This is a genomic window from Brevibacterium epidermidis NBRC 14811 (assembly GCF_001570805.1).
GTDB lineage: Bacteria > Actinomycetota > Actinomycetes > Actinomycetales > Brevibacteriaceae > Brevibacterium > Brevibacterium epidermidis.
Genome location: NZ_BCSJ01000010.1, coordinates 1 through 57,671 on the forward strand (window position 1 = coordinate 1; position 57,671 = coordinate 57,671).

The 57,671-nt window shown below is 64.9% G+C and carries 46 protein-coding genes; 28 read left to right on the forward strand and 18 right to left on the reverse strand.

The annotated features are described in order from the left end of the window. Window positions 1-199 precede the first annotated feature (199 nt). From BEP01S_RS06875 to BEP01S_RS06890, 4 genes are all read left to right on the forward strand, one after another. Entirely contained in the window at window positions 200-1,573 is a 1,374-nt protein-coding gene (locus BEP01S_RS06875; protein WP_062241741.1) for a purine-cytosine permease family protein, read from the forward strand. 120 nt (window positions 1,574-1,693) lie between these two features. After that, entirely contained in the window at window positions 1,694-2,986 is a 1,293-nt protein-coding gene (locus BEP01S_RS06880; protein WP_062241743.1) for a sensor histidine kinase, read from the forward strand. Then, window positions 2,983-3,633 carry a response regulator gene (locus BEP01S_RS06885; protein ID WP_062241754.1) on the forward strand — a complete coding sequence of 217 codons (651 nt, stop codon included), beginning with the start codon at window positions 2,983-2,985 and terminating at the stop codon, window positions 3,631-3,633. The genes BEP01S_RS06880 and BEP01S_RS06885 overlap by 4 nt, the downstream gene beginning before the upstream one ends. A 122-nt stretch (window positions 3,634-3,755) precedes the next feature. Continuing rightward, a complete protein-coding gene (locus tag BEP01S_RS06890; protein ID WP_244882137.1) occupies window positions 3,756-4,913 on the forward strand; it encodes a fatty acid desaturase family protein in 1,158 nt (385 codons plus the stop codon). A gap of 84 nt (window positions 4,914-4,997) precedes the next feature. On the opposite strand, the gene BEP01S_RS06895 is transcribed toward BEP01S_RS06890, so the two are convergent. Next, a complete protein-coding gene (locus BEP01S_RS06895; protein WP_174521220.1) occupies window positions 4,998-5,825 on the reverse strand; it encodes an MBL fold metallo-hydrolase in 828 nt (275 codons plus the stop codon). Between the two features lie 105 nt (window positions 5,826-5,930). Further along, window positions 5,931-7,115 carry an ABC transporter permease gene (locus BEP01S_RS06900; RefSeq protein WP_062241756.1) on the reverse strand — a complete coding sequence of 395 codons (1,185 nt, stop codon included), beginning with the start codon at window positions 7,113-7,115 and terminating at the stop codon, window positions 5,931-5,933. A 91-nt stretch (window positions 7,116-7,206) separates the two neighbouring features. Here BEP01S_RS06900 and BEP01S_RS16925 point away from each other — a divergent pair, with 91 nt between their 5' ends. Then, window positions 7,207-7,809 (forward strand): TetR/AcrR family transcriptional regulator, encoded by a 603-nt coding sequence (locus BEP01S_RS16925; protein WP_083532605.1) that lies wholly within the window; start codon window positions 7,207-7,209, stop codon window positions 7,807-7,809. A 31-nt stretch (window positions 7,810-7,840) separates the two neighbouring features. Here BEP01S_RS16925 and BEP01S_RS06910 read toward each other — a convergent pair whose 3' ends face one another. From BEP01S_RS06910 to BEP01S_RS06925, 4 genes are all read right to left on the reverse strand, one after another. Continuing rightward, the gene (locus BEP01S_RS06910) at window positions 7,841-8,587 is read right to left on the reverse strand and encodes an MgtC/SapB family protein (RefSeq protein WP_062241758.1); all 747 of its coding nucleotides are present in this window, start codon (window positions 8,585-8,587) and stop codon (window positions 7,841-7,843) included. A 102-nt stretch (window positions 8,588-8,689) separates the two neighbouring features. Continuing rightward, window positions 8,690-9,424 (reverse strand): DsbA family oxidoreductase, encoded by a 735-nt coding sequence (locus BEP01S_RS06915; RefSeq protein ID WP_062241761.1) that lies wholly within the window; start codon window positions 9,422-9,424, stop codon window positions 8,690-8,692. A 43-nt stretch (window positions 9,425-9,467) separates the two neighbouring features. Further along, window positions 9,468-10,544: an Rv2578c family radical SAM protein gene (locus BEP01S_RS06920; protein ID WP_062241763.1), complete on the reverse strand. Its 1,077-nt coding sequence runs from the start codon at window positions 10,542-10,544 to the stop codon at window positions 9,468-9,470. A gap of 61 nt (window positions 10,545-10,605) precedes the next feature. Continuing rightward, window positions 10,606-11,136 (reverse strand): flavin reductase family protein, encoded by a 531-nt coding sequence (locus BEP01S_RS06925; RefSeq protein ID WP_083532606.1) that lies wholly within the window; start codon window positions 11,134-11,136, stop codon window positions 10,606-10,608. 294 nt (window positions 11,137-11,430) lie between these two features. On the opposite strand from BEP01S_RS06925, the gene BEP01S_RS06930 reads away from it, so the two are divergent. From BEP01S_RS06930 to BEP01S_RS06950, 5 genes are all read left to right on the forward strand, one after another. Continuing rightward, window positions 11,431-12,762 carry an MFS transporter gene (locus BEP01S_RS06930; protein WP_083532607.1) on the forward strand — a complete coding sequence of 444 codons (1,332 nt, stop codon included), beginning with the start codon at window positions 11,431-11,433 and terminating at the stop codon, window positions 12,760-12,762. A gap of 59 nt (window positions 12,763-12,821) precedes the next feature. Then, complete coding sequence (locus BEP01S_RS06935) at window positions 12,822-14,201, forward strand: LLM class flavin-dependent oxidoreductase (RefSeq protein ID WP_062241765.1); 1,380 nt, start codon at window positions 12,822-12,824, stop codon at window positions 14,199-14,201. A 147-nt stretch (window positions 14,202-14,348) separates the two neighbouring features. Continuing rightward, the gene (locus BEP01S_RS06940) at window positions 14,349-15,833 is read left to right on the forward strand and encodes an MFS transporter (RefSeq protein ID WP_244882138.1); all 1,485 of its coding nucleotides are present in this window, start codon (window positions 14,349-14,351) and stop codon (window positions 15,831-15,833) included. A 332-nt stretch (window positions 15,834-16,165) separates the two neighbouring features. Further along, window positions 16,166-17,683, forward strand: coding sequence for an NCS1 family nucleobase:cation symporter-1 (locus tag BEP01S_RS06945; RefSeq protein WP_062241768.1), 1,518 nt, complete (start codon window positions 16,166-16,168; stop codon window positions 17,681-17,683). 13 nt (window positions 17,684-17,696) lie between these two features. Then, entirely contained in the window at window positions 17,697-18,491 is a 795-nt protein-coding gene (locus tag BEP01S_RS06950) for an aspartate/glutamate racemase family protein (protein ID WP_039212691.1), read from the forward strand. On the opposite strand, the gene BEP01S_RS06955 is transcribed toward BEP01S_RS06950, so the two are convergent. Together BEP01S_RS06955 and BEP01S_RS06960 are read right to left on the reverse strand one after the other, a co-directional pair. Next, window positions 18,413-19,183: a GntR family transcriptional regulator gene (locus BEP01S_RS06955; protein WP_083532613.1), complete on the reverse strand. Its 771-nt coding sequence runs from the start codon at window positions 19,181-19,183 to the stop codon at window positions 18,413-18,415. The genes BEP01S_RS06950 and BEP01S_RS06955 overlap by 79 nt on opposite strands. Before the next feature lie 13 nt (window positions 19,184-19,196). Further along, a complete protein-coding gene (locus tag BEP01S_RS06960; RefSeq protein WP_039212689.1) occupies window positions 19,197-20,870 on the reverse strand; it encodes a DUF885 domain-containing protein in 1,674 nt (557 codons plus the stop codon). A gap of 118 nt (window positions 20,871-20,988) precedes the next feature. Here BEP01S_RS06960 and BEP01S_RS06965 point away from each other — a divergent pair, with 118 nt between their 5' ends. The 3 genes from BEP01S_RS06965 (at window position 20,989) to BEP01S_RS06975 (ending at window position 23,860) form a co-directional block, all read left to right on the forward strand. Further along, window positions 20,989-22,185: an MFS transporter gene (locus BEP01S_RS06965; RefSeq protein WP_062241770.1), complete on the forward strand. Its 1,197-nt coding sequence runs from the start codon at window positions 20,989-20,991 to the stop codon at window positions 22,183-22,185. A gap of 121 nt (window positions 22,186-22,306) precedes the next feature. Then, window positions 22,307-23,104, forward strand: a complete 798-nt coding sequence (locus BEP01S_RS06970; RefSeq protein WP_039212687.1) for a carbon-nitrogen hydrolase family protein — start codon at window positions 22,307-22,309, stop codon at window positions 23,102-23,104. A gap of 60 nt (window positions 23,105-23,164) precedes the next feature. Continuing rightward, on the forward strand, window positions 23,165-23,860 hold the full coding sequence (locus BEP01S_RS06975; protein ID WP_062241772.1) for a TetR/AcrR family transcriptional regulator: 696 nt from the start codon (window positions 23,165-23,167) through the stop codon (window positions 23,858-23,860). 8 nt (window positions 23,861-23,868) lie between these two features. Here BEP01S_RS06975 and BEP01S_RS06980 read toward each other — a convergent pair whose 3' ends face one another. Together BEP01S_RS06980 and BEP01S_RS06985 are read right to left on the reverse strand one after the other, a co-directional pair. Further along, window positions 23,869-24,243, reverse strand: coding sequence for a hypothetical protein (locus BEP01S_RS06980; protein WP_039212685.1), 375 nt, complete (start codon window positions 24,241-24,243; stop codon window positions 23,869-23,871). Beyond that, the gene (locus BEP01S_RS06985) at window positions 24,240-25,820 is read right to left on the reverse strand and encodes an acyl-CoA carboxylase subunit beta (RefSeq protein WP_039212684.1); all 1,581 of its coding nucleotides are present in this window, start codon (window positions 25,818-25,820) and stop codon (window positions 24,240-24,242) included. Before BEP01S_RS06985 ends, BEP01S_RS06980 begins: the two co-directional genes overlap by 4 nt. Window positions 25,821-25,887: 67 nt before the next feature. On the opposite strand from BEP01S_RS06985, the gene BEP01S_RS06990 reads away from it, so the two are divergent. Both BEP01S_RS06990 and BEP01S_RS06995 read left to right on the forward strand, forming a co-directional pair. Continuing rightward, window positions 25,888-26,757: a biotin--[acetyl-CoA-carboxylase] ligase gene (locus tag BEP01S_RS06990; protein WP_052240260.1), complete on the forward strand. Its 870-nt coding sequence runs from the start codon at window positions 25,888-25,890 to the stop codon at window positions 26,755-26,757. After that, a complete protein-coding gene (locus BEP01S_RS06995; protein ID WP_062241774.1) occupies window positions 26,757-28,355 on the forward strand; it encodes an adenylate/guanylate cyclase domain-containing protein in 1,599 nt (532 codons plus the stop codon). Before BEP01S_RS06990 ends, BEP01S_RS06995 begins: the two co-directional genes overlap by 1 nt. Before the next feature lie 124 nt (window positions 28,356-28,479). Here the strand turns inward: BEP01S_RS06995 and BEP01S_RS07000 are convergent, their stop codons facing one another. From BEP01S_RS07000 to BEP01S_RS07010, 3 genes are all read right to left on the reverse strand, one after another. Then, entirely contained in the window at window positions 28,480-31,242 is a 2,763-nt protein-coding gene (locus BEP01S_RS07000; RefSeq protein ID WP_062241776.1) for a DNA gyrase/topoisomerase IV subunit A, read from the reverse strand. A 148-nt stretch (window positions 31,243-31,390) separates the two neighbouring features. After that, a complete protein-coding gene (locus tag BEP01S_RS07005; protein ID WP_039212680.1) occupies window positions 31,391-31,945 on the reverse strand; it encodes a TetR/AcrR family transcriptional regulator in 555 nt (184 codons plus the stop codon). Between the two features lie 277 nt (window positions 31,946-32,222). Next, complete coding sequence (locus tag BEP01S_RS07010) at window positions 32,223-34,895, reverse strand: bifunctional acetate--CoA ligase family protein/GNAT family N-acetyltransferase (protein WP_062241778.1); 2,673 nt, start codon at window positions 34,893-34,895, stop codon at window positions 32,223-32,225. Between the two features lie 80 nt (window positions 34,896-34,975). Between BEP01S_RS07010 and BEP01S_RS07015 the strand changes: the two genes are divergently transcribed. From BEP01S_RS07015 to manA, 8 genes are all read left to right on the forward strand, one after another. Beyond that, window positions 34,976-35,563 carry a DUF5998 family protein gene (locus tag BEP01S_RS07015; RefSeq protein ID WP_039212707.1) on the forward strand — a complete coding sequence of 196 codons (588 nt, stop codon included), beginning with the start codon at window positions 34,976-34,978 and terminating at the stop codon, window positions 35,561-35,563. A 53-nt stretch (window positions 35,564-35,616) separates the two neighbouring features. After that, entirely contained in the window at window positions 35,617-36,753 is a 1,137-nt protein-coding gene (locus BEP01S_RS07020) for an alkaline phosphatase family protein (RefSeq protein WP_244882140.1), read from the forward strand. A gap of 14 nt (window positions 36,754-36,767) precedes the next feature. Further along, window positions 36,768-37,970, forward strand: coding sequence for a 5-(carboxyamino)imidazole ribonucleotide synthase (locus BEP01S_RS07025; protein ID WP_083532608.1), 1,203 nt, complete (start codon window positions 36,768-36,770; stop codon window positions 37,968-37,970). An 84-nt stretch (window positions 37,971-38,054) separates the two neighbouring features. Further along, window positions 38,055-38,582, forward strand: a complete 528-nt coding sequence (gene purE / locus BEP01S_RS07030; RefSeq protein WP_062241783.1) for a 5-(carboxyamino)imidazole ribonucleotide mutase — start codon at window positions 38,055-38,057, stop codon at window positions 38,580-38,582. Window positions 38,583-38,620: 38 nt separating this feature from the next. Continuing rightward, window positions 38,621-39,769: an acyl-CoA dehydrogenase family protein gene (locus tag BEP01S_RS07035; protein WP_062241786.1), complete on the forward strand. Its 1,149-nt coding sequence runs from the start codon at window positions 38,621-38,623 to the stop codon at window positions 39,767-39,769. Window positions 39,770-40,103: 334 nt separating this feature from the next. Continuing rightward, a complete protein-coding gene (locus tag BEP01S_RS07040) occupies window positions 40,104-41,624 on the forward strand; it encodes an LCP family protein (RefSeq protein WP_062241788.1) in 1,521 nt (506 codons plus the stop codon). A 263-nt stretch (window positions 41,625-41,887) separates the two neighbouring features. Next, on the forward strand, window positions 41,888-44,740 hold the full coding sequence (locus tag BEP01S_RS07045) for an NlpC/P60 family protein (protein ID WP_167348265.1): 2,853 nt from the start codon (window positions 41,888-41,890) through the stop codon (window positions 44,738-44,740). A gap of 289 nt (window positions 44,741-45,029) precedes the next feature. Further along, a complete protein-coding gene (gene manA / locus BEP01S_RS07050; RefSeq protein ID WP_062241792.1) occupies window positions 45,030-46,349 on the forward strand; it encodes a mannose-6-phosphate isomerase, class I in 1,320 nt (439 codons plus the stop codon). A 340-nt stretch (window positions 46,350-46,689) separates the two neighbouring features. Here the strand turns inward: manA and BEP01S_RS07055 are convergent, their stop codons facing one another. Genes BEP01S_RS07055 through BEP01S_RS07070 form a run of 4 tightly spaced genes read right to left on the reverse strand, consistent with a single transcriptional unit; the run spans window position 46,690 to window position 49,985 of the window. Further along, window positions 46,690-47,352, reverse strand: coding sequence for a CoA transferase subunit B (locus BEP01S_RS07055; protein ID WP_039212670.1), 663 nt, complete (start codon window positions 47,350-47,352; stop codon window positions 46,690-46,692). A 12-nt stretch (window positions 47,353-47,364) separates the two neighbouring features. Next, the gene (locus BEP01S_RS07060; protein WP_039212669.1) at window positions 47,365-48,135 is read right to left on the reverse strand and encodes a CoA transferase subunit A; all 771 of its coding nucleotides are present in this window, start codon (window positions 48,133-48,135) and stop codon (window positions 47,365-47,367) included. After that, complete coding sequence (locus BEP01S_RS07065; protein WP_062241794.1) at window positions 48,123-48,821, reverse strand: hypothetical protein; 699 nt, start codon at window positions 48,819-48,821, stop codon at window positions 48,123-48,125. The genes BEP01S_RS07060 and BEP01S_RS07065 overlap by 13 nt, the downstream gene beginning before the upstream one ends. Window positions 48,822-48,857: 36 nt before the next feature. After that, a complete protein-coding gene (locus BEP01S_RS07070) occupies window positions 48,858-49,985 on the reverse strand; it encodes a coenzyme F420-0:L-glutamate ligase (protein ID WP_039212667.1) in 1,128 nt (375 codons plus the stop codon). Between the two features lie 348 nt (window positions 49,986-50,333). Between BEP01S_RS07070 and BEP01S_RS17330 the strand changes: the two genes are divergently transcribed. From BEP01S_RS17330 to BEP01S_RS07085, 3 genes are read left to right on the forward strand one after another with little or no spacing between them, the layout of a single operon-like run. After that, a complete protein-coding gene (locus BEP01S_RS17330; protein ID WP_369864242.1) occupies window positions 50,334-50,774 on the forward strand; it encodes a WhiB family transcriptional regulator in 441 nt (146 codons plus the stop codon). After that, the gene (locus BEP01S_RS07080; RefSeq protein ID WP_062241796.1) at window positions 50,771-53,869 is read left to right on the forward strand and encodes a glycosyltransferase family protein; all 3,099 of its coding nucleotides are present in this window, start codon (window positions 50,771-50,773) and stop codon (window positions 53,867-53,869) included. The genes BEP01S_RS17330 and BEP01S_RS07080 overlap by 4 nt, the downstream gene beginning before the upstream one ends. Next, window positions 53,866-55,323: a DUF5719 family protein gene (locus tag BEP01S_RS07085; protein ID WP_062241799.1), complete on the forward strand. Its 1,458-nt coding sequence runs from the start codon at window positions 53,866-53,868 to the stop codon at window positions 55,321-55,323. Before BEP01S_RS07080 ends, BEP01S_RS07085 begins: the two co-directional genes overlap by 4 nt. Window positions 55,324-55,340: 17 nt before the next feature. Here the strand turns inward: BEP01S_RS07085 and BEP01S_RS07090 are convergent, their stop codons facing one another. Next, a complete protein-coding gene (locus tag BEP01S_RS07090) occupies window positions 55,341-55,703 on the reverse strand; it encodes a metallopeptidase family protein (RefSeq protein WP_062241801.1) in 363 nt (120 codons plus the stop codon). A gap of 88 nt (window positions 55,704-55,791) precedes the next feature. On the opposite strand from BEP01S_RS07090, the gene BEP01S_RS07095 reads away from it, so the two are divergent. After that, window positions 55,792-56,148: a DUF3499 domain-containing protein gene (locus BEP01S_RS07095; protein ID WP_083532609.1), complete on the forward strand. Its 357-nt coding sequence runs from the start codon at window positions 55,792-55,794 to the stop codon at window positions 56,146-56,148. Further along, window positions 56,145-57,629 (forward strand): phosphohexomutase domain-containing protein, encoded by a 1,485-nt coding sequence (locus BEP01S_RS07100; RefSeq protein WP_083532610.1) that lies wholly within the window; start codon window positions 56,145-56,147, stop codon window positions 57,627-57,629. The genes BEP01S_RS07095 and BEP01S_RS07100 overlap by 4 nt, the downstream gene beginning before the upstream one ends. Window positions 57,630-57,671: the final 42 nt, after the last annotated feature.

Here is a 57,671-nt window from a genome sequence, read left to right on the forward strand (position 1 = left end):
GGGGGGGGGGGGGGGGGGGGGGGGGTGAAACGACCGTGAACCTGCCGAGTCGTACAGGGATGCCCTGAAATCGTCCATCACGGATAGTGCGGTTGGTCACAGAATCGTTAATGTGTCATTCAGCCCTGGTCGCTGACGATCATCGACACTGAACCTGCTGCCGCAGGGGGGGCACAAACGACACCCAGGAGGCCGCACTGTGAACTGGTACCGCCGTCTTGAACAGCGATTGGAATCCGGGCACGATTCCGGAGTCATCCGCGGGACCCTGAGCGGGGGACGGATGTTCATGATCTGGCTGGCCGCGAACCTCGTCGTCACGACCCTGCTGACCGGAACTCTGTTCGTTCCCGGCATCGACTTCACCACAGCGGTCATCGTCATCATCCTCGGGACGGTCATCGGCACCATCGTGCTCACGCTCATCGGCAACATCGGCACCCGTACGGGCTTGGCGACCATGGCCATCACCCGCGGTGCCTTCGGCGCCAAGGGCAGCTTCCTGCCGGTCGCCGCCAATGTCATCATCCTCATGGGCTGGAGCTGGGTGCAGGCGATGTTGGCGGGAATCAGCGTCAACTATGTGGTCGCCCAGACGACGGGGTTCTCCAATCCGATCCTCTTCTCGGTGCTCTGCCAGGCGCTCGTTGTCGGGTTGGCGATTCTCGGCCATGAGGGCATCGAGAAAGCCGAACCGTGGTTCGCTCTTCTCATCCTGCTGGTCATGGCCTATGTCTTCGTCATCGCCTTCACCGGACATGCACCGAGCGAGTACGCGGGAATCGAAAGCCTCCCGGCACTCGAGTTCACTCCGGTCCTCGCACTCGACATCGTCATCTCCACTGCCATCTCCTGGACCGTGCTCTCCGGTGACCTCAACCGTTTGGCCAGCACCCAGAAAGCCGGAATCCTCGGGTCGGGGCTGGGCTACCTGACCTCAACCGTGCTGGCGATGCTGCTGGGCCTCACTGCCTTCAGCTTCATCCTGCTCGACGGGGGAGACCCGGCCGAATTCGATCCGACGGCGCTCGCCGCCGAGTTCGGGTGGGCACTGGCCATCGTCATCTTCCTGTCTGTCATGGCCACGAATACGATGGTCGTCTACGGAATGGTCAACTCCGTCGTCGGCGCACAGAGCCGAACGAAACTGAAGTTCCTGCCGACGGCGCTCATCCTCGGCGCGATCTCGATTATCGGATCGACGTGGCTGGCCCTGCTGGACCAGTACACCGACTTCCTGGTGATGATCGGAGCCTTCTTCGTCCCCGTCTTCGCCATCCTCATCGCCGATTACTACATCATCAAACGCCGTGCCTACTCGCCCGACATCCTCAAGGACTCCGGCGGTGTCTACTCCTACACGCGAGGAATCAATTGGGTGGCCGTCGGCGTGTGGATCCTCGGGGCACTGGCTTCCTACGTGCTCACCTACGCCTATCCAAGCCCGATCGGGGCGACGATCCCGTCATTCGCCATCTCCTTCGTGCTATATCTCGCGCTGTCCTGGGGTAGCCGGGAGAAGTTTGCAGGAACAGACCACACGCACTTGGCAGAAAGGGTCCGCGGAAGCTGAACGGGCCCATTTCCCGGCACGAGGGCTGACCACCATCTGCCGTTCCCAGGTGATGAAGCGGTCTACGCGTTATGATCGCAAAGATCGGCCGGAATCACAGAAGGGAACCCGGTGTCTGTGATGGTCACGAAAGTCTTCGACAGGTTCATGCCCCCGAACCGTCGACTCAACCCCGAGGCGCTGGCCTGGGTCGCGGTGATCGTTCTTGCCATAGGAATGCTCGCGGTGGAATCGTCGATCGCCGTCTCGGTCAATGAAGCGCCCGTCGCATTGGCCTTCGTCGTCACCATTGTCCACGTCGGGTCCATGCCGCTGTCCATGCTGCGCCCGCTCTTCGGCACGCTCATGTCGATCGCCGCCTGCACGGTGCTGCCGCTGTTGGGGCCGCTCGTGTCCGGAGTTCCGTGGCCGTGGATGGTTCCGATGATCATCACACAGATCGTCATCATCCTCATCATCGGACTCCGCGCCCACTGGGGCGTGGCTCTGGCCGCACTGCTCGGCAGCATCGCAGGCTCAGCAGTCGCGGTGCTCATCACTCACTTTTTCATCGCGGACACCCGCACCGACGGTGCCATCGTCAACATCCTCGTGTACTCCTGCATCGCCGGCGGCGTCTACCTCGCCGCGGTCATCGTCCAGCAATGGCAGCTCATTCGTTCCCAATTGATTCAGGAGAAGGAGAACACCGCGGAGGAGCATTCCAAACGTGTGGCCATCGAGGAGAAGGCCCGTATCGCCCGGGAACTCCACGACATCGTCGCCCACAGCATGTCGATCATCAACATCCAGGCCTCCAGCGCACCGTTCCGCCACGCCGGAATCGACTCGGAGGTGGCCAAGGAATTCGAAGACATCTCCGCCTCCGCCCGCACTGCGCTGACGGAGATGCGCGGACTTCTCAGCGTCCTGCGCAACGATGAAGGCGGAGGCGAACTGGCGCCGCAGCCGAAGTTCTCCGAGGTCGATGCCCTCATCGAGAAGGCCCGGCACGCAGGAGTGCAGGTCACCGTGGAACGCACCGGCGAACCGATCGACCACCTCATGCGCGACAGCACCGGGCTCGCCGGGTACCGCATCATCCAAGAAGCTCTGAGCAACGCGATCCGCCACGCCCGCAACTCCGCCATCGCCATCCGCATCCGCGGTGGCAGCTCAGCCGTGTGGATCAGCGTCACCAACGACCACGGGGACGGCCCCAGTGAAGCTGCAAAGCACGACAAGCACGACCGGCAGGGACTGATCGGCATGCGTGAACGCGCAGCCTCCGCGGGTGGGGAGATTCGCAGCGGAGCGACTGCCGACGGAGGCTTCGAAGTTGAAGCAGTTCTGCCGCTCGCGCCCCGCGAACGCCCCACCGACGGCAGCGAGCCGACCACCGGCACACCGGTCACGGACAAGGAGACCCCATGATCAGGATCGTCATCGCCGATGACCAGGGGATGGTGCGCGCCGGCTTCGCCGCACTGTTGAGCGCCCATGCTGACATCGAGGTTATCGGTCAGGCCGAAGACGGGGCACAATGTGTCGAACTCGTCGCCGACCTTGCCCCCGACATCGTCCTCATGGACGTCCGGATGCCGCTGATGGACGGAATCGAAGCGACCCGCACGATCGTCGCTGCGAATGTCGAGACTCGGATCATCATGCTCACCACCTTCGATATCGACGACTACGTCTTCGACGCCATCCGTGCCGGGGCCAGCGGATTCCTCCTCAAGGACGCTCCACCCAGTGAACTCGCCGAGGCGGTCCGCATCGTCGCCGGAGGCGAGGCGCTTCTGGCTCCGAGCGTGACCAAACGGGTCATCGAACACTTCGCCACCGGCGGGCAGAAGCCCAATCGCACAGCCCTGCCCGAACTCACGGACCGGGAACGCGAGATCCTCATCCAAGTCGCACGCGGAGCTTCGAACACAGAGATCGCGTCGAGCCTGCACATCGCGGTGCAGACCGTGAAGACCCACGTCTCCCGGATCCTGTACAAACTCGATGCCCGCGACCGCGCCCAAGCAGTCATCGCCGCCTACGAATCCGGTCTCGTCATTCCCAACAGCTGAGTCCGAGCGCTCGTCTTCGTCTCGCACCCCCTACCCGAGTAGGGGGTGAAGAACGGCTCCCTGGGGTGACGAAAAACCGGGCGGATCTCCATACGGTGGGAACCATGAACCCATCTGACCTCATGACATCTGAACCGACTTCCCCAGCTGCGACGCCGTTGTCGACTCCGGCACCGGATCGCGCGTCCCGGGCCGAGGTGCTCGAACGCAGGCGAGCGAAGAGGGGAACCGCCGAACAGGAATTCACCAGCGACTTCAGCGCGCTGATGGCTCAGGTCAAGGAAGCGGGACTGCTGGCCAGGCGGCCGGGTTGGAACACGCTGCGCTTCGTCCTCCTCGGGCTCGGTTACGTTGTGGCTTTCGGAATGCTCTTCCTCATCGGTGAGAGTTGGTGGCAGATGGCGACTGCGGTCGTCTTCGGTGCACTGTTCACTCAGACCGCCTATGTCGCCCATGACGCGGCGCACCGCCAGATCTTCACCAATGGAAAGACAGGGGAGTGGGTGTCGACGATCATCGGCAACCTCTTCATCGGTCTGAGCTACGGATGGTGGCTGAAGAAGCACAATGCGCTTCACCATGCCAATCCGAACAAGGCCGGAGTCGACGGGGACATCGCTCCCGGTGCGCTCGTCTTCACCCCTGAAGACGCGAGGGAACGCACCGGCATCGCCAAATGGTTCGCCGCCCGCCAGGGCTGGTTCTTCCTGCCTCTGCTCACGCTGGCGGGCCTGCAGCTGCACGTCGAATCCGTCAAAGCCATCGTCCGGGGACAGTCGTCGATCAAACGCCGTTGGATCGAAGGCGTCTTCATCGGAATCCGCCTCATCGGGTTCCCCGCGCTCGCCATCTGGGCGGCAGGTCCTCTCATCGGCAGCGTCTTCTTCCTCGTCCAGCTCGCCGTCTTCGGCGTGCATATGGGCGGATCTTTTGCCCCCAACCACAAAGGCCAGCCGATCGTACCCAAAGATGTGAAGATCGACTTCCTGCGCCGTCAGACGCTGATGTCACGCAATATCTCCGGCGGTCGCTTCATGGGATTCCTCATGGGCGGTCTGAACTATCAGATCGAACACCACCTGTTCCCCAGCATGCCGAGCGTCAACCTGCACCGGGTGCAGCCGATGGTCCGCGAATACTGCCGCCAGAAGGACATCACCTACACGGAGACGACTCTGCTCGAGTCCTACAAGATCATCATCGCCTACCTCAACCGAGTGGGCCTCGGGGAAGCCGATCCCTTCGACTGCCCCGTCACCGCGCAGTTCCGGTCTCGCTGACTGGCGGGGCACATTCAGTTGCGGTCCCGCAGGCTGAAGGCCTCACAGTCACCTCCAGCGCTGCGGGCCGGACGAGAAAGAAGCTCAGGTGAGCCGATCGTGTTCACCGGAGACCCATTCGGCATAGCGCTTGGCCGACGTCTGCACCGCTGAGTGAGCTTCGGAGGCGATCGACTGGCCGAAGTTGCCGTACATGCGGTCGAAGTCGAGATCGTTCACCGAGGCTGCGATGCGCCGAACGACTGCCGCCGACAGCGGCAGGTAGTTCGGGAAGCTGCGCATGAATGTCACCCATCCCGACCGCGCCACCGGACCGATTGAATCTCCGCTGAGCATGACCCCGGTGCCGTCGGCGCCCGTCCATACCGCTACAGCGCTGCCCGGGAAATGACCGCCGGTGCGTCGGAGCCTCACTCCGGGGACCGGTTCCGCCTCGTGGAAATAGGGGCAGATGGCCCGCCCGGTCCGCTGCACCCATTCGAGATCGGCTCGGCACACGAAGACGGGGGCATCGTCGAAAGCGGCACTCCACTCCAACTGGGTGCCGAACATATGCGGGTGGCTGGCGGCGATGCCGGCGACTCCGCCGAGGTCACGGACCGCTGTAACCGCCTCGGCGTCGATATAGGCGGGCACGTCGAAGAGCATATTGCCGGCATCGGTGCAGGCGAGATAACAGGTCTGGCCGATTCCGAGCTTCGGTTCGACGCGGATGGCGAAGAGGCCGGGTTCGCGTTCGGAAATGGTGAGGCGGTGGCCCTCGGACTCGAGTTCCGTCCGCGTCGTCCACTGCTGGCCGGAGGCAGGGACCCACTGCCGGTCATCCTCGCAGATCGGGCACAAGTCGGGCAGAGGGGTCGTCGTCTCCACCCCGCAGGTGCGGCAGATCGTCACATCGGATAGTGCCACCATGTCATCCTCTCGGTCCCACACGTGAAACCACAGACTCCCACCGAGCCTAGTCCTCACATGAAGTGAAGACCAGGATCGGTGGGAGTCCCACCGCCGCGCGGCCCGTCAGTGTGCGGCGGCGTGCGCCTTCCTGTGGGCGATGACATGGCCGACGAGGATGAGCGCGATGCCGCCGGCGAGCCAGGCGCTGAGCACCCACCACTGGAGCGACATGGACGCGTCCGGGAAGTACGAGAGATTGCGCAGGAGCGTGCCGGCCGCGCCCGGGACGAAGAACTGGCCGATGTCACCCCATGAACCGGCGAGGAACTCCTTCGGCTGGTTGAGCGAGGCGATCGGGTTGCCGATCAGCATCGTCAGCACCGCACCGATGGCGATGCCGGCAGGACCGATGAGCGAAACGAAGCCGTTGATCAGCCCGACCGTCGCCGCGATCGAGAGCCCGATCGCCAGTGCGTTGAGGCCGAAATTCCCCTGCAGGATCCCGAACCAGGTCTGCATGATCAGCGCCAGGGCCAGTCCGCCGACGATTCCGTAGACGACGGTGCCGACCAGGCGCATCCGCCGCGAGCGGATGCCCATGCTGGTGAGCACACCTCCGACGATTCCGCCGAGGGTCAGGGGCAGTCCCGCGATGGCCAGTCCCGCGCCGGAGGGATCGTCATCGGAGAGCGGAACGACGTCGGTGATCTTCACCTGCGGAACCTCCATCGCCGAGGCGGTCGGATCGGCGCCTTCTCCCGCCGGGTTGCCCTGGGGTGGGGCCTGGCCGGCGGCCGCGGCTTCGAGGGTCTTCTGCATCTGCTCCTGCATCTTCTTCGTGCCTTCCTGAAGGCCCGAGATCGCCTGCTGGTCGATGTTGTGCTGCATCTGGGTGCCGATTCCGCTGAGCTGCTGCGCGACTGCTGGGGAGGCGGCCTTGGCGATGAGGATCTCCGGTTCGTCCTCGAGGACGAAGGCTCCGTAGACCTCACGCTCCTTGATGAGCTGCACCGCCTCGGCGCGGGAATCGACGCGCTTGAGATCGAGCATGCCGTCGGGGGCGTTGCCGGAGATCCGGTCGATCTGCTCTTCATCACCGACGGCGGCGATCGGCAGATCCTTGGGATCCGAGGTCACGGTCGGCCAGCTGAAGGCGAGCAGTACGAAGCTGACGACGGCTGCGGCAAGGACGGCGACGAGGACGGCCCGTCCGAACTGCGGGGGAGCATCCTGGGCTGTCGTCGCCGGTGTCGTGCGCGCGGCCGAACGGTCGACCGCGTCTTCTCGGCTGAGTATCTGGGTCGGCATGTCTGTCCAATCATCGAAAACGAATACTCGTTCATTATGAAACCATCGGCTAGGATATATCAAGAATGGTTATTCGTTTTTAGGGGGAGAAGTGCCGAAGGTCACCGAGGAGCACAAGGCCGCGATGCGTACCAGGATCCAGGATGCGGCTCTGACATGCTTTGCCCGCAAAGGATTCGCCGGTGCGTCGATGGCCGATATCGTCAAGGAGGCGGGGCTGTCGGCCGGAGCCGTCTATGTCTACTATGCGTCGAAGGCCGACCTGATGATCGACGTCGCCCGCCGGGTGATGGGGCCGCGCATGGCGGTGCTCGATGCAGCCACATCCGGTGGTGAGGTGACGGCTCCTGCGGAGGTCTTCGTCGAGATCATCGATTCACTGCTCATTGACAACCCGTTCTCACCGGTGATGGTTCAGGTGTGGGGTGAGTCCTCCTACGACATGGAGTTCGCGAATTTCGCCAGGGGTACCTTCGAAACGCTCATCGCAGAGTTCACCGACTACCTCGCTCTCTACCTGCAGGACCAACGGGGAGTGGATGCAGAGACCGCGCGGGCTCGGGCCGCGGTTCTGGTGCCCGGCCTGCTGGCCATGATCCAGGGCGCAGTCGTCCAGTCGACCGTCTTCGGCGAACCCTCCAGAGTGCGAGTCCGTGCCGGAATCGAAGCCGTGCTCTCCAGCATCGAGTTCTGAGTCAGCGTCGACTTCTTCGTTCCTCCGCTGCTCAGACGGAGTCGCCGTCGTCATCGACCGAATGGACGCGGTCTTCGCGCATGCTCACCGTTTCGACTCCGTTCAGCTCCATGAGCGGGGCCACAAGCAGGTGCAGGGGTCGCTTTCCGTCGAATCTCACGTCGACCTGGACCATCCGCGTCCCGTCGGCGGACTCGAACCGCCGCGAATCGACGATGGTGTTCTGGAATCCCATTTGGCCGGCGAGGGCGAGGATCTCGCGGAGGACTCCCGCTCCGTCGCGGTAGGACACCCGCAGCAGTTTGCGGTGGTCGCTGTTGGGGATCTTGCGGATCAGGGGAGCGATGACGAAGAGCGTGAACAGGTGGAGGGCAGTGAGCATCGTCGCCAAGAGCAGCATCCCGGCGCCGCAGGCCATACCGACGGCGGCCGTGACCCAGATCGTCGCGGCAGTGGTGAGCCCGCGGACCATGTTGCGTCCCTTGAAGATCACTCCGGCGCCGAGGAAGCCGATGCCGGAGACGATCTGCGCGGAGATCCGTGAAGGATCGAGGCGGACGTCGTTGTCGAGCACGCCTTCGAACCCATAGGCGGAGATCAGCGTGAAGGCGCAGGTGCCGATGCCGACGAGCACGTGGGTGCGGTAGCCGGCAGCCTTCTGCCTGAACTGTCGTTCGAAGCCGATGAATGAGCACAGGACGAAGCTGGCCAGCAGCAGACCGGCCTGGAGCAGTCCTGCGCTGCCCAGGATGTTCTCAAACGACGAGGAGTTGACCATAGTCACTTCACCATAGCCCCACCCAACCCCCTAGTTGCTACCTGACGGCGGCCCAGCAACCTCGCGCGAGGTTGCTGAGCCGCCGTCAGGTAGCGGGGGCTTTTAGTGGCAGCCGTCCGGGCCGCAGACTGCGCCCTCGGTGAGTTCATCTGCCTTGTCTTTGTCGGTTGACTGCGGAGGGCGGGCGAGCACCGTGAGCTTCTGGCCCTCATCCCATGCCGTCTCGAGGGCCTGGGTGAAGACGTCGGCCGGCTGTGCCCCGGAGATGCCGTACTTGCGGTTGATGACGAAGAACGGGACGCCGTTGGCGCCGAGCGAGCGTGCCTCGCTGATATCGGACCGCACCTCCTCGGAGTGCTCATCGGTTGCGAGGACGCGACGGACTTCGTCGGAATCGAGGCCGATCTCACGCCCCACCTCGGCGAGATAGTCGATGTCACCGATGTCGCGCCCCTTCTCGAAGTGCCCCGACAGCAGCGCTTCCTTGGCCTGTGACATGAGCCCGTGAGTCTTGGCGAAGTGGAGGAAGCGATGGGCGGTGAAGCTGTTGGCCACGACGATCGAATCGAAGTCGTAGTTCAGACCGACTGCGGCGGCCTGCTGCGTGACATGGTCGAACATCTGCCGCACCTGAGCGGCGGGCATGCCCTTCATCTGGCTGAGGTATTCGGTCTCGGTGCCGTCAAAGTGATCGGGCAGGCTCGGGTCCAGCTGGAAGCTGCGCCACTGGACGTCGACATCGTCCTTGTGGGCAAATGTACCGAGGGCATCCTCGAAGCGACGTTTTCCGATATAGCACCAGGGGCAGGCGATGTCCGACCAGATCTCAATCTTCATATCAATGCCAACCGCGCCCGACGCGCGGATATTCCGGTCCGATTCAGAACAGCGCCTGCTGCGCCGGGGCGGCGAACTGCTGGGCCGGTGCCGTCTGCAGGCTTGGCTGCCGCGGGGTTCGGTTCGATTCCCTGCGTCCGCGCATCCGGGAAGTCGCCGGATAGTCGTCATCGCTGCGGCCTCGCAATCCGAAGCGGTCGATGAGCGGGTTGATGCGCTCACCGAGCCACCGTCGATACTCCTTCGACGCGTAGGAGGACCGGGCATACATCGTGCGGTAGCGGGGGAGGAGCTCGGGGTGTTCGCGTTCGAGCCACTCGAAGAACCACTCGCGGGCGCCGGGGCGCAGGTGCAGCGCTCCGTAGACGACTCGTGCGGCACCCGCGTCCTTGATCGCTCGGAGTGCGGATTCGAGGTGGTCGCGGGAGTCGGTGAGCTTCGGCATGATCGGCATCATGAAGACGGTGACGTCGAACCCGAGCTCGGCGGCCGCGCGTACGGTGGCCAGTCGGGCCTTCGTCGTCGGCGTGCCGGGCTCGATGCTCTGCTGCAGGGCGTCGTCGTGGACGGCGATCGACATGCTGATTTCCACCGGAGCGTCTTCGGCGACGCGGGCCAGCAGCGGCAGATCGCGGCGCAGCAGCGTGCCCTTGGTCAGAATCGACATCGGTGTCGACTGCTCGGCCAGGGCAGTGATGATTCCCGGCATCAGGCAGTAGCGGCCTTCGGCCCGCTGATAGGGGTCGGTGTTCGTGCCCAGGGCGACATGGTCACGCGCCCACTTCGGGCGTATCAGTTCGGCGGCGAGGACTTCGGCGACATTGACCTTGACGACGACCTGGCGATCGAAGTCGGTCCCGGAGTCGAGATCGAGGTAGCGGTGGGTGTTCCTTGCGAAGCAGTACACGCAGGCGTGCGAGCAGCCGCGGTAGGGGTTGACCGTCCAGGAAAACGGCATCGAACTGGACCGCGGGACGCTGTTGAGAGCGGACTTCGCCAGTACCTCGTGGAAGGTGATTCCTGAGAATTCCGGCGTCTGCACCGACCGGATCAGTCCCTCCGTTCCGAAGAGGACTGGGGAGCCCGAGCCGGTGTCGTCACTCGTTTCGTTCCACCGCATGACTTCATTCGAACATGAGTTCGAATCGGAGTCAAGGGTGGGGCGCCGTGATCAGCCAGGCTCAGGAGACGCGCAGCCCCTTGAACTCGCTGCGGTGGAAGACCAGCGCCTCGGGTCCGTCGTCGTTGCGGGTGCCGAGGATCTCGAGCAGGGCCACGGTATGATCGCCGGCTGCGACCTCCTCGTAGAGCCGGGTCCAGAGGAATGCGGAGCTGCCGGGAATCGTCAGCCCGCCTCCGGCCGTGACCTCGGGGCTGACGCCGGTGAAGCGTCGACTGCGGTCCTTCGACGCCAGCTGCCGGGCCAGGTGCTCCTGGTCGGAGCCGAGGAGGGAGATCCCGAGCTCAGGTGCCCGGCGCAGGGTGGGCCAGGTGGTCGACGAGTTCTGGACCGCGACGCTGACCAACGGCGGGTCGAGGGAGACGCCGACGGTGAGCGTGGAGGCGACGAGGCCGAGGGGTGCCGCATCGACCTCGGCCCCGATGAAGGCAACGCCCTGAGGGAAGTGGGAGAAGGTCTCGCGGAGGGTCTCAGGTGTTGCGGGGGTCACCGGTGCCGGTGATTGTGTGGTGGGGTCTGCCAAGAGCGTCATTCCTTCACCTCTGTCTTCGTGTGGTCGTCGGAGTCTCGGGCGCCTGCTGATCTGTTGAGCAGACAAGGTCGACGAAGTCGTCTGCGAGTGCCTATGAAGTCGATCATTGCAAATCGGAACCGTTTCCATCGTGGCCAAGGTCATACGAAGACGACTTATGACCACATATGAAGCTGAGCGTCGGGACGTGACACTAAAGTGCAGGTGCCTGCGAGGTCCGGGCATAGATTGCTCAGCGAAACACGGACTCGCCTGGCAGCGAGCCGACCGAACCCCGCCGCAGAGGAGCATCACATGACGCAGACGTCGGTCACCGCACCGAGAACCCAGGACCCACCGCAGCGGCTCTTGTCGGGGAAGAAGCGGGTGCTGGCTTCGGCCTTCGCCGGAACGACGATCGAGTGGTACGACTTCTACCTTTACGGCACCGCCGCGGCCCTGATCTTCAATGTCCAGTTCTTCCCCAGCCACAGTGAGCTGGGCAGCAGTCTCGCCGCCTTCGCCAGCCTCGCCGTCGGCTTCTTCGCCCGACCACTGGGCGGCATCATCGCCGGCCATCTCGGCGACCGGGTGGGCAGAAAGGCTCTTCTCGTCGTCTCCCTGCTGTCCATGGGAATCGCGTCGACGCTCATCGGACTCGTCCCGAACTTCAGTGCGATCGGCTGGTGGGCAGCTGCTGCCCTCGTCGTCCTGCGCATCGTGCAGGGACTCTCGGCCGGAGCGGAATGGGGCGGCTCGGCACTGCTCTCGGTCGAACACGCACCGGCGAGCAAGCGCGGACTGTTCGGCTCCTTCACCCAGATCGGCTCGGCTGCGGGAATGCTCTTGGCCACCGGCGCCTTCTTCGCCGTCCAGAGCCTGCTCACCGACGAACAGTTCGAAGCCTTCGGCTGGCGCATCCCCTTCCTCGCCTCCGCTCTGCTCGTCGCGCTGGGACTCTGGATCCGCCTCGGCGTCTCCGATGCTCCGGAATTCCAGGAGCTCAAAGCCTCCGGCGATGTCGCCAAGGCGCCGCTGCGCGACGTGCTGACCAAACACCCACGGGTCCTCCTCGTCACCATCGGACTCCGCCTGGCGCAGAACAGCGTCTTCTATCTCATCACCGTCTACATGCTCAGCTACCTGTCGGAGAACCGCGGCGACTCGACCTCGGGTGTCACGGCCGTCATGATCGCCTCGGCGATCGGACTGTTCACCGGGCCTCTCTGGGGGTGGGTCTCGGACAAGGTCGGTCGCAAACGCGTGAGCATCGGCGGCATCATCGGCGTCGCCGTCTTCGGCTGGATCTTCTTCGCCTTCCTCGACTCGGGCCCCTTGGCGTTCCTGCCCATCATCGTCATCCTCGGCATGAACCTCGCCCACGATGCGATCTACGGCCCGCAGGCCGCGTGGTTCGCCGAACAGTTCCCCATCGAGGTCCGCTACTCGGGCGTGAATATGGGCTACCAGCTGGGCACCGTCATCGGCGGCGGAATCATGCCGATGGTTGCAGCCCTGCTCTACGTCGCCGGAGGGCACTCGCCCTGGCTCATCTGCGGTTACCTCACCCTGCTGTGCGTCCTCTCGCTCATCGCCGCCATCGGCGCAAAGGACCCTGCCCGAGAGCTCGCACGCACCGCGGACTGAACGCACCCGCCGCTTCGTCGGCCCCACGCTCATCGCACCACCACGATTAGGAGACACCCATGACGAAACCGATCCTGCTCAACGCCTTCGACATGATGACCCCGGTCCATCAGTCGCCCGGACTGTGGCGCCACCCGGAATCACGGGTCGACGAGTTCACTCAGCTGTCCTTCTGGACCGACCTGGCCAAGACCCTCGAAGACGGAGGATTCTCCTCGCTCTTCCTCGCCGACATCCTCGGCGTCTACGACGTGTACGGCGGCAACGCCGACGTCACGAACCGCGGGGGAGTGCAGTTCCCGCTGCTCGACCCCCTCGTCGCAGTCCCGGCCATGGCCGCGGCCACGAAGACGCTGGGATTCGGCGTGACCGCCTCGGTGACCTACGAGAAGCCCTACCTGCTCGCCCGCACCCTGACCACCCTCGACCACTTCACCAACGGTCGAGTCGCCTGGAACATCGTCACCAGCTATGTCGACTCCGCCGCCCGCAACCTCGGGCTCAAGGGCCAGATCCCGCACGATGAGCGCTACGACCGGGCCGATGAGTTCATGGAGGTCATGTACAAGCTGTTCGAGGGCTCGATCACCCCGGACGCGCTCAAGGCCGATGCCGACGCCAACGTCTTCGTCGACCCGACTGAGGTGCGCGACATCGACCACGATGGCAAGTTCTTCACCGTTCCCGGTCAGGCGCTCGCCGTCCCCGGACCGCAGGGCACCCCACTGCTCTTCCAAGCCGGCGCATCCAAGCGCGGACAGGAATTCGCCCTCGACCACGCCGAGGCGATCTTCTTCTCCGGACCGACCCCGGAGATCCTGCGCAGCTGGGTCGACAAGGTCCGTGACGGACTCGAAGAGCGCGGACGCGCCCGTGACGCGGTGAAGATCTTCGCTCTGGCCACCGTCATCGTCGACGACACTGACGAAGCCGCCGAGGCTCGCCTGGCCGACTATCGCCGCTACGTCGACACCGAATCCGCGCTGTCCCTGTTCGGCGGATGGACCGGAGTCGACCTCTCGGGAGCTGACCCCGAAGACACCCTCGAATACGTGTCGACCGAAGCCAACCAATCCGCGCTCGCCTCCTTCACCACCATGGCCGGGGACAAGCCGTGGACGATTCGGGACCTCGCGGAGTTCGTCGCCCTCGGCGGACGCGGGCCGGTCATCACCGGATCGCCGGAGACCATCGTCGACGAATTCCAGCGGTGGATGGATGATGCAGATATCGACGGATTCAACATCGCCGCGGCCGTGCGCCCGGCCGATGCCGAACGCTTCACGAAGTACGTCTCACCCGAACTGCGCCGCCGCGGACTCCTGCCCGAACCGACCGCAGGTGCCACGGTGCGCGAGCAGCTCACCGGGGCCGGTCCCCGCCTGGCCGAGGACCACACGGGTGCCCGGTTCCGCCTCGGGGAGGGTGCCCGCGTCTGATCACACGGGGTCCGACGAATCGGGGAACGGCCGTGGACCATTCTGGTCTGCGGCCGTTCGTCGGTCCGGTGACCGAGGACTCAGTCGGTGACGAAGTATGACAACGGGCGCCGGCGATCAGCCGCGGGAGTCGGATACTTATCGACTGTGACTTCGACAGATCCCGCCGCGAACGCGGCACAGACACCATCCTCCCGGAACGGACAGGCGGCGATGCAGGTTCCGCGCATCGTCTCCTCGGCGTCCGATATCCACTCGATCCTCGCTGAGTTCGGCTCACAGGGGACGAAGACGACGGCAGTGATCATCCTCGCCCTCGGCGGGATCTTCATGGATGCCTACGACTTCTCCTCCCTGGCCTTCGGCATCACCGCCATCCAGGAGCAGTTCGGCCTCTCCGGCTTCATGACCGGACTCGTCAACGCTTCGATCATGGTCGGAGCTGTCATCGGCGCACTCTTCGGCGGCTACCTCGTCGATCGGTTCGGACGGTACAAACTGTTCATGGCCGATATGGTCTTCTTCGTCGTCGCCGCCATCGGCTGTGCCGTGTCGCCGAACGAATGGGTCCTCATCGCCTTCCGCTTCGTCATGGGCATCGGCGTCGGCCTCGACCTGCCGGTGGCGATGGCGTTCCTCGCCGAATTCTCCAAGCTCAAGGGCAAGGGAAACCGTTCGCAGCGAGTCAACGCGTGGTCTCCGGCCTGGTACTTCGCCACCGGTATGGGCTACGTCATCGTGCTCATCATCTTCATCACGCTGCCCTATGAGCAGCACGCGATCCTGTGGCGCATCGTCGTCGGCTTCGGCGCCGTCCCGGCGCTCATCGTCCTCCTCGTCCGCCGCCGCTACCTCGCCGAATCGCCCGAATGGCTGGCCAACCAGGGCGATCTGCGCGGCGCCGTCGAGGTCATGCGCAGCCACCACAACCTCAACGTCGAACTCGCCCCCGCCGAGGAGCGCGAGACCCCGGTTGCCTCGGCTGCCCCGGAGAAGGGCGGCCGTTGGAGCGGCTTCGCCGAGCTCTTCTCCCCGCGCTACCGGGTGCGCACGATCGTCGCGCTCTGCGTCTCAGTGTTCTCGACCTTCGGCTACAACGCCGTCGCCTATGGCACCCCGCTCATCATCACCACGCTCTTCCACCAGACTCCGTTGATCACGATCATCGCCTCACTGGTCATCAACCTGGGCTTCGGAACGCTCGGCGGACTGCTGGGCATGAGCATCGTCAACCGCTTCGGAACCCGGAAGATCACCCTCATCGGATTCGTCATCCAGGCAGTGGCACTGGGAATACTGGCCCTTGTGGGCATCCCGAACGGAGCCCTCGTCCTCGTCGCCGTGGCCATGCTCGCAGCCTTCGTATTCGCTCAGGCCGGGGGACCGGGAGCGAACCTCATGAACTATGCGACCCTGTCCTACCCGACACGGCTGCGCGGAATCGGAATCGGCTTCAACCAGTCCGTCCTGCGCGCCTTCTCGATCGTCTCGCTCATCATGTTCCCGATCCTCGCGGCTTCTTTGGGCACAGGAGTGTTCTGGATCGTCGCCTGCGCACCGCTGGCCGGCGCGATCGCCGTCGGCATCGTCGCCTGGGACCCGACAGCCAAGGACGTCGAACACGAAGACTGAGGCCAGAAACGGCAGATCGTCGTGACGACCATTGTCCGCTCCGGGCGCCGGAAACGGCGCCTCCCGTGACCAGCCGAGACGAGTTGCTGGCATATGAATGGTATTCCATTTGTCGAGATGCCGTGTCGGATGCATGGCAGCTGACCCGGCATCTCGCCCGTTTTCGGAGACACGTGTAGTAACAGGCGATAGCCAAATCACCCCACACTGCTCATTGCACGGCACATGTGAGCTGGGTTACTCTGAACCGGTCAGACTATCGGCGCCGGAGAGCTGTGTTTACTTGTTTGGTATCCCAGTTTGGCTGTGACCGGATACTAGGAGTGGACTGCATGAGGAAATCCGAGACAGGGGAGGCGCCCGCGCCCACACGGCTGGGGCCAAGCGCCGAACAGCTGGCGGCTCATCGCATCAGCCCGCGCTTCTACAACGCGGACCTCGCCCCGGCCCGCAAAGAGGGCCGCAGCTGGACGGCCTACAGCGTCTTCACTCTCTGGGCCAACGACGTGCACTCTCTGGGCAACTACGGCTTCGCGCTCGGACTCTTCGCCCTCGGCCTCGGCGCCTGGCAGATCCTCGTGGCACTCCTCGTCGGCGCCGCTCTGCTGTTCTTCCTGCTCACCCTCTCCGGATTCATGGGATACAAGACGGGCGTGCCCTACCCGGTGATGAGCCGGATCTCCTTCGGCATCCACGGGGCCCAGCTGGCCGCCTCGGTGCGGGGAATCGTCGCGATCGCCTGGTTCGGCATCCAGACCTACCTGGCCTCGAGCGTCCTCAACGTCATGCTGCTGACGATGTTCCCCGGACTCCAGTCCTGGGCCGACGCCGAGTTCCTCGGACTCTCCGGACTCGGCTGGTTCTCCTTCTCTCTGCTGTGGGTGATCCAAGTGATCATCGTCAGCTACGGAATGGAGATGATCCGCCGCTACGAAGCCATCGCCGGCCCGATCATCCTCGTGACCTTCCTCGCCCTGGCCGTCTGGATGCTCATCCGCGTCGACTTCTCCATCGCCTGGTCGACCGAAGACGCACTCAGCGGCTGGGAGATGTGGATGCACATCCTCGGCGGCGGCGCACTGTGGGTGTCCATCTACGGCACCTTCGTCCTCAACTTCTCCGACTTCACGAGGGCCGCGAAGAAACGCGGCTCGATCATCGTCGGCAACTTTTGGGGCATCCCGGTCAACATGCTCGTCTTCGGACTCGTCGTCATCTCGCTGGCCGGGGCACAGTACAAGATCGACGGCACCGTCATCACCTCACCGGCCGATATCGTCCAGTCCATCGGCAGCCCGATCCTGCTCGTGCTGGCCTCCCTGTCGCTGCTCCTGCTCACCGTCGCGGTCAACCTCATGGCGAACTTCGTCGCCCCGACCTATGCGCTGACGAACCTGTTCCCGCGCCACCTGAACTTCCGCAGTGCGGCCATCATCTCCGCCGTCATCGGCTTCGTCATCCTGCCCTGGAACCTGTACGACTCACCCGTGGTCATCGTCTACTTCCTCGGTGGACTCGGCGCCCTGCTCGGGCCTCTGTTCGGTGTGATCATGGTCGACTACTGGGTGGTGCGCAAGACGAAGGTCAACGTGCCGCAGCTCTACACCGAAGCCGGCGACGGGGAGTACTTCTACCACCGCGGAGTCAACTGGAGGGCCATCGGAGCTTTCATCCCCGCCTCGGCGATCTCACTGGTCTTCGCACTCGTGCCCGCGTTTGCCAGCTTCTCCGAGTTCTCTTGGTTCTCCGGGGCCGCGATCGCCGCGCTCATCTACTTCGTCATCGCCCGCCGCGACTTCACCTTCCGTGAGGTCGACGGTGAGGAGATCGCCGTCCCGACCCACCACTGATCGGAGCCCAACCTTGAGAATCCTCGTCGTCAACGTCAACACGACCGAGTCCATGACCGAGGGCATCGCCCGAGTGGCACGGCAGGCCGCCTCGGCGGGAACCGAGATCATCGGTCTGACCCCTGAATTCGGAGCCGAATCCTGCGAAGGCAACGTCGAAAGCCACCTCGCAGCGCTCGGCGTCATGGACGCGGTGCTGAAGTATCCCGGCGAATTCGATGCCGTCATCCAGGCAGGGTACGGCGAACACGGCCGCGAAGGTCTGCAGGAGCTGCTGGACGTGCCCGTCATCGACATCACCGAGGCGGGGGCAGCCTTGGCAATGTTCCTCGGCCGCCGCTATTCCGTCGTCACCACACTCGACCGAACAGTTCCGCTCATCGAAGATCGGCTGCTGCTGGCCGGTCTCGACTCCCACTGCGTGTCCGTCCGGGCATCGGGGATGGCCGTGCTCGAACTCGAGGAGAACCCGCAGGGCGCGATCGAAGCGATCACCGATCAGGCCGCCGAGGCGGTCGAGCGTGACCGTGCAGAGGTCATCGTTCTGGGCTGCGGTGGGATGGCAGAGCTCGGGGAGACGATCACGAGGCGCGCTTCCGTTCCCGTCGTCGACGGGGTCGCGGCCGCCGTGCGTTTGGCCGAATCCCTCGTCGGACTGGGGCTGAGCACCTCGAAGGTGCGCACCTATGCTCCGGCCCGAGAGAAGAAACTCAGCGGCTGGCCGCTGGGTCAGTCGGTGCCGACCGAATCCTCTGCAGCGGGCCCGACGCCGTCTGCGGCAGGATCGGCTGCGGCAGGTTCCGCCTGAGGCTCCTGAGCTACCTGAGCCTCCTGAGTTCCCTCGGTTCCGGCTTCGGCCAAACGCTTCGAATGCTTGTCGTGCTGCTCCTGGCTAGTCCCCAGATGACGGCCGGCCAGAGACCCTGCCAGCGCCTGGTCCCGGCGGGCGATTGCGTCGAAGAGCTCGGCATGCTCGGTCGCGACGACCGCGAGGTCATCGTGCTGACTCAGCTGCCAGCGCATCCGTGAGTCCAACAGGGCACCGATCTCACCGAGGAGTTCATTGCCCGAGAGCTCGGTGACGATGGCATGGAATTCCGCGGCACAGCGATGAGCCCCGGCGACGTCGCCCGCGTCGGCGAGTTCGCGACCTCGAAGCATTGTGGCCTCCAGTCGAGCCAGCCCCTCCCGGGTATGGCGCTGAGCGGCGAGTTCGAAGGAGAGGACGTCGAAGACCGTGCGCACCTCGTTGAGGTCGGCGATATCACTGGGGGAGAACTCCCTGACCGTCGACCAGGTGTTGGGCCGGTTCGTCACCAGACCTTCCGAGGCCAGCTTCTTCAAAGCCTCGCGGATGGGGACTCTGGAGACTCCGAGCTCGGTGGCGAGGTTGCGTTCGACGAGCCGCGAACCGGGCCGACGGTGGCCTTCGATGATCTCATTGCGCAGCGCCTCGGTGACCCGCATGGTCTCCGACTGGGGGCTGTCAGCTGACTTCATCCCGTCCTTCATCTCACTGTGAGCGCTTCATAGCGCGGCCCAGGGTGTCGAGCCCGACCGAGCCGAGGCCGAGTGCCCGGGTGTGGAAGTCCTTGAGATCGAAATCGGCTCCGGCCGTCGCCTTCGCCTCGTCACGGAACTGCTCCCACAGACGCTGACCGATCTTGTAACTCGGTGCCTGTCCGGGCCAGCCGAGGTACCGGTCGAGTTCGAAGGCCAGGAACGACCGGTCCATGGCGACATTGTCGGTGAGGAACTGCCAGGCCTTCTCCCGGTTCCAGGTCCCTCCGCCGAGGCTCGCCGGAGCCTCGAGGCCCAGGTGGAAGCCGATGTCGAGGACGACGCGGGCGGCCCGCAGACGCTGTGAGTCAAGCATGCCCAGATAGTCGCCGGGGTCGTCGAGGAATCCGAGGTCGGCCATGAGCTTCTCCGCGTACAGCGCCCAGCCCTCACCGTGGCCGGACACCCAGCACATAAGGCGGCGCCAGCGGTTGAGAGTCTCGGAGACGTACGTGGCCTGACCGATCTGCAGATGATGGCCGGGGACGCCCTCGTGGTAGACGGTGGTCTTCTCCTGCCAAGTGGCGAAGTCCGTGACGCCTTCAGGTACCGACCACCACATGCGGCCAGGGCGGGAGAAGTCATCGGTCGGGCCCGTGTAGTAGATGCCGCCGGTGGCAGACGGTGCGATCATGCACTCGATCGTGCGCACGGGTTCGGGAATGTCGAAATGGGACTTGCCGAGTTCGCGGATCGCCTCATCGGCCACTCCCTGCATCCAGTTCCGCAGCGCCTCGCTGCCGTGCAGGGTGCGCTTCGGGTCGTTGTTCAGCGCGTCCATGACCTCGAACAGATCGGCACCGGGCATGATCTTCGCCGCCACTTCGCGCTGTTCGGCGTCGATGCGTTCGAGTTCTTCGAGACCCCAGGCATAGGTTTCGTCGAAGTCGACCTCGGCGCCGAGGAAGTCCCGGGAATACAGTGCATAGGCTTCGCGACCGCAGGCTTCGTCGTCTCCGGCGGCAGGCAGCACCTCCTCGCCGAGGAAATCGGCCAGTCTGCCTGCGGACTTGCGAGCCGCCTCGGCGTGGGTGTCGAGATCCGAGCGCAGGGCGTCGGGGACGTCTGCGCCGGCGACGAGGCGATCGAAGTTGCTGCCGGGTTCGGCCAGGGCACGGGCCTGTTCGATGACCTTCTCGACCTGGATGCGGGCGGCGACGCGACCGTTGTCGCGCGCCATCGCCAGAGACTCCTGGTAGCCGGCCAGCGAACCGGGCACAGCGGCAAGAGTCGTCGAAATCGTCTCCCAATCGGCCGTCGTCTCCGTGGGCATGAGATCGAAGGCATCGCGGACCTGCTGCAGCGGGGACTCGATGACGTTGAGGCTGGCGTGCTTGATCCCGGCGGCGAAGTAGTCGCGGTCGACTCCGAGGCGATCACGCATCGCATCGATGGTCACGAGATCGACGTCGTCGAGGTCGGATTCGTCCGCGACCTCATCGAGGCGGGCCAGGGTCCGGACGGTGACATCGTTGACCGCGGAGAGTCCGGCCGGCGAGAAATCGTCGAAGCCCTTGGCACCGTCGAGTCCGAGGTAGAGGGCGAGAGAGGGGGAGAGGGCGAGCATGTCATCGACGTAGTCTTCAGCGACCGCATCGACGGCGGTGGGGGTTCTCTTCTCAGTCATGAGAACCACCCTATCGCGAGCTGAGTCACATCCGCGGTGGACCAGCCCACGCATTCGCGGCGAACCCGCTAATGTGTCACTGTTCCCCGCAGGCAGCAGAAAGAGAGACCGATCTCCCGTGGCACGAGCGAAGCTGTGGACGAAGGACTTCATCGTCGGAATCGGACTCAACCTGACGATGTCGATGGTCTTCTACCTGCTCATGACCTCGATGGCCGGATATGCGGTGGCACGGTTCTCCGCCGGTGAGGCCGCCGCCGGCTTCGCCTCCTCATCGTTCGTCGTCGGTGCCGTCGTCGCTCGCGTGCTCACTGGCAAGTACCTCGACTTCATCGGTCGCCGGAAGCTGCTCATCATCACCATGGCGATCTCCGTGCTCGCCTCCTTGGCCTATATCTTCGCCGCCGATCTCACCCTGCTGCTGACGCTGCGCATCGTCCACGGAATCGCCTTCGGCGCCGGGAACACGGCGATCATGACGGCCATCCAAAGCATCATCCCCGCCTCTCGAAGGGGAGAGGGCACCGGATACTTCGGGACTGCGACAACCCTGTCGACGGCACTCGGACCGTATCTGGGGGTCATCCTGCCCCGTGAGTTCGACTATTTCATGCTCTTCTTCGCCTCGGCGTTCATGTCCGTCCTCGCGCTCATCTGCTGTTTCCTCATTTGCCTGCCGGTGCAGGAGATCAGCGACTATCAGCGGCGGACGAAATGGCATCTCAAGATCGGCACCCTCGTCGACCGAGACGGGCTGCGGATCGGCTCGGTCATGCTGCTGGCCGGCACCGCCTACGCCGCGGCACTGGTGTTCCTCGCCGGCTACGCGGCCGAACACGGTGTCGCCTCCGCTGCGTCCCTGTTCTTTGTGGCGTTCGCCGTGGCGTCGCTGTTCGCCCGTCTGTTCGTCGGCAGGCTGCAGGACACCTTCGGTGACAATGCGGTGATCTTCCCTGTCTTCGTCGCCGATATCGTCGGCAATGTCCTGCTGGCGCTGTGGCCGACGATGACGGGGATCGTCCTGGCCGGGGTGCTCATCGGCTTTGGATTCGGCTCCCTCATGCCGTGCATGCAGGCCATCACCGTCAAGTCCGTGCCGATGAGCCGAGTCCCCGTGGCCACGGCGTCGTTCTTCCTCCTCCTCGACGCAGGCTCCGGAATCGGCCCGGTCGTCCTCGGCTTCCTCTACCCGTTCACCGGCGGAAACGGAATGTTCCTCGTCTGCGCCGGCCTCGTCGTGGTCGCCATCGGCGTCTACATCTGGGTGCACGGACGTCGTCGAGGCGGCCGCCCCGGCACCGAATACCTCACCTGACACCCCTTATTGCTACCTGACGGCGGCTCAGCAACCTCGCGCCAGGTTGCTGAGCCGCCGTCAGGTAGTAACGGGGAGGGGTGGTCGCGATAGCCTTGAGGGAAACGACCGGAGGATGAGAATGAAGTTCGCGCTCGCTCAGATCAACACCACCACCGAGGTGGCCGACAACCTCGAAAAGGTGCGCACCTATACCCGTGACGCCGCCGAGGCAGGCGCCCGGTTCGTCGTCTTCCCCGAAGCCACGATGTCGGCGTTCGGATCCGGACTGCGCACAATCGCCGAAGAGCACATGGAGTCGTGGCGGAGCGCGCTGAGTGAGCTGGCCGTCGAAACCGGAATCACCGTCGTCGTCGGCGAATTCGCGACCACAGCGGATAAGGTCATCAACCTCCTCGCCGTCTATTCTCCCTCCGGTGAGCGCAGCGACTATGCGAAGATCCACCTCTACGATGCGTTCGGCTTCAAGGAGTCCGACACCGTTGAAGCAGGGGAGGAGCCGGTGCTCTTCACCGTCGACGGCGAGGACATCGGACTGGCCCTGTGCTATGACATCCGGTTCCCGAAGCTCTTCGCCGAACTCAGTCGCCGAGGCGCACGACTGACCGTTGTGGCGGCCTCATGGGGTGCGGGACCGCGCAAGGCCGAACAGTGGGAGATCCTCGCCCGTGCCCGGGCCCTGGACTCGAATATGTTCATCGCCGCCCTCGGCCAAGCCGATCCCGAAGTGACCGGGGTTGCTGTCCCGAAGAAGGGACCGACCGGGGTCGGGCACAGTCTGGTCTCCGACCCGCTCGGGAAGGTGCTGAACTCACTCGACGGTGCCGAACGACTCGAGATCGTCGAGCTCGATCTCAGTGCGGCCGACACCGCGGCAGAGACGGTCCCGGTGCTCACGAATGCCAAACTCGGGTACTGACCTCGGGTCGAATGCTCAGCGCATTTCCGATGAAAAAGCACTGACTGCAATACTGTTCCCATGAGTTCCAGTTCAGAGGTCCAAGCGTCGCCGCCGGTCGAGGGACTGCGCGAACGCAAGAAGCGTGAGCGCGGGCAGGCTCTGCGCCGTGCCGCCATCGACCTGGCCCTGGAGAAGGGCTACCACAACGTCACCGTCGAAGACATCTGTGAGCGCTGCGGAGTCTCCAGACGCACGTTCTTCAACTACTACTCATCGAAGGAAGAGGCGCTGCTCGGCCGCGCGGACACAGTCTTCGACGAAGAGGACCAGCCTGCCATCGAGGAGTTCGAAGCCGGGGGACCTCACGGACGCCTCGTCGCCGACCTCGAACATCTGCTCGCATTCATCGTCGCCACTCGGCTGAAGAAACGCGACGACATGCACCAATACCACCTCATGCTCAAGCAGGATCCAACGCTGATTCCGCTGCAGATGGCGCGGATGGGTAACAACGAACGGCTTTTCCGGCAGATCATCCAACGGCGACTCGACGGGACCGCCTCGGCGCCGGTGGATGTCCTGGGGACTCACTCAGATGACGGTGCCGACGACGACGTCGAAGTCTCTCCGCGTGCTGAAGCCGTCGCCGCCCTGGCGATGATGGTGCTCAAGGCGACGTTCACGCGGATGCGTCGCATCGACGGTGATCCGGGCCCCGTGATCGACATGCTGTTCGACGAACTGCGCGCACTCTTCCGCGAAGAGACCGACTAGAACTCAGGTCACCGACCCAGGTGCTGGTCCCAGGTCTGGGGGAGACGTTTGCGCACATTGCGGCGCGGAGCCCGGAAGCCGGCCCGATCGCCCTTGCGGGTCTCGGACTCGGCCTCCGCACTGGCCTGCTGGGCCGCGTAGGCGATCGCCACCTGACGGATCGCCACGACCGCGGCCACAGCCGCCGCGCTGGCCATCTCGTCACTGATCGGTTCGCCGTCATCGGCGCGCACCTGTGACCGACCCTCCACCGACGGCACCCGCAGCGCCTCGTCCGAGGTCGGGGCCGCCTCGGTGGGGGAATCCTCACCGGGGACGGTCACCTCGGCGTCGACTTCGCCGGGCAGGTTCGCCTCGGCGTCGGTCTGCAGATCATCACTCATAGGGGGATGTTACCGTGCTTGCGCGCGGGAGCGTCGACGTGCTTGTTCTTCAGCGCACGCAGGGAGCGCACGATCCGGCTGCGGGTCTCGCTCGGCTTGATGACGGCGTCGATGTAGCCTTCCTCAGCAGCCAGATACGGGTTGAGCAGCGCATCCTCGTAGTCCTGGATGAGTTCGGCACGTGCGGCCTCGACGTCCTCTCCGGCCTCTTCGACGGCCTTGAGCTTGCGGCGGTAGACGATGTTCGCCGCACCCTGGGCGCCCATGACCGCGATCTGCGCGCTCGGCCAGGCGAGGTTGATATCGGCACCGAGCTGCTTCGAGCCCATCACGCAGTACGCGCCGCCGTAGGCCTTGCGGGTGATGAGGGTGACGAGCGGAACGGTGGCCTCACCGTAGGCGTAGATGAGCTTGGCGCCACGGCGGATGATGCCGCCGTACTCCTGATCGGTGCCCGGCAGGAACCCGGGCACATCGACGAAGGTGAGGATCGGCAGGTTGAAGGCATCGCAGAGGCGCACGAAGCGCGCGGCCTTCTCCGAAGCATCGATGTCGAGCGTGCCGGCCAGCTGCATGGGCTGGTTGGCGATGATGCCGACGCTGACGCCCTCGACGCGGCCGAAGCCGGTGACGACGTTCGGGGCGAAGAGTTCCGAGACCTGCAGGAATTCGCCGTCGTCGAGGATTGTGGTGATGACGTCGAGGATGTCGTAGGGCTGCGCAGGCGAATCCGGCATGAGCGTATCCAGTGCCTCGTCCTCGGGCGTCAGCGACAGGTCGGACTCGAACTCGTCGGAATCGGCCGGGTCGAGGTTGTTCTGCGGCAGGAATGAGAGCAGATCGCGTACATAGTTGAGCGCATCGTCCTCGTCGGAGGCCAAGTAGTGGGCGTTTCCGGACACGGTGTTGTTCGTCCGTCCGCCGCCGAGCTCCTCATGGCCGACAGATTCGCCGGTGACGGTCTTGATGACGTCGGGACCGGTGATGTACATGTGGCTGATCTGGTCGACCATGACGGTGACGTCGGTCAGAGCGGGGGAGTACACGGCGCCGCCGGCCGAGGGGCCCATGATCAGCGAGATCTGCGGGATCACGCCGGACGAGGCGACATTGAGGCGGAAGATCTCTGCGAAGAGCGCAATCGATCCCACACCTTCCTGGATGCGGGCGCCGCCGGAGTCGTTGATGCCGATGATCGGGCAGCCGAGCTTGAGCGCGAGCTTCTGCACCTTGACGATCTTGCGTCCGTTCGCTTCGGCCAGGGATCCGCCGAGGACGGTGAAGTCGTGGGCGAAGACCGCGACGGTCTTGCCTTCGATAGTTCCCAGGCCGCAGACAACTCCGTCACCGTCGGGGCGGTTGTCCTGCATCCCGAACTGGTGATTGTGGTGGCGGGCGAATTCGTCGATCTCCTGGAAGGAGTCGGTGTCGAGGAGAGCCGCGATGCGTTCACGGGCGGTCTGCTTGCCGCGCTTGTGCTGGTTGTCCACCGAGCGCTGATTGCCCGTGTGGGCGGCTTCTCTGCGCTGGGTGAAAGCGTCGATGCGCTCGGCTGTGGTCCGTGGAGTATCCGTCATGCCTCCACAATAACGATGACGTGAGACTTCGTTGTGCACTCTCACCAAAAGAATCTAGAGTGGACTGGTGAACAGCCAACACAATTCTCTTCTCGTCGACGTCGACTCAGTGCGCCGCACCGCTGCGGACCGAGGACTCACGCTCCCACCGCTGATCTGGGACGATACGTGCACGTCGACGAATGACGAACTCGCGCAGTTGGTCCGGGAGGGCGCCGCCGGTTCACCCGTGCCCGAATTCACCGTTCGCGGCACTGATTTCCAAAACGCCGGACATGGCCGTCTGGGCCGAACCTGGACGGTGCCGGCCCGCCGGTCGCTGACCTGGTCGATCCTGCTCACACCCCCGGCCGGATTCTCCCAGTGGGGATGGATCCCGCTCATCGCCGGTGAAGCCGTGCATTCCGCCGTCGCCGAGGCGGGGGTGACCGCTGCGATCAAGTGGCCCAACGATGTGCTCACCGTTGAAGGAAAGAAGCTGTGCGGAATCCTCGCGCGTGTCGAACCCCTGTCCAGCGGCCCGAAGATCGTGTTGGGGATGGGGCTGAACACTCGGTTGGAGCCCGCGGATCTGCCGCGAGAGGACGCGAGTTCCCTGGCGATCGAAACCGGAGTCGACGGTTCAGAAATTGATCATGAAGCGTTGCTAGTGTCGATTCTGAGCACATTGATCCCTTGCTACAGAGAGCTGGTCGAGTATGGAGATGAGGATTTCCGCGACAGCCGCACGGCGCAGAGAGTGCGTGATCATATGGTGACGCTCGGGTCCAGGGTTCGTGTGGAGAAGCCCGATGGCACCGACATCATCGGCACCGCCACGGGGCTGGACTCCGGAGCCGACCTCATCATCGACGACCGGGTGTCGCTGAGCGCCGGAGACGTCCATCATCTGCGTCCTGCCGCATCACCGACAGCTCCGGAGAGGAGCGATCGCTGATGGCGGTTTCGGACTTTACCGCCGGATTCGACATCGTCGAACCGGACAAGCTGGGCACACCCGAGGTCGGATCTCAGCCCGTGTCAGAGAATCCGTCCGATTCCGATCATGCGACGAGGTCGACTCCACAGGAGGACGGTGGGACCTCGTCCCGCGCCGAGGCGGACGTTCGTTCCGCGGACACCCTCGCTGACGAGGACGCCGAGTCGAATGCGAACGAGCTGTTCGACGGGGCCGGAGGCGACGACGAACCCGTCGGCAGCCTGACCGGATCCGCTCCTCAGGCAGGAGAGGTCGGCGCAGAACTCGCCGACGAAGTGACGGCCGGTCCTGACACAGCCTCAAAGAACGCAGCCTCCGAGCGCGAAGCCTCAGCGGACGCGGGTTCTGCCGACGCGGAACCGGGAGTCGACGTCGACGAGGACTTCTTCAGCGGGCTGCGTGAGGACCCGCGCACCACGGCGTTGCCGATCATCGACGAAGACGAGGTCGACGATGCTTTCGATGACGATGGCCCCGACTTCGACGACACGATCTATGAGACCCGCACCGCGGCCGAACGACTCGAAGAGATCCTGCTCGACGGCAAACGCGTCCTCGACCGTAGGGAGGCAGCGAAACTCGGCGGAATCTCCACGGTCTCGGCGCGGAAGATGTGGCGTGCCCTCGGAATGTCGCAGGCGAAGCCGACGGACAAAGCCTACACCGTCAGCGATGCTCATGCCCTGCGGATCTGGGCCAAACCCGTCGCCGACGGACTCATCGACCAGACCACCGCACTGTCTCTGGCGCGGGCGATCGGACAGACGACGGACCGTCTCGTCGTCTGGCAGATGGAGACCCTCGTCGAGTTCCTCTCCGAAGAGAAGGGGCTGACCGATCCGGAAGCACGCCGGGACGCCCTGGCCGTCGTCGAAGAGATGATCGACCCGCTGCAGAAGATGCTCACCTACTCCTGGCGACGCAACCTCGCCGACGTCATGGGTCGACTCAACGTCAACGTCTCCGACGGACTGGCCATGGACAACCGGCAGGGCTGGTACGACTCGTCGATGCCGTTGGCCCGCGCCGTCGGATTCATCGACCTCGTCTCCTTCACCCGACTGTCACAGAAGATGGAGCCCAGGCAGCTGGCGGACATGGTTCAGGAATTCCAGGGCATGGCCTACAATATCGTCGCCACCGGCGGCGGACGGGTCATCAAGACCGTCGGCGACGAAGTGTTCTTCGCCGCCTCGACTCCACTGGCCGGAGCCGAGATCGCCATGACTCTGATGGAGCGCGTCACCGCGGCCGAAGACCTGCCCCAAGCACGAGTCGGCTTCGTTTGGGGCCGGGTACTCTCCCGCCTCGGCGATATCTTCGGCTCCAGTGTCAACCTCGCCGCACGCCTGACGGCCGTGGCGGATCCCGGAACGATCTTCACCGACGAGGAGACCGCACGAGTGCTCTCGGCCTCGGACGACTACGTCTTCGAACCCCGCGATTCGATTTCGCTGCACGGACTCGGTGAGACCTCTATCGGTGAGATGAAACGCGGCACCGCGGCCCAGATGCGCCTCGACCTCGACGATGAACCCGAGAACTCGGACCACTGACCTGACAGCGCCGGCGATAGACAGCTGAGCCCAGCACCGAGGTGCTGGGCTCAATTGTTGAAACGAACTGCTGGTCGGTCTCTTCGACCGGAGCCTGCTGGTCGTCCGGATAGGACCCAAAAGGTCAGAACAGCGCGGAGTCGTCGTCTCCGTCGTCATCATCGTCGTGGGAGACTATGACGGCACCTTCGGTGTCGAACTTCGACCGCGCGATCTCATCCTTGGCTTCATCGAGGTCGAGATCGAGTTCATCGAGACTCGTCGCAAGCCCTTGTTGTCCGCGCCCTGCCTTCCCGGCTGATCGTTTCGTCCCGGACTTCGCCGTCTTCGCTGCGGAGTCGGTCGCGGAATCCGCGGTCGCCTCGGCGTCGGCAGAACCATCGGCAGAGCCATCGTCGGCCGCTGGGGAATGATCAGCGGATTCGGCGCCGCCGAGGCGGGGCAGAGTTCCGATGACATCGATCTTCGACTCCAGCGGCGATCCCGTCCCGTCGCGACGGGACAGTTCGGCCGGGAGCGTGCGTGCACCGCCTGCGGAAGCGGCGGCCTGCGGAGAATCGCCGACCCAGGCCAGCGACAGTTCGGTCTCGCCCTTGAGGAACTTGTGGGCACGGACCCCCGAGGTGGCTCGGCCCTTGGTCGGGAACTCGGAGAACTCGCTGACCTTGATCGAGGACGACGGTGCACCGTAGAAGTTCTCACCGCTGGCGATCGTGACGACCGCGAAGCTGCCGAGCTCGGCATCCGCGGCACCGTCCTCGTCGGTCTTCGCGGCCTTCGGGGTCATTCCGAAGAAGATCACCTTCGCGTCGGCGGCGACCTTGATTCCGGCCACACCGGAGGCGGTCCACCCCTGTGCGCGCAGACCGGAAGCGTCGAAGGCGAGCAGCTGGGCATTCGAGGTCACGAACACGGAGAGAGAATCGTCGATGTCCTCGGGCTGAGCGACGCCGACGACGGAGTCCTTGCCCTTGAGGGTGATGGCTTCCCATTCGTTCTTATTCGGTCGACCGGCCACGGACACTCTCTTGACGACGCCTCCGGCGGTGCCGAGGACGAATTCGCGGTCGAGGTCGACCAGGCCGATGATCTTCTCGTTCTTCTCCAGAGCCGCGTATTCGGCGATCTTCACTCCGCCGGCGACATTGGGCCGTGCCGCAGCCGGCGGCAGGGCGGGCAGATCGACGACGTCGACCATGTGCAGGCGACCGGTCGTGGTGATGGCACCGACCTTGCCCTGAGTGGTGGTGACGATCTCCGAGACAAGCGCGTCGTGGCTGGAGCGTCGGCCCTCGCGTGCCAGGGGAGCGGCATCGGAGGTGCGCGCAATGCGTCCCGACGTCGACAGCAGGACTCGGCAGGGGGAGTCGGCGATCTTGAGGTTCGCCGGGGCCTTCTTGCCCTTGGCGCTCAGTTCCTTCATCGAGCCTTCGATGAGGACGGTGCGTCGCGGTGAGCCGATGATCTCGGCCGTGGACTCGAGTTCGGTGGCGACGAGCTCACGCAGCTTCGCCTCATCGGCCAGCAGCGATTCGAGGTAGTCGATCTTCTTCTTCAACTCGTCGCGCTCGGCCTCGAGCTCGAGGCGGGAGAACTTCGTGAGCCGACGCAGCTGCAGATCGAGGATGTAGGTCGCCTGCAGCTCGGAGAGCTCGAAGACGTCCATGAGGCGGGTGCGTGCCGTGGCCGCATCATCCGAGGAGCGGATGAGCTGGATGACCTCATCGATGTCGAGGATCGCAATGAGCAGACCTTCGACGAGGTGGAGCCGATCCTTGGCCTTGCGCAGCTGGAAGATCGTGCGCCGGCGCACCACGTCGATGCGGTGGGAGAGGTAGACCATGAGCAGCTCGCGCAGCCCCAGGGTCCGCGGCTGCCCGTCGACGAGGCAGACGTTGTTGATGCTGAAGGACTCCTCGAGCGGAGTCTGGCGGTAGAGCTCGGCGAGCACCGCTTCGGGGTTGAAGCCGTTCTTGATGCCGATGACCAGACGCATTCCGTTCTTGCGATCCGAATAGTCATCGATCGAGGCGATTCCGGACAGCTTCTTCGCACCGACCGCGTCCTTGACCTTGGACACAACTTTCTCCGGCCCCACGAGGTAGGGCAGTTCGGTGACGACGATTCCCTTGCGGCGGGCACTGATGTTCTCGACGGACACGGTGGCGCGGGTGCGGAACGTGCCGCGACCGGTCTCGTAAGCCTCGCGCACTCCGTCGAGGCCGATGATCCGCCCGCCGGTGGGCAGATCGGGCCCGGGGATGAAGCGCATGAGCTCCGAGAGTCCGGCTTCGGGATTGCGGATGAGGTGGGCGCAGGCGGCGATGACCTCGCCGGGATTGTGCGGGGCCATGTTCGTGGCCATACCCACGGCGATACCGGAGGCGCCGTTGATGAGCAGGTTCGGGAACGCGCTGGGCAGGACCTCTGGCTGGGTCAGAGTGTTGTCGTAGTTCGGCACGAAGTCGACGACGTCTTCGTCGAGGCCCGCGATCATGTGCATCGACGCTGTCGTCAGCCGAGCCTCGGTATAGCGAGGGGCAGCAGGGCCGTCATCGAGGGAGCCGAAGTTGCCGTGGCCGTCGACCAGGGGCACACGCATGATGAAGCTCTGGCTCAGACGCACCAGTGCGTCGTAGATCGCGGAGTCGCCGTGCGGGTGCAGCTTGCCCATGACATCGCCGACGATGCGCGAGGACTTCACATGACCGCGCTCGGGCCGCAGCCCCATGTCACCCATCTGGTAGACGATGCGACGCTGGACGGGTTTGAGACCGTCCCTGGCATCAGGCAGGGCGCGGGAGTGGATGACCGAGACCGCGTATTCGAGGAACGAACTCTCCATCTCTGAAGAGACGTCGACATCGATGACTCTGCCTTCGGGCATGGAACTCCTTTGACGCACGAACTGTTCGATTCGAACACCCGCCCGCGCCGAAGCCTTGACCTCAGTGGGGGAGGGCACCCGTCGATTCTAGCGTTCGATTTGCGCTCTCCGGCTCAATCGAGTGTTCCCGGAGGGTCCGTGTCGGAGTTCAGGCCCCTTCGCGGCTGCCGCGCAGCCACTTGAAGAACGCCTTGAGGTACGACTCGACATTTGAGCGATCTGCCGTGCCGGCGACGAGTTCGCTGAACATCATGCCCGCAACCGAGCTGTTGACCTTCTCCGCAAATTCGGCGTCGATGCCGGCGAAGCGCATGATGAATTCCTTGATCGCGCGGAGGTTCTTCTCCTTGGCGATCACGGCCTCGGGCGGCAGCGCCGGATCCAGGCTGAGCATCATCATCGTGTAGAACCGGTTGCGGTCCGTGGTCAGCCAGTTCATGCAGAAGTCGATGGCGACTTCGATGGCATCGGCATCCGGAGCCCGCACGAGCTCCGGCAGGCGTTCGAGCTGCTGGGAGTTCAACTCGCCGATGCGCTCCATGATTCCAGTGATCAGGGCATCGCGGGTGCGGTAGACATTCGATGTCGACCCCACCGGGAGTTCGGCCAGTGCATCGACTGCCCTGTGGGTGAGTCCACGGACTCCTTGTTCGGCGACTACGGCGATCGCGGAGTCGGTGACGACGTCTCTGCGCGAAATCATGACTGTGAGGCCTCGCTCTCATGGGACACCCGCTGTTCACGGACGCCTGGGACGGTGGATGGCCAGTGACTGGCCACAGAAAGTGGCCGCCGAAGCGGCCACTCATTAAAACACGAATTCATAACATTTCGTGGTGAACGGATACAGACACTACCCGTCAAGTCTGCGAATTGGTATAGGACGCGCCATTATGGCGCCCGGGCAGTGAAATTCGAAGACAGCCTGCGGCGGGTGTGGATTCTCCTTTCAGCTGGGCGGGTCTCTTCTCTGCGTCGTCTCAGCTCAGCAGGCGACGGGTGCCGTCGATCCGAGTCGGGTCGCGCAGGAGGTCGACGTGGGCGCTGAGCACATGCGACTCGGTCTCCGTGGCGACCATCGGGTGGATGACGAGTTCGAGGATCTGCGGGTGATTCTCCACCAGCACCGCCAGCCTCTCCAACACATTGCGCAGCGGTTCGATGTTCATCGGCGGCAGACCGCGATAGCCGAACAGCCTCGGTGACGCCTTGATCGACTTGATCATGTCCCCGGCCTCTTTGTCAGTGATCGGCGCGACCCGATGAGCGACGTCTCCGAGGAGCTCCGTGGTGTCTCCCGCCAAGGAGAACGCCAGCAGCGGGCCCAACAGCGGGTCCTCTCCGGCACGCAGGACACAGGGGACTCCGTGCGGTGCCATGGCCTGAACGTCGACGAGAGGCTCCTCTTCACCGGCCAGCTGCCGGATGGTCTCCTGAATCGCGGCGAAGTCCTCGGCCAGCTCCTCGGGAGTATCGATATTCAGCCGCACACCGCCGAGCTCCATCCGGTGCCGCAGCACCTTCGTCACGGCCTTGAGGGCAACGGGATAGCCGATCTTCTCAGCCGCGGCGATGCCTTCCTCCACAGAGGAGGCCGCGATATAGGGCAGCACTTCGATTCCGTAGGCGCTGAGCAGGTCTCGGACGTCGTTGCGTTCGAGCCGGACGGGGGTGCCCGGCTGCGCTCCTTCGAGGGCGGAGTCGATGATCGCCCGCACCTTCTTGTCGTCGATATCGTCGAGCTCGGTGTACCGGCCGTGATCGGCGGCCCTCCACCGGGCGTAGTCCGTGGCCCGAGCCAGAGCCCAGACAGCATCTTCGGGGCCGATGTAGCTGGGGACGGTGCGGGAGACCCGGTTGCCTTCATCATCGGTGAGGTACGTGGTCAGTTCGTCCTGGACGCCGTGGATCCCGAGGAAGCACGCGACCGTAGTCTTTCCGGATCGTGCCGCGGATTCTGACAGCAGTCCGGCGATCTCGGTCTCCTCCGCACCGGACGACGGGGTGAAGGTGACGATGACCGAATCGACATCGTCGCGGGCATACATCGCATCGAGTTCGATCCGGAAGGTCTCCGTATCGACCTCGGGGTGCAGTGACACAGGTTCGGTGTCGACTCGCAGCCCCTCGGAGCGGGCACGCTGCATGAGCAGTGTGCTCATCGCCGCGGAGTTGCCGATGACCCCGACGCGCCTGCCTGCCGGCAGCTTCTGCGTCGAGAACACCTGGGCGAGGTCGAAGAGCTGGTGGATCGTGTCCGCGCGGATCACTCCCGCCTGTTCGAGCACCTGGTCGAGGGTGTTCGGTGCCAGGGACGAGGTGCGCACGATATGCCCGGGCGGCAGTTCCCGGCCCGTGAGGTCGGATTTGATGACGACGACGGGTTTGACGCGGGAGACGCGGCGGGCGATGCGCGAGAACTTGCGCGGGTTGCCGATGGATTCGAGATAGAGGCCGACGGTCTTCGTGGCCGGATCCTCCTCCCAGTACTGAAGGAGGTCGTTGCCGGAGAGGTCGGCTCGGTTTCCGGCGGAGACGAACGTGGAGATGCCTAGTCCTCGGCTCTTCGCCGCCGCGAGCAGTGCGGTGCCGAGGGCTCCGGACTGGCTGAAGAGTCCGAGAGTTCCCGAGGCGGGGAGGAACGGGGCCAGTGAGGCGTTGAGAGAGATGTCGGAGGCCTCGTTGACGAGCCCGAAGGAGTTCGGCCCGACCACGCGCATTCCGTAGGCACGGGAGGTCGCGACCATCCGTCGCTGGAGCTCGGCGCCTTCGGGGCCGGTCTCGGCGAATCCGGAGGAGATGACGAGCACGGCCTTGACCCCGTGCACGGCGCAGTCCTTGACCACCTCGGTGACGGATTCGGCCGGAACGGCGATGACCGCGAGGTCGGCCTTGCCCGGCAGGTCGGCGAGGCTCGGATACGCCTGGACCCCGGCGATCTGATCGGCTTCGGGGTGGACGACCCACAGGTCGCCGGCGAAGTTCGCGGCCGTGATGTTGCGGATGAGCAGATGGCCGGTGGAGTTGCGTTTGCGGCTGGCGCCGATCACCGCCACCGAGGTGGGGTGGAGGACCGTGCGCACGCTCAGGGCCTCGGCCCTGTGCTCCCGAGAAGCCTGCACCTCGATGGACCGTGCCGTGGGGTCGATGTCGAACTGCACGGCCACGACGCCGTCGTCGAAACCGCGGGAGACCTCGTAGCCGGCGGCCTGGAAGACCTGCAGCATCGAACGGTTCTGGGGGAGCACCTCGGCGGTGAATCGCTGGATTCCCGACTCGCGTGCGGCCGCGGCCAGGTGCTCGAGGAGGATTGAGCCGACCCCGCGACCCTGGTGGGCGTCGGCGATGTTGAAGGCCACTTCGGCCTCGGTGTCGTTGAGTCGATCGAAGCGGCCGACGCCGATGATGTCATCGCCGATGAGCATGATCAGCGCCACTCGGTCGCGGTGGTCGACGTTGACGAAGCGGTCGAGGTCGCGCTGGGGGAGCCGGGGCAGCGGAGCGAAGAAGCGCAGATAGACGGACTCGGGCGACTGGGCCTCGTGCATGCGGGCCAGAGCGGCGGAATCGTCAGGGGTGATCGGACGCAGATGGGCGGTGCCGCCGTCGCGGAGGACGACATCGGCTTCCCACCCGGCAGGATAGTTTTCCATGGTCCCAGCATATGCGTCGGGCGCCCGGATATGGCCCACCTCGCTGGGAAGTGTCAGAGGAGTGGGGCACAATGGTGGGCATGGCATTACCCGAGGTTCTCGTTCACGATCTGCAGTCGGCCGGTTACTATCCCCAGCTCACTCAAGGCATACTCGCCGACTCACTCTACGACGAACCCGTATTGGCCCACTTCGTCCACATCGACACTCATGTCGACATCGAATCCATCCACCGGCACGTCACTGCCTTCGTCCTCACCGAGACTCGGCTGCTGCTGGCCCACGTCGACGACGACCCGAATGCGGAGCCGGGCTCCAAGCCCCGCGCGGTCACGAGCAGCGAGGACATCGAACTCGACCGTCTGGGCACTGTGATGGTCGGTCGCACCTTCGCCGATCCCGCCGCCTTCAAGCCCGGTGACAAGCCGGTCGAGGTCTCGCTGACGATGTCCTGGGGCGCGTCGAAGCGCATCGAGGCCTTCCCCGAGACCTGCGGAGATCCCAACTGCATGGGCGATCACGGCTACGGCGGATCGATCTTCGCCGAGGATGTCATGCTCCGGGTCTCGGCCGAAGCCGAAGGGCAGGCCGCCGTCGACCGGATGGCCGACTTCGCCGGGAAGCTGCGTGCCGCGGTCTTCCATGCCCGGCTGCGGTCGCGTCGCTGATGAGCGAGGACTCGATACAGCGTGGACGCCAGTCCCATTCCGACGCTGAGCTCTTGGGACCCCCTGACTATGCGGGTTCCATGCTCTCGGACGTCGTCCCCGCCGCGGCGCTGGGCCTCGGTGCCGCCGACGCTCTTGATGCGCCGATGTCCGATCGCGCCCGAGCGCTCGGTCTCGACCGGGAAGCACGGGCGACGATCGTCGTACTCATCGACGGTCTCGGAGAACAGCAGCTGCGCCGCTACAGCGGATACACTCCCTTCTTCCGGTCACAGGCCCAGACGCGCCGAACACTGTCCGCCGGGTTCCCGTCGACAACGGCGAACTCTCTGTCCTCTCTGGCCACGGGACGCCTGCCCGGTGCGCACGGAGTGGTCGGCTACCGCGTCCTGGACCCGGAGAAGGATGCGGTGTTCAATCAGCTGACGTGGAACCTCGATGTCGACCCCGTCGCCTGGGTGCCCGATGCGACGCTCTTCGAGCGCCTCACGGATGCCGGCATCGATGTGGTCAGCCTCGGCGAGAAGAAGTTCGCCGGACGCGGGCTCAACCGGGCATCGCTGCGCGGCGGCAGATTCCGGGACTCGAAGACTCTTGAGGAACGCTGCGCCCAGGCCCTCGCCGAGGCGAAGGCTCCCGGTCGCAGGCTCGTCTACCTCTACTGGGGCAACCTCGATAAGACCGGGCATGTGCACGGTGCGGACTCCGCGGCCTGGACCGAAGAACTCGAACGCGTCGACCTCGCCTTGTCCCGGCTCGCCTCCGACCTGCCGCATGACGCGACGATGCTCATCACCGCCGACCACGGAATGGTCGACGTCGACCACGAACGCCGTCTCGATCTTGCTGACCACCCCGAGCTCAAGGCCGGTCTGCGCCACGTCGGCGGAGAGCCGCGCGCACTGCATCTCTACGCCGCTGACGGCGCCGAGGCGGATGTGCTCTCGGCATGGCAGGAGACGCTCGGCGACCGCGGGCTCATCCTGCCGAAATCCGAGGCGATCGCCCGCGGCTATTTCGGCCCCGTCGCCCCGCACGTCTATCCGCGGATCGGGGATTTCCTCGTCATCTGCACCGATGGCTTCGCCGTGGTCGATTCGGATGTGGAATCCGCCTCGGCGTTGGCGCTCATCGGCCACCACGGTTCCACCACGGAGCAGGAACTGCAGATCCCGCTCCTTCTCGTCTGACTGCCCGCGTTAGGATGGCACACGTGACTTTTCCTCGAATCGGTGTCATTGGCGGCGGTCAACTGGCACGCATGATGGCCCCCGCCGCAGAAGCCCTCGGCGTCCGCTTCTCCGTTCTCGCGGAGACCGCTGACGCCCCCGCCACACAGGTCATCAATGAGGTGACGGTCGGCGACTATACGGACTATCCGACGCTGAAGGCCTTCGCCGAGACCGTCGATGTCATCACCTTCGACCACGAACACGTCCCGCCGGAGCATCTGCAGGCCCTCGTTGAAGCCGGACACGCTGTGCGCCCCGGCCCTGACGCCCTCATCTTCGCCCAGGACAAGATCCGGATGCGCGCGCGGATGGACGAACTCGGTCTGCCCAACCCCGCGTGGGCCGAGATCACCTCGGCCGCCGATGTCGAGGCCTTCGCCGCTCGCGTCGGATACCCCTTCATCCTCAAGACTCCTCGCGGAGGCTACGACGGCAAGGGCGTGGGCGTCATCGACAGCCTCGATCAAGCCGTCGAGTGGCTGGACGAGGTGCCCCAGCTGCTTGCCGAGGAGAAGGTCGACTTCACTCGGGAACTCGCCGTCATGGTCGGCCGCTCTCGGATGGGACAGACCGCGGTGTGGCCGGTCGTCGAGACCTGGCAGCAGAACGGCGTGTGCAAGGAGGCGATCGCCCCGGCCCCCGACCTGTCGTCGGAGAAGGCGCGGGCCATCACCGAGGCGATCCTCACGGTCGCCGGCACCCTCGAGGTCACCGGCGTGATGGCGATGGAGATGTTCGAGACTCCCGAGGGCTTCCTCATCAACGAATTCGCGATGAGACCGCACAATACGGGGCACTGGACGCAGGACGGAGCGGTGACGAGCCAGTTCGAACAGCACCTCCGCGCGGTCCTCGACCTGCCCCTCGGCAGCCCCGCGGCCCGCGAGGACGTGTCCGTGATGGTGAACATCCTCGGCGCCGATCATGACGACCTCTATCAGCCGTACCTGCACGTCATGGCTCACGACCCGGCAGTGAAGGTCCACCTCTACGGCAAAGGCGTGCGCCCGGGCCGGAAGGTCGGCCACGTCAATGCCTACGGCGAGGACCGGCAGCTCGTGCTCGCCCGTGCACGGCATGCCGCGGACTTCATCGCCGGTGTCGATGTCGATCCGCATCCGCAGATGCCCACTCCCGAGGATCTCCGGGCCGAGGGCGAGCCCGGCACACGCTGAGACCCAGCGCGTGCTGCACTCAGTCACCGCCCGCAACTCGTCCGCACGGACGGGACAGAACCGCCTGCAGCGAAGGAAGCACAGATGACCACAGCGAATGAAGGCTCCACTCCGACGGCGGCTCCGGTCGGCATCGTCATGGGCTCGGACTCGGACTGGCCGACGATGAAGGCCGCGGCCGAAGCGCTCGACGAGCTCGGCATCGAATCAAGCGCCGAGGTGGTCTCCGCCCACCGTATGCCCGAGGACATGATCGACTGGGCGAAGTCCGCGGCCGATCGCGGCGTCCGCGTCATCATCGCCGGAGCCGGGGGAGCGGCCCACCTACCCGGAATGATCGCCTCGATGACCTCTCTTCCGGTCATCGGCGTCCCCGTGCCCCTGAAGTACCTCGACGGAATGGACTCGCTGCTGTCCATCGTGCAGATGCCCGGCGGAGTTCCCGTGGCCACCGTCTCGATCGGCGGCTCCAAGAACGCGGGCCTGTTGGCCGCGCGCATCCTCGGGGCCGGTCAGGGGACCGAAGCCGAGGCTCTGCGGTCCCGTCTCGACGATTATCGGGGGCAGCTGCGGCAGGTCGCTCTCGACAAAGGTCGGGCACTGCAGGAATAATAGCTCTTGCTGAACGTTTGATAAGTCTTAGGAGAATGATGTTCGACCTCTACCAGCCCAGCGAAGAGCACGAAGAGATCCGCGCCGCAGTTCGCAACGTCGTCGAGAAGAAGATCGCGCCGTTCGCAGCCGAGGTCGACGCGGACTCCCGTTACCCGCAGGAAGCGCATGACGCCCTCGTCGAGACGGACTTCTTCGCCGCGCACATCCCCGAAGAGTACGGGGGTATGGGCGCCGATGCGCTGGCCGTGGCGATCATCATCGAGGAAGTCGCCCGCGGCTGCGTCTCGTCTTCGCTCATTCCGGCCGTGAACAAGCTCGGCAGCATGCCGGTCCAGCTCGGCGGCAGCGAAGAGATCAAGAAGAAGTACTTCCCGTCCGTGGCCGCCGGTGAAGCAGGCTTCTCCTACGGTCTGTCCGAGCGCGAAGCCGGATCCGACACCGCATCGATGAAGACCCGCGCCGAACGCGACGGCGACGACTGGATCCTCAACGGGGTCAAGACCTGGATCACGAACGCCGGACAGTCCGAGTACTACACGGTGATGGCCGTGACCGATCCCGACGGAGCACGCGGACGCAACATCTCCGCCTTCGTCGTCGAGAAGTCCGATGAGGGCTTCACCTTCGGTGAGAAGGAGCGCAAGCTCGGCATCAAGGGTTCGCCCACCCGAGAGCTCCTCTTCGACAATGTGCGCCTGCCCGGTGATCGCATCGTCGGCGAGCCCGGGGAAGGGCTGAAGATCGCCCTGCGCACCCTCGACCACACCCGAGTCACGATCGCCGCTCAGGCCGTCGGCGTCGCCCAGGGCGCGCTCGACTACGCCCTGGCATACGTCAAGGATCGTCAGCAGTTCGGCAAGTCGATCGCCGACAACCAGGCGATCCAGTTCATGCTCGCCGACATGGGCATGAAGCTCGAGGCCGCACGTCAGCTCACCTACACCGCCGCCGCCAAGAGCGAACGCGGCGACGAGGATCTCACCTACTTCGGTGCCGCCGCGAAGGCCTTCGCTTCCGACGCCGCAATGGAGATCACCACGGACGCCGTGCAGCTGCTCGGCGGAGCCGGCTACGTCGTCGACCACCCGGTCGAGCGGATGATGCGCGATGCGAAGATCACGCAGATCTACGAAGGCACCAACCAGATCCAGCGCATGGTGATGGGGCGTAAGCTCCTCGCCTGAGCCGAGTTCGGAGCAGTAGCCTCAGCGACCGCGCACGGCGGTCATCCGGGCGATGTCGAACGGGCGCTGCAGACTTCCCAGCCGGGGTCTGCGGCGCCCGTTCTGCTGCCTGTGAAGAATCGCACACGCGACGAATGCGACATGCGCGGCGCGGATGTGCCGGAATCGACGGTTCTCACGCGACACAATAGGTGAACACAGTGGACTCTGAAGTGTCTTTGGCACAGTGGTCTGCTGTGGGCACCCGATGGGGAGAAGCGACCAGTGCGTGGCCACCCGCGGATGTCGATGTCGGAATCAGTTCGTGAGCAGAGCCCGGAGCGAAGGGAAGTCAGTGGCCGAGACGAGATATGTGGACCCGATCCGCCACCCGTCGTATGCTTCGCAGCCGACGCGTGATGTGCGGGCGTGGCTTCTGCTGCTCGTCACGGCCATCGTGCCCGGGGGAGTGCAGCTCCTCTTCGGCCATCGCCGCTGGGCGAAGATCTCACTGTCGATCACCGCCATCAGCTGGATCCTGGCCATCATCGCCGGTGTGATCGTCCTCATCAGCAGGACCTTCCTCTTCACCATCGGCACGAACCCCTTCATCCTCACCTTCCTGACCATCTGGGTGCCCGTCATCGCCGTCAACTGGGCGGTGTGCCTGTTCGACACCCTTCGGCGCATCCGGATCGTCACGATCTCACGGAAGGCCCGCAAACGCTTCGTGGCGGCCTTCTGCGCCCTCTTGCTCATCGTCGTGGGACCTCTGGCATGGGGGACGACGATCCTCAACTCCCAGCGAGGACTGATGAGTGACCTGTTCGCCTCGGGCAAGGCACTCAAACCCGTCGACGGCCGATACAACATCCTGCTGCTGGGTTCGGACGCCGGAAAGGGCAGGACGGGAATCCGCCCGGACTCGCTGTCGCTGGTCTCGATCGATGCGAAGACCGGCAAGTCGGTCATCATCGGTCTGCCCCGCAATATGGAGAACGTGCCGTTCCCCGACGACTCTCCGCTGCACAAGCACTACCCACAGGGCTACAACTGCGGAGACGAATGCCTGCTCAATGCGGTCTTCCAGCAGGGCGAGCAGCACAAGGACGAATTCGAGGACCCGAAGACAGCCGGAGAGCAGGCGACGATGGACGCCGTCTCGGGCGTCACCGGCCTCGAGGTCCAGTACTACGCGATGATCAACCTCAAAGGGTTCGAGAACCTCATCGACTCCCTCGGCGGGATCACTTTGGTCTCCGGCAAGCGGGTGCCGATCTCGTCGAAGGTCGACCCGACCACGGGCCAGCACGGGCCGGTCAAGGGGTGGATCGAACCGGGCAAGCAGAAGCTCGACGGCTTCCACGCGCTGTGGTTCGCGCGGTCCCGAGAGTTCTCCAGCGACTACGAGCGGATGATCCGCCAGCGCTGCGTGCAGACCGCAATGGTCAAACAGCTCGACCCGGCCACCGTGCTCACCCGCTACCAGTCGATCGCGAAGGCCACTCCCGGCGCCGTATCGACGGACATCCCGCAGTCTCAGGTGGACTCGTTCGTCGACCTCGCGCTCAAGGTGAAGTCACAGAAGATCGAATCCGTCGACCTCACCCCACCGCGCATCACTCCCTCGCAGCCGGACTTCGATGTGGCACATCAGCTGGTAGCCGATAAGATCGAGGAGTCGTCGAAATCCTCGGAAGAGGACAAAGACGCGTTCTCGGTTCCCGGAAGCGACCTGTCAGCCGCTGCCGGAGTCGATGCGGGACTCGATCCGAACCCCGGTTCAGGGCCGCAGCTGCTGGCACAGGGTGCCGGCGACTCCTCGGCTGACACCGGTGATGAAGCCGACGCAAAGGCGATCTGCTACGTGCCCTGAGGTACCGCTGTGGGACCGGTCGTGATCAGATCAATGACTGAATCGGCCGATCTCATGACGATTCCGGGAAATTCTTTTGCTCGGTGTGTCCCTTGCCAATACTGGGAACCACACTCGTGTAATTAGAATATTCTGCTCTGTGGCTAGTCTGACACGCCGAAAATGTGTAACAATTTTGAGATGTTGGGGTTGCCCACCGTTCTGCCAACGGTGCGAGACCTCGAGGCCTGAACTTCCCTGTCTTCCTCGAAAAGGCTGTAACGATGAAATATCTATTGCCCACTGTTGCGGGCTGCGCTTCTGTTGCGCTGGTCGGCACCTTATTGGTCTCGGCACCGACGGCTTCTGCAGCCGCGACGTCGCCGGAAGTGTCCAAAGAGGCGCTGAACGTCAGCAAAGAGGGACTCAACGTCCCCGGTGCCCGCGATTCCAGTGATTCCACCGCCACTGCCGCCAACCAGAGCGCCACGAGCAATCTGCCGAATATCTTCAAGTCGCAGACGGCACTGGCCTCGGCCAAGGTGCCCGATATCGTCAACGCCTCGGCGTCGGCGGCAACGGGTTCAGTCAACAACGTCTCCGCCGGACTGACTTCCGGTGCTGACGAGGCCGCACCGTCCGAGACCGAGCAGGCTCCCGCCGAAGGCGCAGAGAACGAGGACCCGAAGTCGGACGACGAGAAGTCCGACGACGAGGGTGCGAAGGATTCGTCCGACGAGTCGAAGACTCAGGGCGAAGACGACATCTCCGGTTCGGTCCGTCAGAAGACCGAAGACGGTGTGAACATCGCGCTCATCTCCGATGTCCTCGACGTTCCCCAGAACAACCCGAGCCTCGTCGGCTTCACGTTCTCCGAGGCGAAGTCCAATATCCGCATCCAGGTCCGCGTCAAGCACGGATCCGAATGGGGCAATTGGGACTCCCTGGACGAAGAACAGCAGGAGGAGGCCCAGAACAAGGGTTCGGAGCCGATGACGGTCTCGAACGCCTCTGCCGTCCAGATGCGCATCCTCGGTGATTCTGCGCCGAGCGAGGCCGAACTCGTGCTCGTCGATCCGAAGCGGGCCGCCGGTGACGCTCAGGCCGTCGCCGAGAACGATCCCATCGAGCTCGACGACCAGGTCAGCGGTGACTCCGCCGGTGCTGAATCCGCGCCGGAGCAGTCGACCGAGGATTCGGCCGACGCCGAGGCGGCAACTGCTGAGAACGTTGATTCGGCCGACGCCGAGGCGGCAACTGCTGAGAACGTTGATGCGGCCGCCGGTGCGACGGTGACCAATCAGAACTACGTGCCCGGATCGTCGACAGTGGACACCGTGGCGAAGAAGGTGTCGAAGCCGAAGATCGGTTCGCGCAGCTCCTGGGGTGCCAAGGCCTACCGCGGCAGCCCCGACTACGCCAGCGGCATCAAGCAGGCCGTCGTCCACCACACCTCCGGCTCGAACAGCTACTCGGCCGGCGACGTTCCCGGAATCATCCGCGGTATCCAGGCCTACCACCAGCAGGGGCGCGGCTGGAACGACATCGGATACAACGTCGTCGCAGACAAGTATGGTCGCCTCTGGCACGCCCGCGGCGGTGACGTCGAGAAGGCAGTCATCGGCGCTCACGTCGCCGGACACAACACCGGAACCTTCGGTATCTCCGTGCTGGGTACCTACAACAGTGCGGCCCCGCCGAAGAAGACCCGTGATGCCGTCGCCTCGGCGATCGCCTGGAAATTCTCGATCAACGGAATCTCCAAGGCCACCTCGTCGAACATGGTCGGACACCGCGACCTGGGACAGACCGACTGCCCGGGTGACGCCTTCTACGCCAAGATGGGCGAGATGCGCTCGACGGTCAACTCGATCCTGAAGACCGGCGAACAGCCCGGCGACAGCAAGGACGACTCTAAGAAGGACGACAAGTCCAAGGACGACTCCAAGAAGGACGACGACAAGAAGGACGACGACAAGAAGACCGAGAAGCCGAAGGCGAAGACCACGATCGAGAAGTATGCCGAGAAGAACAAGCTCGGCAAGGCTCTCGGCAAGGAATACGCAGTCAAGGGCATCAAGGGCGCCAAGGCACAGAAGTTCGAGAAGGGCACCGTCTACTGGTCCAAGAAGACCGGCGCCTACCACCTGTCCGGAGCGATCGCTTCGGCGTACAAGGGCAATGCAGTCACCGACTTGGGGCTGCCCACCTCTTCGGAGAAGGGCGGCCTCGAGGACGGGGGCGCCGCACAGCGCTTCGAAAAGGGCTCGTTCTACTGGTCGAAGGACACCGGCGCTCACTACACCTCCGGCACGATCATGAAGTACTGGGGTGACAAGGGGACCGTCAAGGGTCACCTCGGTTACCCCAAGTCGGACGTGGTCTACAAGAAGGGCCGCGGTGAGCAGCTCTTCGAGGGAGCACGTCTGGTCTGGGCCGAAGGCTACGGAACCACAGAGTTCTCGCCCAAGGGTACGATCGCCGGCGGAGTCAGCGACGACAATGCTCCGGGCGGCACGACCCCGCCTGGAGACGATTCCACCGATGACAAGTCGCCTGCAGACTCCGGGGAAGGTTCTGCAGACGACAAGGACTCGAAAGACGACAAGTCCAAGGACGATTCGGACGATAAGTCCAAGGATGACAAGTCCAAGGATGATTCCAAGAAGGATGACTCGGACGACAAGAAGAAGGACGACTCCAAAAAGGACGACAAGTCCAAGGACGACAAGTCCAAGGACGACAAGAAGAAGGACAAGCCGAGCAAGGCCGAGAAGATCGCGGCCCAGCGTGCGTCCATCATCAAGGACGCGAAGGCCAACCTCGGCGTCAAGTACGTCTGGGGCGGCACCTCGCCGAAGTCCGGCTGGGACTGCTCGGGCTACACCCAGTACGTCTACGGCAAGAACGGAATCAAACTGCCGCGCACAACCAGTCAGCAGCGTTACGCCGGCAAGGAGGTCTCCATCAAGGACGCCAAGCCCGGTGACCTGATCTGGATCCCCGGACACATCGGAATCATCTCCGAGACCAAGGGTCAGATGTACGATGCAGGCTCGACACGGACGAACACCACGAAGCGCAGCTACAGCTGGATGCTCAACCGTGGAGCCAAGGTCATCCGCGTAGTCGGCTGATCCCCGGCATCGAGGACAGGGCGTTCAGCGTCTGCAGGACAGTGCCCCGAGGACGATCCCACTGCGGATCTCCCTCGGGGCACTTTCTGGTTGTCCCCACGATTGTGGGGGCACCGCCGCGGTGGGCGAAACCATCAGCCCAGGTGACAAGCGGTGAATAGATGATGACTTCGACTGAACAGTCAGTGAAGTGCCCACTTCGCGCGCAATGGTGGGATTAGGCTGGACGGAGCACACCCGGTACCACCGGATGTGAAACCGACTCGATCCTGTCAAAAGGGGGCCCACAGTGCATCGTCTGCACAACACGGTCAAGAACTTCGAATGGGGCAGCACGGACGCGATTCCCGCGATCCTCGGGACTGTTCCGGACGGCACCCCCTGCGCGGAACTCTGGCTCGGAGCTCATCCGGTCAGCCCCTCTCGACTCGAAGTCGGCCACCCGCACACCCAGGCCCCGCTGGAACGGCAGAACCGCCTCGGCGGGCAGGGGACGACGGGCAACGTAGCGACCGAAGCCGGACCCCGGCTCGGACCCAACCTCATCGAATACCTGGCGGGGGACCCGGAGGGTCTGCTCGGACACGACTCGCTCGACTCCTTCGGCGCGCGACTGCCGTTCCTGCTCAAGGTGCTCTCGGCCAGCAAGGCCCTGTCTATCCAGGTGCACCCGAATCGCGAACAGGCCCGGGCAGGATTCGCCGCCGAAGAAGCCGCTGGGCCGGCTCTGGACGCTCCCGACCGGAACTTCAAGGACGCCTCGGCGAAACCGGAACTCATCTACGCGCTCACAGACTTCCACGCGCTCACGGGATTCCGCCCGCGCAAGGCCGTGCGAGCGACGTTCGAACGGATGCTCTCCCAGCCGTTGACTCCGGCGTCCCTGGACGTCCTCGGAGCGATCATCGGCGCGCTGAAGTCCTTCAGCGAGTCCAAGGCGCTGTCTCGAGCCGTTGAGATCATCCTCAGCGACCCGCGGACCCCCGGACTCGTCGACGAGGTGGCCGTCCACGGACTCGACGAACTGCCGGCCGGGCACATCAGCCGCTCCGGCAGCGCGGTCGACCCGGCACAGACATTCTGTGAACTCGTCACCGACTACCCCCACGATCCGGGCGCACTGGTCGGACTCATGCTCAACCGCGTCCACTTGCAGCCGGGTGAGGCACTGACCATGGACGCCGGGGTGCTCCATGCCTACCTCTTCGGCACCGGCATCGAGATCATGGCTTCGAGCGATAACGTCGTGCGCGGCGGACTGACCTCGAAGCACGTCGACATCGAACAGCTGTCGGCGATCACGGACTTCCATTCCGGCGCGCCGCGGATGGTCGAACCCGACCGGACCGGAATGCTGCTCGGGCCCACCGACGATTTCGCTCTGCAGGCTCTGCGGTGCCCACGGATGACGACGGTGGAGCGGCGCGGTGCGGCGATCGCACTGTGCACCGCGGGAACCGTCACCCTCAGCTCGCTCGGTTCGACGCTTACCCTTGAACGTGGGCAGAGCGCGTTCATCGCAGCTAACGAACCGACTGTCACGGCCGACGGCCACGGTGACCTGTTCGTGGGCACCACCGGCCTGAACTCCGGAGCAGCCGGCCGCTGAACCTCCGGCGAGCAGGACTGCTCAGCCTGTCAGCTGGCGATATTCGTCTGCGCCCGTGAATGCCGATTGTCTGGTCGTTCCCCGGCGATCTCCACGCAGAGATCGCCGCGGAACGACCAGACTTTTCTGTTTCCGGCCGTGACCGGAGCAGCCTGTCAGCTGGCACCGTGTGACGGCCGGAGCTGATTGAAGCACCCTGGGGGAGAGCCAAGAGAACCGCAGACAAAAAGAGTGGCCACGTTCGGACACCGGAATCGAAATTCCGTGTCCGAACGTGACCACAACTCATGCGAGACTGCGGTCGGTCACCTCTGAACCAGGCGGCGACCCTACCGGCGAATCAGGCTGCGACCTCGATGGTGGGGACGTTCTCGGGGACGATCACCTCGGCGCCGGTCTTCTCCTTGACCTCGTCGACTGTCACGCCGGGAGCGAGCTCGACGAGGGTGAAGGAGTCACCGCTGACGTCGAGAACGGCGATATCGGTGATGATGCGCTCGACGACGCCCTTGCCCGTCAGCGGCAGCTCGCAGGACTTCAGCAGCTTGTGCGAACCGTCCTTGGCGACGTGGTCCATGATGACGATGACGCGCTGGGCGCCGTGGACGAGGTCCATCGCACCGCCCATGCCCTTGACCATCTTGCCCGGAATCATCCAGTTCGCGATGTCGCCGTTCGTGGCCACCTGCATGGCACCGAGGATCGCAGCGTTGATCTTGCCGCCGCGGATCATGCCGAAGCTCTGCGCCGAATCGAAGTAGGCGGCGCCCGGGTTCATCGTGACGATCTCCTTGCCCGCGTTGATGAGGTCGGGATCGATCTCATCCTCGGTCGGGTAGGGGCCGACGCCCAGCAGGCCGTTCTCCGACTGGAGCACGAGGTGGACGCCCTCGGGCAGGAAGTTCGGAACCAGTGTCGGCATGCCGATGCCGAGGTTGACGTAGCTGCCGTCTTCGAGTTCCTGGGCGGCACGGGCCGCCATCTGATTGCGTGTCAATGACATTTCTGTGTCTCCTCAGGCTTCTCGTACGGTGCGCTTCTCGATGGGCTTGTCCGCCACCTGCTCGGGTGTCAGCGGCACCACGCGGTGGACGAAGACGCCTGGCACGTGGACCATATCCGGATCGATCTCGCCGGGTTCGACGAGCTTTTCGACCTCGGCGATGGTGATGCGAGCCGACTGTGCGGCCGGGGGATTGAAGTTCCGCGCCGAGGAGTGGAACACGAGGTTGCCGTGCCGGTCGCCGATTGCCGCGCGCACAAGTGCGTAGTCGGGAGCCAGCGACTTCTCGAGGACGTATTCCTTCTCTTCGCCGAAGGTGTCGAAGACCTTCGTCTCTTTGGCCGGAGACTCCTTGACGACGTTGCCGTCCGAGTCGTACTTCCAGGGCATGCCGCCCTCGGCGACCTGCGTGCCTGCGCCTGTGATGGTATAGAAGCCCGGGATTCCGGCGCCTCCTGCGCGCAGCTTCTCCGCCAGGGTGCCCTGCGGGGTGAGTTCGACCTCGAGTTCTCCGGAGAGGTACTGACGGGCGAATTCCTTGTTCTCGCCGACATAGGAGGCGATGATGCGGCGGAGTCGTCCGTCGGCGAGCAGGATGCCCAGTCCGCGGCCGTCGACGCCGGCGTTGTTCGAGATCACTTCGAGGTCTTTGGCTCCCTGGTCCTGGAGCGCCCGAATGAGGAATTCGGGTACGCCAACGACACCGAAGCCGCCCACGGCGATCGATGATCCATCTGCAATGTCGGCCACCGCTGCTGCGGGGGTATCAACTACTTTGTCCATGTGCCCAGTGTGCCATGGACCACGCCCAGTCCGTCGGCCAGGTCCGTGATGCGAGCATCGTCCACCTGGGTGGTGAGCAGGACCTCACCGCCGCCGAGGAGGTGCTGGAGGAAACGCGGCCATTCCCCTGGCAGCGGGGTCGAGTTCGCGACGAGCAGTCCCTGCGGTCGGGTGCGGGTGCCGGCGGTCGCCCCGGAGTTCGTCCAGTCGATGACCTGCCCGTCGATCTCGAGGACCCCCGAACCGTCGAGGCGACGCGAAGTGACATCGGGATAGGCGCGGATAGCGGAGTTCACGTCGATGAAGTCGGAGTCGACCGGGGTGCTCAGCGCCAGGGCCGGGGGATTGAAGACGAAGACCTCCTCAGCATCGGCCACCGACTCATCATCCTCGTGGCCGAAGGGAACGAGGGCCATGAAGTCCTCCTGAGGCGGTTCGGCTGCGATGACGACGCGGCCGCCGGCCAGCAGAACACTGAGGATCGCGACGAGTTCGCGCCAGTGCAGGCCCTCCGGCAGAGGAACGAAGAGAGTGAAGTCCGGTCCGAGATCATAATCGCCGAAGAGACCGACTCCCTTATTCACCCAGTTCGAGACGACTGGACCGGTGAGGTCGAGGCGATCGAAATCCGGCCCGCGCCAGATCAGGACGGGTCCGCCGGTGTGCGCAATGACTGAGAGATCCATATCCTCTTCCATGGTTGTGTGAGCCGGTGAGGTGGGTCAGGGAACGATGAGTCCGATGTCGATCGTCACCCCGCGGGGGAAGGCCCCGAGCTCGCCGTCGACCCAGTGATAGCGCGTAGAGGCGCTGAGATCCTCGGCGAAGAGGGCCGTATGGAGGCGTTCGACGAGAGATCCGAGTCCGACCATTGCTTCGAGCAGGGGAGGGCCGCCGGACTGAGCAGTGGCCGGTGAGTCGGAGGGGCTCAGCGTGATCCGCGAACCGGACCCTTCGATGCGCATCCGCCATGCCGCATGTCCGGGAGTCCGGGACTGTCCGGCGCGGACGACGCGGATCGCTCGAGACACCCGTTCGAGGATGTCGTCGCTGTTGTCGCCGGCCGGGGCGCTGCCGGGTAGGTCGGTGACTCCCAGTCCGCGCTGAATGGCTTCGACGTGGCCGTGGCGGAACCAGTCCTCGCCGAGGTCGCGGGAGAGTGCTCGGGCACCTTCTTGGCCGTTGTCAAGGTATCCGCCGGCCCCGCGGACCAACGCCATGGGCAGTCCGCGCGAGGAGCCTTTGACCAGGTCGGCGGCCGCAGCGATCTCATCGGCGATCGCGCGTACGGTCACGGTCTGGACGCGTCCGTCGTCGTCGGGACGACCGCGTTGGTCATCGAGGCCGGAGAAACCGGACAAGCCGATGGCGATATCGCCGACCCCGACCCGCCACGGTCGTGAACTCGTATCCGAGATGACCAGACCGATGCGCACCTCGAAGGCCTGCTCGACCCGTCGACGCAGGCCATCGGCGGACCGGTCGCTGTCGAGGGGATGGAGGATGACGGCCCCGCCGGAGTTCGATTGGTCGAGACCCGCTGCAGCCTGAACGGTTCCCGCCGGGGTGCGCACGACCTGGACGGTCGTGCCGGAGCGATACGAGCGTTCGGCGACCAAGTGGGTGCCGGTCTGCTCGACGAGTTCCTCGAACTCGGCACGGTCGGCAACGGTGCGCAGACGACCCTCGGCTTTGGAGACGACCTTCGAAGCGACGACGAGGATATCGCCGTCCTTGAGGTCGATGCGGTTGCGCCGCAGAGCGTTGATGAGGACCGCGGAGAGGTCGGAACCCGGCGTGATCTCTTCCTCGACGGGAGGCGCGTAGACGGTGAGCAGACGATCATTCATGCCAGGCCACCGGTGATTCCACTCTCATTCCTCCATAATCCCATTGTGGGCGTCCACTTTCTAAATTCTTCGGGTTTGCTCAGGCGAATCCCACAGGTTGTGCTCCATGACTGGGCCGTGACCTATATGTAGGGTTCTGGGCGCGTGTGCATGTGAACGCATGTTCGAATAGCATCTCAAGGGGTGTCTCATTACTCCATAAGGGCTTGACGGGGCGGTAATGACACGCGTGTAATTTATACCTAAGGGGAACGCGCCGAGCATGGATCCAGTGGATTCGACCGTACATCGGACTGATCGGCTCAGTCACGGCAACGGACCTGCTCGAGCGTGAGAAAGGGGAAAACCGTGCAAAGTGCACAGAGAGAATGGCGGGAGAGAGAAGACTTCACCGCCGCACCGGGAGTCACCTCCCGTCGTGCCGAAGACTGGTTCATCGAACCGGGAGCACGTACACCCGAGACGCTGCCTGATCCGCTGGCTGTCGATCCGAGTGATCTGACACCGCTGCAGCCGGACAACTCCGCCGTCTCACCGCTGTCGCTGCTCCTGGGCGCCGCAGACGACGGCGAGCTGTCCTGGCAGGACCAGGCCCTCTGCGCTCAGACCGACCCCGAGGCGTTCTTCCCTGAAAAGGGCGGATCGACTCGTGAAGCCAAGCGGGTCTGCGCCTCCTGCGACGTCCGCTCCGAATGCCTTGAATACGCTCTCGCCAACGATGAGCGCTTCGGCATCTGGGGCGGAATGTCCGAGCGCGAACGCCGCCGGCTCAAGAAAAAGGTCGTGTGAGTCAAGCCGTCACCATCGTCGTCGTCTCCGGCGACGATGCCAGCAAAGTCGAGCTCGAAACAGCTCTGCGTCCGCACTTCCCCGAGATCCCCGTCGTGGATCTCGGGGGACGGACGGTCCGCGAAGCCGGCGAGATGCCGGAGATCGCGGAATCGGATTTCCTGTGGTTCCTCACCCCTGACTCCCGTCCCGAACCCGACTGCCTCGATGAGCTGCTCGATGCCATCGGGGAGACGGAATCCATCGCAGCAGTCGGACCGAAGCTCATGTGCTCCGGCCGCATCGTCTCCGCGGGAGTGAGCACCACCTCGGCGGGGGAGCGCTTCAACCCCGTGGGCTCGGGGGAGATCGACCAGGGCCAGCGCGACAGCCAGATCGAAACTCTGGGTCTCGACCTGCCGGGCCTGCTCATGGCCACCACCGAACTCGAGCGCATCGGCGCACCGTCCCGAGTGCTCGGCCCCGCCTATTCCGGCCTCGAATACTCACGTCGCCTGCGCGACCTCGGCGCCCGAGTGCTGCTGGCGCCTCGTGCGCGGATGGAGATCTCCTCGACCTCCGCCGCCCGACTCGGCTCCTCACCCCATCCGCCGACGTCGAAGGCCCAGATCCGGACCGAACAGCGGTACCGTCTCAGCCTCGCCGGACAGGGACTGTTCTCACTTTTCTGCCTCCTCGCGCTCGGCCACCTCGGCCGCATCATCGGCGGGCTGCTCTCGAACAACTTCCGGCCCGCCGGGTGGCATTTCTCCGCTCTCTTCGGCCTGCCCGCAGACGTCACGACCACCGCCCCGCTGCGGCGCGCCAACGCCCGCCGCAACAGAGTGGCCAAACGATCGAGCACCGCCCACGTCGCCGCACTGTTCGCCGATGACGAAGAACTCGCCGTTCAACGCCGGACGATGACCGGTGAGAGCGACGATGCGCGCCCGGCAGAGGTTCCCACCGGAGGCCCCGACGCCGACGCCGAACTCAACCCGGTCGGCGACACCGAGGAAGCCATCGACTCCTTCTCACGCCTGGAGATCTCCGGCGGTTCGAGCCTGCTGCGCGCACCACTGACCTATGTGATCCTCGCCGCCGTGGTGATGAGCGGTGTCATCGGCTATCGGCTCTTCGGCCCCGGCAACCTCGACGGTGGAGCCCTGGGTTCGACGGACATCGGACTCGGTGAGATCTTCGACCGGCTGCTCGGCCGCCACCTCGATGTCTCGACCGGAGCGGCAGTCCCGGCCGACCCCTATCACCTCGTCATCGGCGTCCTCTCCCTCCTCTTCTTCGGCCATGTCGACGTCATGGTCCGCTCCCTGCTGCTGGCCGCACCGATCCTCGCCGCCATCACTGCCTACGTGGGTGCAGGCAGCGTGCTGACCCGACGCTGGGTGCGCGGCTTCGCCGCTCTGCTGTGGATCGCGTCTCCGCTGTTCACGACCGCCCTGTCGGACGGCCGCCTCGGTGTCATCCTCGTCTGGATCTGCGCACCGCTGGTGGCGCTCACTCTGCGCCGCAGCCTGACCACCGGATCGATCGCCGCAGCAGCCGGCACCGGCCTGCTGCTGTTCGTCATCACCGCAGGCGTTCCGCTCCTGCTGCTCGTCACGGTCCTCGGCACGGCGGTGCTGCTGGTGGCCGGTCGCGGCCTGCGCCATCTGTGGCTGCTCGCCCCGACCGTGTTCCTGGGCTGGCCGTGGCTGTGGGCCGTGGTCCGCGAGCCTGGAGCCCTGCTGACGATGCCCGGACAGACCATCGCCACGGACTCCGCTCCGACGTATCTTCTGGCCGTCGGCTTCCCCGCTCCGATCGACATGTCCTGGCTGTCCGGCCTGATCTCCGACCTCGGACTCGGCGAGGTCTCTGCCGGCATCCTGCAGCTCTGGGCGCCGGTGCTGATGCTGCCGATGCTCATCCTGGCCTTCTTCACCCTCATCGAAGCCCGACTCGAACTCTCCCGCCTGACCTGGGCTGTCGGCCTCTACCTCGGCGGTCTCATCCTCGCCGCGATCCAAGTGCACCTGCCTGCGCAGACCGGACCCTTCCACCTCATCGGCTCCTACCCTGCAGCGGGACTGACCCTGGTCAGCCTCGGCTCGATCCTGCTGCTGTCCCTCGGAGCCGACCGCACAGCCGGACGCCGTCCCCGGGTCAGGCGGACCGCTGGCTCGACGACCGCGAAGAACGGCGCCAAGGGAACGTCCGCGGCGTCCGGACGGTTGCCCATGCGCGGCCTCGTCGGACTCGTGACCGTGGCAGCATTCGGACTCATCGCCCTCGGCGCCGGACGGGCCACGACCACGGCCGAGGCGGTCACCGCGACCTCCGAGAGCAACATCCCCGCACTGGCCGCCGACCGCGCAGAAGGTGCGACGCAGGCACGCACCCTACGTCTGGACAATGTCGACGGAGAGGTCCTGGCCACCCTCGTCTCCTCCGCAGACGGCACAGTGCTGGGAACCTCGACCGTGACCTCGGCCGAAACCGTCGGTGGATGGCCGTGGCAGCGTCGCCCTCTGCCGATCACCTCCGATCAGGTGCTCGTGGCTCAGGCGGCGTCCGCGCTCTCGGCCGATGATGCCGGTGACATCAGCAGCATCCTCGGCGAGCTCGGAGTCGATTTCGTCCTCGTCGGACCGGATGCCGGCAGCCTGACGAACTCGGTGTCCGTCTCGGAGGGTCTGCTTCCGGTCGGTCCCACCTCATCGGGACAGCTGTGGCGCGTCGACAAGCCCTACAGCGGCCGGTTCCTCATCCGCGAAGCCGAAGGACAGGTCTCCACGGCGGCGATGCACGGCACCACTGCGAAAGTGCCGGCCGGTCAGGAGGGGCGCGTCCTGACCATCGCCGATGCGACGGACGGAATCACCGCGAGCATCGACGGTGAACCCCTGCCGCAGCCGAAACCCGGCGAAGAGGCATGGGCGAGCGAATTCGACCTCCCTGCCGCAGGAGGAGAGGTCGAGATCTCACTGAACTCACCGCTCTACCCGGTCGGCGTCATCGCCGGATGGGTGCTCGGACTGCTCAGCCTCATCGTGGCCATTCCCTTCGGCCGGGCTGGGAACACGGCGAAGACCGGCCGCCGGGAGGAGAAAGCATGAAGCACCAGCGCAGCATCGTCACCTTCGCAGCCATCGCCGTGCCCGGAGTGCTAGTCGCTATGACGTCGTTCCTCACCCCGCTGACCCCCGGCACATTGGATCGCAGCCCCGAACAGGTGCGCATGCCCACCGCGGACACCCGCGTCGTCTGCCCCGGACCGCTGCTCACTGCGAGCGAGGCCGAAGGCACCGATGCCGAGTTCGTCGACGATTCGAAGGTCTCAACCCGCGTCGTCTCCGCCTCCGCGCCGATCGGTGCCGCAGACGGATCGACCTCCTCGGCGCGCCTGCAGGTCGCCGACCTCGGCGGTTCGATCGACTTCGACAATCCCTCTGGTCAGGGCTTCGTCTCCGGAGACGACAGCATCGACTCGACGAAGCTCGTCACCGGTTTCGCCCGCCCCGGCGCACCCGCCCTGACAACCGGCCTCGAAACCGTCGAAGGCAGCTCCGGTGACCTCACGGGGCTCGCCACACTCACCTGCGCCGAGGCGGCAAGCAGCTTCCGGATCGTCGCCGGATCCGGTGCCACCGGCTCGAACTCGCAGCTGCTGCTGAGCAACCCCGGCGATGTTCCCGTCCAGGCGAAGGTCGCGCTCATGACCCCCGGCGGTGAATCCGCCGAACCGACCGAACTGAGCATCAAGGCCGGCAAACAGCGTGCCGTCCCGCTGGGCGGTCTGGCAGGAGGAGCCGAAGCCCTCGCAGTCGACGTTACCGTCGACGGGGGAGTCCTGGCCGGCTCCATCCAGGAGACCGTCCTCGACGGACTCAAACCGCAGGGCATCGACCTCGCCGCCGGCGGCGCCGGAGCCGATCGCCAGCAGGTGCTCACCGGACTCAGCGGCAAGGATGTGCGAGTGCGGGTCGCGAACCCGGGCGGCGACCTCGCCGAGGTGTCGCTGAAGGCCTATGGGCCCGACGGTGAGATCGACATTCCCCGTTCCTCGATGACCGTGGTCGGCCGCGGTGTCGCTGAAGCCGACCTCGGTGACCTCGACGCCACGAGTCTCGTCCTCGACTCGTCGCAGCGCATTCAAGCGGGTGCCTTCATCGGCAAGGACGGTGAGAAGGGAGCGGCCGACTTCGGCAGCATCCCATCCACCGACTCCCTCGCCGAGACGCAGATCCTGGCGCTTCCCCGCACCGGTGAGTCCTCACTGCAGCTCTCGCCCGGTCAGGGACATGTGCAGGTGCAGGGAATGCTCGACGACGGTTGGCTGACCGATCCCCAGTCGATCGATCTCAATCCGACGGGCACGACCGTGTTCAACCCGAGCGATGTCTCAGACGACTCGGTGCGCGCGCTCGTCCTCAAGGGCTCTCAGGCCTCGGGTTCGCAGGCCGACGGAGTGCATGCGACTCTCGTCGTCACCACCGAGGACGGAATCTCCACTGTCGTCCCGGCGCCGGCCCCAGCCGGTGTCGCCTACCGGGATATCCGCCTCGGCTGAGTTTCTGTGAACCGAGCTCAGGTGCTACGGAGGATATCGACCTGGTCGGCCACCACCTCGGCGATGAGCGCATCGCGGGCCTCACTTCCGGCATGATCTTCGATCACCCGGCGATAGAGGACGATATGGGTGGGGCGGTCTCCGGCGGCCGGGAACACGCGGCCGAAGCTCGGTTCAGTCGAACTCGCCGGTGGGACGGAATCGACGGCCAGCACCACCTCGGCGAGGAGGTCGGGTTCGTGTCTGCGCATCTGGGCGAACTCCGCGGCTGCGACCTTCGCGAAACTCTCCGCCCGGCTCAGCCGCGCGGGCACCTCGGCACGGTACAGCGGAGACCGCAGACCCCGCCCATGTCGGTCGCGATGTCGCCTTGGTCTCATAGCACTTCATTCTACGTGCGGGGCCGCCGTGCCTGAGCGAATCGGCGGGTCGCGGCGTGTAGAGTGTGGGACTGTGTCAGCCGTGAGAATGTGTTCAAAAGTCAGCTGTTCGCGCCCCGCCGCCGCCACCATGACGTACGTGCACGCCGATGCGACCGTCGTCATCGGACCTCTGGGCAGGCGAGCCGAGCCGGGCGCTCATGACCTGTGCGTCGAACATGCGGCGAAGCTGACCCCACCCGTGGATTGGCAGCTCATCCGCATCGACTCCGGGCAGGCTCCACCGGAACGCAGCCACGATGATCTGTTGGCCATCGCCGACGCCGTCCGCGAAGCCGCCGACCGCGCCGATCAGACCCCGAGCCGGACCGCACCGGGACACGCAGACGATCCGGCGTCAACAGGACGCCGACACGGTCACCTGCGCATCATCGGCGACTCATGAGCCATTCCGGACCGGGATCGTCTGGAACCGATCCCGCACCGCAGATCCTCCCGGACTCCGAACTCGGGCGGGCCCGGACGGCCGCTCTCGATGCCGCCGTCGGTGCCTATGACATCCGCGGTCGCATTCCAGATCAGCTCGACGAGGACATCCTGTTCGCCCTCGGCTGGGCGACGGCACGAGCCATGGCGGAGATCCACTCCACCACCGAGGTGGTCATCGGCCACGATATGCGACCGAGCTCTCCCGGATTCGCCCACTCCTTCGCGGCCGGAGTCGACGCCGCCGGATCGAAGGCCGTCCTGCTGGGACTGTGCTCGACCGACCAGCTCTATTTCGCCTCAGGCATCTTCGACCTGCCCGGTGCCATGATCACTGCCAGCCACAATCCCGCCGACTACAACGGGATCAAGATCTGCGGACCCCGCGCCGCCGGTGTCAGCCTGGCGTCCGGTCTCTCGAGAGTCAGAGAACTCGCGGTCACCGCGCCACAGAGCGACGGGCGGAGCATCGACGAGGACGAGACTGCGGCATCCCGGATGCGGGAGCAGTACGCGGCACGGATCCGCGAACTCACCCACGTCGATCAGGTCGAGGGACTTACGATTGTGCTCGACGCCGGCAATGGAATGGCCGGGCGCCTCCTCGGGGAGGTCTTCGGCACGGACGCGGGAGCCGCCTCAGTGCCCTTCGACGTCATCGGCCTCTTCACCGAACTCGACGGCACCTTCCCCAACCACGAAGCGAACCCGCTCAAACCCGAGAACCTCGTCGACGCAGCACGCGCGGTCGTCGATCACGGAGCCGACTTGGGACTCGTCTTCGATGGGGACGCCGACCGGTGCTTCTTCATCGACGAGACCGGAGCGACGATGTCGGCCTCGGCCGTCGGCGCACTCGTCGCAGAACGGGAGATCGCACGGGCCCGGGCGCTCGGCAATGACCGACCCACCGTCATCCACAACCTCATCACCTCCCGCAGCGTGGCCGAGACGATCACCGCCGCGGGCGGACACGCACTGCGGTCGAAGGTCGGCCATTCGGGTATCAAGACGCTCATGCGCGAAACCGGGGCCGTCTTCGCCTGCGAACATTCCGCGCACTTCTACTTTGACGAGTTCTTCGGCGCGGACTCGGGCATGCTCGCGGCCTGTCACCTCATCGCCGCCCTCGCCGAATCACGGGCTCCCGCCTCTCGTCTGGTCGCGGACTATGACCGGTTCGTCCAGTCCGGGGAGATCAACTTCACCGTCTCCGACCCCGACGCAGTGCTCGCCGAATTCGTCGCACATGCCGGAGACTTCCCGGAGAGCACCATCGACGACCTCGACGGAATCGGTCTGCAGGGAGCCGACTGGTGGGTCAACTTGCGCAAATCCAATACCGAACCTCTCGTCCGACTCAACGTCGAAGCCGCCGATTCGGCGCAGGTGGGCGCACTCACTCGCCAGGTCACGGACTTCGTCACCGCTCGCGCCTGAAGGCGGTCCTCTGCGTCACTGAGCTGCCAGTCCGACGGGGCC

Bases quoted from the DNA above. Each gene is read 5' to 3' on its own strand.
- BEP01S_RS07095 (WP_083532609.1), top strand. From the start codon at position 55,792: ATGTGTTCAAAAGTCAGCTGTTCGCGCCCCGCCGCCGCCACCATGACG.
- BEP01S_RS06920 (WP_062241763.1), bottom strand. From the start codon at position 10,544: ATGCGGTGGAACGAAACGAGTGACGACACCGGCTCGGGCTCCCCAGTC.
- BEP01S_RS07025 (WP_083532608.1), top strand. From the start codon at position 36,768: ATGGCACACGTGACTTTTCCTCGAATCGGTGTCATTGGCGGCGGTCAA.
- BEP01S_RS06935 (WP_062241765.1), top strand. From the start codon at position 12,822: ATGACGAAACCGATCCTGCTCAACGCCTTCGACATGATGACCCCGGTC.
- BEP01S_RS06945 (WP_062241768.1), top strand. From the start codon at position 16,166: ATGAGGAAATCCGAGACAGGGGAGGCGCCCGCGCCCACACGGCTGGGG.
- BEP01S_RS06930 (WP_083532607.1), top strand. From the start codon at position 11,431: ATGACGCAGACGTCGGTCACCGCACCGAGAACCCAGGACCCACCGCAG.
- BEP01S_RS06970 (WP_039212687.1), top strand. From the start codon at position 22,307: ATGAAGTTCGCGCTCGCTCAGATCAACACCACCACCGAGGTGGCCGAC.
- BEP01S_RS07005 (WP_039212680.1), bottom strand. From the start codon at position 31,945: ATGATTTCGCGCAGAGACGTCGTCACCGACTCCGCGATCGCCGTAGTC.
- BEP01S_RS06900 (WP_062241756.1), bottom strand. From the start codon at position 7,115: ATGCCGACCCAGATACTCAGCCGAGAAGACGCGGTCGACCGTTCGGCC.
- BEP01S_RS06925 (WP_083532606.1), bottom strand. From the start codon at position 11,136: ATGACGCTCTTGGCAGACCCCACCACACAATCACCGGCACCGGTGACC.
- BEP01S_RS07000 (WP_062241776.1), bottom strand. From the start codon at position 31,242: ATGCCCGAAGGCAGAGTCATCGATGTCGACGTCTCTTCAGAGATGGAG.
- BEP01S_RS07035 (WP_062241786.1), top strand. From the start codon at position 38,621: ATGTTCGACCTCTACCAGCCCAGCGAAGAGCACGAAGAGATCCGCGCC.
- BEP01S_RS06880 (WP_062241743.1), top strand. From the start codon at position 1,694: ATGGTCACGAAAGTCTTCGACAGGTTCATGCCCCCGAACCGTCGACTC.
- BEP01S_RS06890 (WP_244882137.1), top strand. From the start codon at position 3,756: ATGACATCTGAACCGACTTCCCCAGCTGCGACGCCGTTGTCGACTCCG.
- BEP01S_RS06960 (WP_039212689.1), bottom strand. From the start codon at position 20,870: ATGACTGAGAAGAGAACCCCCACCGCCGTCGATGCGGTCGCTGAAGAC.
- BEP01S_RS07045 (WP_167348265.1), top strand. From the start codon at position 41,888: ATGAAATATCTATTGCCCACTGTTGCGGGCTGCGCTTCTGTTGCGCTG.
- BEP01S_RS06955 (WP_083532613.1), bottom strand. From the start codon at position 19,183: ATGAAGTCAGCTGACAGCCCCCAGTCGGAGACCATGCGGGTCACCGAG.
- BEP01S_RS06915 (WP_062241761.1), bottom strand. From the start codon at position 9,424: ATGAAGATTGAGATCTGGTCGGACATCGCCTGCCCCTGGTGCTATATC.
- BEP01S_RS07010 (WP_062241778.1), bottom strand. From the start codon at position 34,895: ATGGAAAACTATCCTGCCGGGTGGGAAGCCGATGTCGTCCTCCGCGAC.
- BEP01S_RS07090 (WP_062241801.1), bottom strand. From the start codon at position 55,703: ATGAGACCAAGGCGACATCGCGACCGACATGGGCGGGGTCTGCGGTCT.
- BEP01S_RS06895 (WP_174521220.1), bottom strand. From the start codon at position 5,825: ATGGTGGCACTATCCGATGTGACGATCTGCCGCACCTGCGGGGTGGAG.
- BEP01S_RS06910 (WP_062241758.1), bottom strand. From the start codon at position 8,587: ATGGTCAACTCCTCGTCGTTTGAGAACATCCTGGGCAGCGCAGGACTG.
- BEP01S_RS07015 (WP_039212707.1), top strand. From the start codon at position 34,976: ATGGCATTACCCGAGGTTCTCGTTCACGATCTGCAGTCGGCCGGTTAC.
- BEP01S_RS06985 (WP_039212684.1), bottom strand. From the start codon at position 25,820: ATGACGGATACTCCACGGACCACAGCCGAGCGCATCGACGCTTTCACC.
- BEP01S_RS07070 (WP_039212667.1), bottom strand. From the start codon at position 49,985: ATGAATGATCGTCTGCTCACCGTCTACGCGCCTCCCGTCGAGGAAGAG.
- BEP01S_RS06995 (WP_062241774.1), top strand. From the start codon at position 26,757: ATGGCGGTTTCGGACTTTACCGCCGGATTCGACATCGTCGAACCGGAC.
- purE (WP_062241783.1), top strand. From the start codon at position 38,055: ATGACCACAGCGAATGAAGGCTCCACTCCGACGGCGGCTCCGGTCGGC.
- BEP01S_RS06975 (WP_062241772.1), top strand. From the start codon at position 23,165: ATGAGTTCCAGTTCAGAGGTCCAAGCGTCGCCGCCGGTCGAGGGACTG.
- BEP01S_RS07060 (WP_039212669.1), bottom strand. From the start codon at position 48,135: ATGGACAAAGTAGTTGATACCCCCGCAGCAGCGGTGGCCGACATTGCA.
- BEP01S_RS07055 (WP_039212670.1), bottom strand. From the start codon at position 47,352: ATGTCATTGACACGCAATCAGATGGCGGCCCGTGCCGCCCAGGAACTC.
- BEP01S_RS07100 (WP_083532610.1), top strand. From the start codon at position 56,145: ATGAGCCATTCCGGACCGGGATCGTCTGGAACCGATCCCGCACCGCAG.
- BEP01S_RS06885 (WP_062241754.1), top strand. From the start codon at position 2,983: ATGATCAGGATCGTCATCGCCGATGACCAGGGGATGGTGCGCGCCGGC.
- BEP01S_RS07085 (WP_062241799.1), top strand. From the start codon at position 53,866: ATGAAGCACCAGCGCAGCATCGTCACCTTCGCAGCCATCGCCGTGCCC.
- BEP01S_RS07065 (WP_062241794.1), bottom strand. From the start codon at position 48,821: ATGGATCTCTCAGTCATTGCGCACACCGGCGGACCCGTCCTGATCTGG.
- BEP01S_RS06980 (WP_039212685.1), bottom strand. From the start codon at position 24,243: ATGAGTGATGATCTGCAGACCGACGCCGAGGCGAACCTGCCCGGCGAA.